Here is a 57,671-nt window from a genome sequence, read left to right as displayed (position 1 = left end):
CTCCGCGGCCACGTGACGATTCGTCATCACCGTGCGCGGACCGACGAGGAACGCCGTGCCGATCCAGTCCAGACTGGGGTGGCCGGTCACCTCGACCCGGCCCACCCGGGCCAAGGACTCCTTGATGGCGGCCCGATGGCCGTCGAGGACCGCCCACTCGTCCCGCTGCGAGGCGAAGTCCTGGCGCTGGACCAGGATCGCGGGACGGCCCTGGAGGAGGACTATCGCCTCCACGCCGAACGACTCGTTCTCGTCGATCTCGTCCTCGCGGTGATCCGCCAGCTTCTCCAGGCCGCTGACCCCGGCCTCCAGCACCCGCGCGCGCTCGTCGCGGGCGAAGCGGGCGATCTCGGCCGCGGGCGCCACCTCGGCGGGCAGTTCGAGCGCCGACTCGGCGATCTCCGCCTCCAGACCCGCCCGGACGCGGTCGGCGACCGCCCGCAGGTCCCCGAAGATCTGCTCGGCGCCGGTCGCGACCGGCGACCCGTTCCGTGCTCCGTTCGGCATGGTCACTCACCTCCGCTGCCCGTGCGTCCGCCCGGGGCGGGCCGCCCCGATTGGCCGGCCACGATCTCGTCGTACAACTCCGGTCGGGATTCACGCAGATGGGTCATGATGCTGCTCATCTGCGTGCCGACGTTCACGAACTTGGTTTTCCCGCCCTGGAATTCGACCTCGTCCACCTTCTGGGTGCCCCGGTGCAGTCCCACCACCGTCCAGTCGTCCAGGCAGACCGGGGAGCCGGACGAGCCCCCGCGCGTGTCGGTGAAGTACAGGATGTCCCGCTCGTCCGCCCGGTAGACCAGGTTGTTGCGCAGGGCGACCCGCTTCGGCAGACCCCCCGGGTGCTGGATGATGTTGACCGGCACGCGCTGGCGTTCCCGGACGAGCAGCGGCCGGGTGGCGACCTTGAGCGTCGGCCGCGGGGCCTGCTCGGCGGCGAGCCGCACGATGGCGTAGTCGAGCGCCTCGTCCCAGGCGGCCAGCTCGCCGGCGGTCACCTCCGGGGAGGCCGTCGCGTTCTCGACGAAGTCGAAGCGGGAGCGGGACATCAGTGCCTGCAGCCGCAGGTCGTCGTCGCTCACGAACGGCCGGATCCCCGACTCCCACGAACGCGCCATCACCACATGGTGGTTGGTGATCAGCAGCCCGGGTGCGACCATCCATCCCGTGCCGCCGTGCGGGTAGGACGGGAGGAGCGGCGACCCCGACTCGTACGGCGGGATCCTCAGCAGCGCGACGGAGGCGCCGGCCCGGATGCCGCCGTGGAGGAACTCGTACGGCACGGTGTCGTCCTGGAGGACGATCTCCTCCTTGAACTCCCCGGGCATCATCTCCGGCGGCAGCGCCGCCTCGCCGGTGATCTCCCGGGCCACGGTGTCGAGCGCCCCCTGGAGGACGGCGCGGGGGCCCTGCTCGCGGGTCTGTTCGATCGCGTTGTGCAGCCAGATCTCCAGGGGTACGAGGCCGTCGATGAGGCGCTCGACCTGGTTCATCGCGTTCAGGTCGGCATGGGCCTGCTCCAGCGGGTCGCTGAGCGGCTGGAGGGTGGCCGTGAAGTGTGCGGGGATGCCCTTGAGGAGGGCGGGGCGCAGCGCGCGGTCGGCGAGCCCCGCCTCCATGGCGGCGTTGCGGACCCGGACGAGCTCCTCCTGGGGCAGGAAGGGCTCCTTGCGGAGCGCGGCGCCCGCGGCGTCGGGCGGCGGCTGCGTCCACAGCCCGGTGCTGCCGCGCCGGGAGCGGCCGGCCATGCGGGGAGTCGCCCAGGAGCCGGTCGCGGAATCGGGGAGGGGGTGAGGAGCCGGGGGGACGTGGCCGGGAGGGGGCGGGGGCGGAGCGGGGCGTGCACCGGTGGGGGCCCCGCGGTCGTGCGGGTCGGGAGGGGTGTCGGCGGGGTCGTGCGGACCGGGGGCGGCGACGGCGGGGCCTCGCGGGTCGGCGGCGGTGGGGTCGTGAGGGTAAGGGGTGGGGTCGTACCAGCCCGGGGCCTGCGCGGTCGGGCCGGGCACCTGCGGGCCGGCGTCCATGGCGGAGGCGACCCCGAGGAGCAGGTCCCCGCTGCCGTCGCGGAGCGTGAGCGCCTGGCGGGCGACGCTGTCCAGCGTCCCGCGCCGCCGTGCCTCCCGCAGGGCCCGTTCGATCCGCTCGCGGCCCATGCGGGTGGGCCCCGCCGTCACGGGTGCGACGTCCGGGGGTTCGCCGGCCGCCGTGTCCAGGATGCGGGCCAGGGGCTCGCGCAGCCGGGGCTCGTCGGTCATCGTCGTGTCGATCCAGTGGGCGAGCTCGCCCACGACCGCGTCCTCGTCCGCCGGGAGGCCCACGAGCCGCAGCGTGTGCTCCAGGAGCTGGGGGTCCGCACGGCAGGCCGTCGCTGCCGCCGTGCGGGCGAGGGAGGGCTGCCGGGCCAGCTCCGCGTCCGGCATCCCGCGCAGGGTCCTGGCGAGCCGCGCCTCCGCCGGAGCCGCGTCGCCGTCCGCGAGGGCCGCGAGCCGGGACCGTGCGACCAGCACGCCCAGGGACTCGTACCGCAGGCCGAGACCGGCGGCGATCTCCTCGGCCTCCTGGAGGTCCCGGTCCGCGTCGGCGAAGTCGCCCGCGTCCTGCGCGAGCCGCGCCGACAGCTGGAGCAGTTCGAGCTGGGTCTCCGAACAGCCCGCCGCCGCTGCCCCGACGACGGCCCGCTCGGCGCCCTCGCGGGCCTCCGCGCTCCGTCCCGAGCGGGCGAGCGTCTCCGCGAGCAGTGCGTGGAGCCGGCTGCACGGCGTCCACGGCCGCCGTTCGGACAGCCGCTGCGCCGCCGCCTCCACGTACCCCTGGGTGAGCAGGTCCTCGACCTCGCGCGCCGCGATCCGCTCCCAGTCCTCCTGATCGGCCTCCGTCATGATCTGGTCCGGGACGTGGCCGCCGATCAGGCCGAGGAGGAAGGCCGCCGACCGGTCGGGCATCTCCCGGTGGGTCGAGCCGCCCAGGTAGGAACTGACGCCCCGCTCCCAACGGGACTCCACCGTACGGGGGTTCTCGCCGAGCCGGAGCCGGTGGTAGATCTCCTCCGCGCGGTCCCGCGGCCCCTCGCGGGCCGCGTAGTACGCGACGGCGCTCCGGTCCACGGCCCGCATCAGATCGGTGCGCGCGCGGTCCGACAGGCGCAGCATGATGGCCCGCAGGTCGGTCCGGTGCCGGATGGCCTCCGGGCCGGCGGACTCCATCAGGTCGACCCGGGAGGTGAGCATTCCGTAGAGGCGGCGGGCCTCCGCCGGGGTGTCGACCCGGAGCCCGGCCGGTCCGGCGAGGACGTGCCGCACCAGATCGGGGGTGATGAAGCGGAGCGCGAGCCCCGCCTGGACCAGAGCCCGGACGTCGTCCTCCGCGATGTGCTTGAGGATGCGGTCGTACAGCGTGCCCTGGATGAGCATCTGGTCGACCTGACGGTCGAAGTAGCGCCGACGGTACGGAAGTCCGTGCAGCAGCTCGCCGAGGGAGGCGGAGTCGGCGCCCATGGCGACCGCGGTGCGGGCCGCCAGCTTGAGGCTCAGGGGATGGCCGCCGATCCGGTCCACGAGGCTCTCGGCGACGGCTTCGTCCTCCACCCCGGACGACATCACCAGCTCGACGGATGCCTGTTGGTCCAGCTCGGTGAGCTCCATCGTCCGAGGGGTGAGGACCCGTGCCGGGTGGTCGACGGGCGCGCGTCCGGCGACGACGAAGCGCAGGCGCGAGTACGCGGCCCGCAGCGCCGTCCAGATCGCCCACATGCGGCCCATCACCGGCGAACCCCGGTACTGGGCCTCCTCGAAGGAGTCCATGACGATCAGGAAGGGCGGGGCCTGGGCCGCCCCGTCCGACGGGGTCCGGACGGCGTCGGCGACGAGAGCCGCGATCCGGCGGGCGAGCTCCTGCTCCCGGGCGCTGGCCCGGGAGTGGAAGTCCGCCGAGTAGTCACGGCCGATCGTCGCCCGCGTGGTGGAGAGCTGGAAGAGCTCGTCCAGTTCGTTGCGCTCGCCGCGCTGGACCGCCGCCGTCCGCTCGCACTCGTCCGCGAGCGTGTGGAAGGCGGCGCGGTGCCCGGGGTACTGGATGCCGAGCTGGCGGGCCGTCTCCGCGATCACGGTGGCGGGTTCGTGGATGGAGAGGGTGGGCCTCTCGAAGTCGAGGTAGGCGAAGGGGAATCGGGTGGGGGCGTCGGCCAGCGCGTCGACGAGGAACCTGGCGAGCAGCATGCTCTTGCCGATGCCTCCGACGCCGTGGATGAGGACGGGGGGCTCCGCCGGTTCCTCGGGGAGCGCGAGATAGGCGTGCAGGGAGTCGAGTTCGACGGCGCGGCCGTGGAAGGTCCCCTGGAGGAGGCGGTGCATCGGCTGCAGCAGCCGGGCTTCCTCCAGGCGGTGCTGGACCTCCTCGACCCGGGGGAGCCCGGTGACGCCGGGGATCCGGCCGAGCCAGAGGACGGCCTGGAGGGTGTCGCACAGCTCGTCGACGTCCGGCCGGCCGGTGACGGGGGCGAGGCCGGTGCCGGCGCCGGTGAGGGGGCCGAGGCCGGTGCCGGTGCCGTCGAGGGGCGCGAGGCCGGTGCCGGTGGTGTGGAGGGGGCCGGTGCCCGTGAGGAGGGCGAGGGCCGTGCGTTCGGGACCCGGGCCCTCGGGGCGCAGGCCGATGTTGGTCCGCAGGGCGCGCAGTGCGGCGCCGGGTCCCGCGAGGCCCGAGAGGGCCGTCTCGCGGATCTCGGGCTGCAGCGTCCAGAGCGTGGCCTCGGGGGAGGGCAGCGCCGTGCAGTCGTCGACGAGCTCCAGGACCGCCCGGCCGGTGGACCGCTCCTCGCCGGGGAGCCGCAGCAGCGCGGGGTCGAACTCCTGAAGGAGGCAGGCCGCTTCGCGGTAGGACATGCGCAGGTCGGGCAGGGTGGGGGCGGGCGCCGAGAGGCTCGTGCGCAGGGCGTCGCGCAGCTGGTGTCCGGCGTCGCCGGCTGAGGGAGGCAGCGGCGCGAACGCCCGGTGGAGCCGTACGACGTCCTCCACGGCCGTGCACAGCCGGCGCATGTAGCTGTCCTCCGAATCGGGGCGGTCGACCGCGCGCAGGACCTCGGAGACGGCCGTCTCGGTGAGGTCGCGGACCACCTCGTCGTCCTCCGCGTCCCGGTGCACGGCGGTGAACTCGCCGAAGAACTCCCGGAAGAACGCCCGGAGGTCGTCCGCGTCCAGCAGGCGCGTGGTGTCACGGCACTCGTTCTTGCGGACCTCGTACGGGAGTTGGCGCATCGCGGTGGAGTAGCCGAGGAGGACGAGGCGCGGCACGGTCTCCTTCCGTACCGGGGTGTGCTCGTAGACCGCGCGGGCCAGGACGCCGACGCAGTCCCACACGTCCGAGTTGGGGTCGAGCCGGTCGCAGTCGTCGAGGACGATCCAGAAGCTCTCCTCGGCGGCGGTCGCCCGGCCGACGATCCGGTGCGCGGCGTCCTCGAAGGACGGCAGTGGATCGTTCAACCGTGTCGGGTTCAACGACACTTCGTCGGCTGCGGGCCCCGCGACGATGGCGGCCAGGCGCTCCATGAGCCGCGCCGCCGTCGACGTACGGGACAGCGTGACCCGTACCGGCCGGAAGCCGTAGTGCTGGCCGAGGTGCCGGATGAACTCGTACGTGTAGGACCGGCCGCTGTCCGGGGGGCCGTCGACGACCAGGACCGTCTGCTCCGGGTCGGCCAGGAAGCCCCGGAGCTTCTCGCGCAGCTCCGAGCGGTTGAGGAAGGCCTCGGTGCCGTGCTTCAGGAGCAGGCTGTCGAACGGGTCCCGTGGCGAGCGGTCGAGACGCTCGTCCTCGCGGAGCCGGGTGAGGAGGTTCCGGGCCTCCGCGCCCTGCTCGAAGGCGTGCGGATGGTCGATCGCGGCCAGCGCGTCGAGCCCGGAGAGGACCGCGAGCAGCCGGCGCTGATGGGCGATGTCCCGGCGGGCCGCCGCGACCACGAGCAGGGCGTTGCGGTCGGGGTCCGGAGTGAGCGGCAGGTCCTGGACGAAGTCGGCGGGCAGTCCCGCGCGCAGGAGGCTCTCCCGCGGCTCTGGGGTGTCCAGGAGATGGGCCCGTACCCAACTGGCGACGAGCCCCCACTCCGTCTCGGTGAGCGGCATAGCGCACCTGTCCGGCGAACTGGCTGGTCCTTCTCATCGTTTCACCGGGCCGTACCGGTCGCAATCGCTGGTCGGCGGCGCGCCGGGACGCCTCGGTGACCGGCCGCCGCACCCCGGGTGATCAGGGGTGCAGCACGATGTCCCCGTACGACTCCAGGCGTCGCCAGCGGTCCTCCGGCCCGCGCGCCGGCGGCAGGACGTCCACGTCCGGCAGCGGACCGAACTCCAGCTCGGTGATCTCCGCGACGTCCGAGACCGGCACCTGGTACGTCCGGTAGGGACCCAGCGGCGGCGGCGCGCCGGCCGTCGCCCCCGCGAGCGCCCGCTCGGCGTCCCGGCTCAGGTCGGGGCTCTGGTCGAGGACGTACGCGGCGGCGGCGAGCGCCCCGTCCTGCATGAACGCCGCCACCTTCCAGAAACGCAGCGGCACCTGGATCCCCCGGTAGGGCGGGTCGGAGTCCTGGAGCACGGGGCCCGTGAGGACCGTCAGCTTCCGGTCGAATTCGGCGGCGTGGTCGAGGAGGTAGTTCTCCAGGCCCTGCCAGACCTGCTTGCCCTGGTTGAAGACGTCGGCCTGCGGGGCGGCGTTGGTGAAGTGGAAGGTGTCGGTATTGGCCTGCGCCGCCACGGCCGACGACCCCCAGACCGGGTCGAGGCGGCGGACGAGATGGCCTCGGTCGAGGCTGTTGTTCCGGTAGACCGCGTCGCCGGCCTGCTGCTCCTCGGGCAGCCGGGGGTCGAACTCCCAGACGTCGTCCCTGGGCACGTCCTCCTGGAGCTCGCGCCCTTCGATGCAGACCGCCGTCGAGGCGGCGAGCCGCCGGTCAGGCCGGAAGACGACCGTGAAGTGCGTGTACGGCAGGATCACCGTCTCGATCGTGTCGCGGGTGGGGAGGGCGAGCGGTACGACGGGGCCGAGGAAGGTCTCGTCGTAGCCGGTGCGACCGGCGAGCGCGCCGCGGCGAGGACCGCCGGGGGAGGTCGCGGCGGCCACCGGAGTGCCGGCGGCGGAGAGCGAGGGATCGGAAGGGTTCATACGATGTAAGTACCGCGCGGAGAGTGTCGCGCTCGGCGTCGGAGCTCAGGCCACTCGATCAGCCGCCTCCGGCAGCCGCCGCCCGGCGTCCCCTCCGCGTCATCCCCCCTTCGGTTCCTTCCCCCCTTCCTCGACCCTCTTGTTCGATCCCCTCCCGTTCGACCCTCCTGTTCGATCCCCATTCATCCCTTCCTCCGCACCAGGAGGCACCCCATGGCCACCGGACTCTCCCTGCACGTCGGACTCAACGAGGTCGACCCCGCCCGCTACGAGGGCTGGGCCGGCACCCTGGTCGCCTGCGAGAACGACGCCCACGACATGGCGCGGATCGCCCGCACCGCAGGATTCGAGACGACCGTCCTGCTCACCCCGGAGGGCACCGTCGCCAACGTCACCTCCGTCCTCGGCGAGGCCGCCTCCCGGCTCGGCGCCGGCGACATCCTGCTCTTCACCTATTCGGGGCACGGCGGACAGGTGCCCGACGAGTCCGGTACGGACGACGAGCCGGACGCCCTCGACGAGACCCTCGTCCTCTACGACCGTCAGTTCCTCGACGACGAGGTGCAGCAGACCTTCCGCGCCTTCGCCGACGGCGTGCGGATCGTCGCGCTCTTCGACTGCTGCCACAGCGGCAGCAGCATCGAGATCCCCGGAGTCACGGACGGCGACCGGGGCCGCTACCTGCCCGAACCGCAGCAGCGACAGCTGTACGACCGCGACCGGGGCTTCCTGGAAGAGCTGCGGCGCTCGCTCGCCAAGGACGCCGCCGAGAAGGGGGCCGATCCCGCCGCCCTGCTCGTCTCGGCCTGCCAGGACAACCAGACCGCCTCCGACGGCGACGTCAACGGAGCCTTCACCGCGGCCCTGCTGGAGGCGTGGGACGGCGGCGCCTTCAAGGGCGGCTACCGGGATTTCCACCGGGCGATCCAGCGCAGGCTCCCCCCGACCCAGAGCCCGAACCTCTATCTGACCGGCTCGCCGGGCCCGGACTTCGTCGACCAGCGGCCGTTCACGGTCTGAGCGCTGCTCAGGGTCTGGGCGCCGTTCAGAGTCTGGGCGCGCCGCTCAGGGGCTGAGCGCCGTTCACGGTCTCAGCGCCGCTCAGGGTCTGAGCGCCGTCGCCAGCTGGGCGCGCGAGCGGACGTCGAGCTTCTGGTAGATCCGGGTCAACCGCGCCTCCACCGTCTTCACGCTCAGGTACAGCTTCGCCGCCGCCTCCTGGTTGCTGGCCCCCTGGCCCACCAGCCGGGCGAGCCGCAGCTCCGCCTCCGTGAGGGTGGAGAGCGCGGGCAGCGTCTCCTCGCCGCCCGAGCCGCCGCCGGGACTCTCGCCCGCCGTGCCCGCCGGGGGCTCGCCCGCCAGGGCCAGCCACGGCGCCGCTCCCGCCCGCTCGAACACCGAGGCGGCCTCGTGCAGGGCGCTCTGCGCCGCCGACCTGCGCCGTCTGCGCCGCTCCACCCGGGCCAGCGCGATCAGCGCCCGGCCACGCTCCATCGGCAGCCCGGCGCGCCCGAAGCGCTCGGCCGTCCCGGTCAGCAGCTCGGCTGCCGCGTCCGTACGCCCCTCCGCCGCGAGGCAGAGGGCGTGCACCCGGTCGCAGCCCAGGAGGACGGTGTCGCGCCCGAGCCGCTCCGCCACCGGCCGCACCTCGGCGAGGACCGCGAGGGCCTCGTCGCCGGCGTCGGTGGCGAGCAGGGCCTCGGCCAGCTCCTCGTGCCAGCGCAGCATCGACGGGTCGACGGTCGACTGGGCTCGCTCGTCCGCCTGGACGCGCCGGAGGGTCTCCAGGGCGGCGGCCACGTCCCCGTTGACGAGCTGGACCCGGCCGAGCGCGTACCGGCTGCGGGAGAGGAAGACCCGGTCGCCCTCCTCCTCCGAGGCCTGCACACTGCGGCGGGCGTAGCTCGCGGCCCGCGCGAAGCTGCCGCCCGCGGTCTCCGCGAGCGCCAGCGCGTACCAGGCGGGACCGGGGGACAGCCCCGCCTCCAGGGTGAGGGCGAGCGACTGCCCGGCGTGCGCCAGGGCCGCTCCGCAGGGGCCTAGCCGGGACTCGATCTCGGCGAGGGTGCTGAGGAGCTCGATGGCGTCCTCCACCGTGCCGCGCCGCTGCACCAGCGGGAGGAGGGCGTTCAGTTCGTCACGGGCGTCCGTCAGCCGCCCGTCGAAGAGGGCGTGACGGATCGTCAGGATCTGTGCGGCGTTGCGGATGCCGAGCGGGCGCTCGGCCAGCTCCAGTGCCCGGGCCTGGGCGAGTACGGCATCGGTGTCCGGTGAACCGAGCGCCCGCTCCATCCGCGCCTGCACGGTCAGCGCCTGCGCGGCCGTGCGCGGATCGCCCATCGAGGCGGCCAGCGCGGCCGATTCGGCGGCGGCCGTCCGCGAGCGCTCCGGATCGCCGTCCGCGAGCACGTACTTGACGGCGAGCCGGAGCTGCACGGCGGCCCGCAGCGCGGTGTCCCCCTCGGAGTCCTCCATGGCGTGTACGTACATCTCGTCGAGGCCGGTCAGCCCCTGGCCCGCCGTGTCGAGGACGGCGAGCCGCGCCCTCACCCGGTCGGCCGGTGCCGCGTCCCGGGCGAGGAGGTCCGTGGCGGCCCGCATCGCGAGGTCGGCGCGCGCCGCGCGTGCGGCCTCCTCGGCGGCGTCGACGAGCCGGGCGATCCGCCGCGATCCGTGCCGTCCGGGCGTCGACTCGGCGGCGAGCAGGGCCAGTTCGGCGGCGAGTGCGCTGTTCCCGCGCCCCCGGGCCAGATCAGCGGCGGCGGCGACCTCGGCGGCGAGGTCCTCGTCGGGGCTGTCGGTCGCGAGCGCCCGGTGGCGTACGGCCTCGACCGGGTCGTCGACGACCTCGGCGAGGGCCGCGTGCCCGGCGCTCCGCTCCGCCCAGCAGGCGTCGTGCACCAGGGTCGAGGGCAGCAGTCCGGCGGTGAACGTCACCGAGCCGTCCTCGGCGAGCGACACGAGACCGGCCCGCTCCGCCGCCGTCAGGTCCGCCTCGGCGGTCGGCCGGCCGGCCCGGCGCACGAGCGTCGCGGAGGGGCGCAGAGCCAGCGCCGCGAGCAGCAGCGTCTCGCGTACGGGGAGGGGCGCGGCGCCCAGGAGCTGGCGGGCCAGGTCGCGGGCGCGCCCGGAGAGGGTGAGTGCCTCGGCGTGGTGGACCGGGGTGCGGGCGTCGGCGAGGGAGCGGCCCACGGCCAGCGCGAGCCGCGGGTTGCCGCCGCTGGCGCGGTGGATGCGGCCGGCCATCCGGGAGGGCAGGCGGTGGTGGATGAGGAGTTCGGCGATCTCGTCGGCGTGCAGCGGGGGGACGAGCAGGACGTCCGCCTCCGAGGGCACCCAGAGGTGCGTGGCGTGCGGGTCCTCGGGGCGGAAGGCAGCCCGGTGGCTCTCGCCGTAGGGCTCGTGGTCCCCGCCGTACGGCTCCGGCGTCTCGACGGCGACCACCCGAAGCGCGGGCGGGGCCAGATGGAGCGCGAAGCGCAGCAGGTCGGCGCTGTCCGCGTCGATGTACTGCACGCCGTCGACGACGAGCAGGACCGGGCCGCGGCAGGCGAGGGCGCGCAGGATCCGGGCGATGCCGAGGCGCAGGGCGATCGGGTCCCAGCCGCCCGCGTCGATGGGTGCCTCGCGGCAGAGCATCGCGACGGCGATGCGCTGGGGTCCGGGCAGTTCGTCGAAGACGCCGGAGGCGAGCACGCCGGGTGAGAACAGTCCGGCGGGCGCGGGGGAATCCGAAGTATCGGACTGATCCGGCCAATCGGACCGGTCGGACCGCTCGGGTCGGTCGGACGGATCGGACGGATCGGGTACGGGCGAGCCGAGGCCGGGCCACGTCACCGTCGCCGCCACGGAGGCGACGAGCGCGGCCGCCGCGGCGCCGGGTATCTCACGGTCGGACGGCAGGGTCGCGAGCCACAGGACGGTCTCGCCGCGCGCCTCCGCGCGGGCGGCCTCGGCGAGCGCGAGCTCGGTCTTGCCGACTCCCGCGGGTCCGGTGAGCAGGGCGCGGCCCCGCGTGTGCAGGACGCGTTCCAGCCGTGCGAGGAGTTCCTCGCGGCCTACAGGTGCCGGTGGTCCCCCTACGCCGGAGGGGCGCAGGGGGCGCTGCGGTGCTGTCGTCACTGTCCACACCTCCGGCGCTCGGGCCCCCGGCCCAAGAGCCCCGTGGGCAGAGGATACGGAGCCCCGCCGTGGAGTCCAGGCCCCTTGTCCGGCATACGGACACGGCGTCCCCGGCCGGTGCGGCCTCGGCACGCCAGAACGCGCCCGTGGTGTAGACCACGAGCGCGTCGCTGACCAGCAAGAATGCTGATGTGGGGGGTGGTTCGGAAGGGGATCCGTGCTACATCAGAAGGTGAGGTTCCACGAGTCGATGTAGCCGGTGTCACCCGAGGCCACATCGCGGACCTGAAGCTTCCAGGTGCCGTTCGCGACCTCGCTCGACGCGTCGACCGTGTAGGTCGCCACGACGTTGTCGGCGCTGTCCGAGGACGAGGACGCCTTCAGATTGCGCACCGTGCCGTCGGGGGCGACCAGGTCGATGGCCAGGTCTCCGCGCCAGGTGTGCTTGATGTCCACGCCGACCTTGAGGGCGGCGGGGGCGTTGCCGGTGCGGCCGGTGACGGCGATCGAGGACGACACGGTGGCGTTGTCCGAGATCGTGACGTTGGTCGCGTTCGTGAAGACGGTGCCGGTCGGCGGGGTGGTGGTGCCGGTGACGGCGTCCACGGTCTTCGCGGTGTCGGCGATGCCGGTGCCGCAGCCGCCGGTGCAGGTGCCCGGCAGCGGACGGGCGTTGGTCTTGATCGCGGACTCGATCTCGGCCGGGGTGAGGGTGCTCTTGGCCGACTTGAGCAGCGCGGCGAGGCCGGCGATGTGCGGGGCGGCCATCGAGGTGCCCTGGTAGGGCTTGTAGTTCTCGGCCGACTGGGTCGTCGTGCCCGAGTTCAGCGTGGAGTAGATGCCGTTCTCGGGGGTGGTGACGGTGCCGGGCGTGTCGGTGGCGCGGCGGGTCTCGCCACCGGGCGCGGCAACGTCGACGATGGTGCCGAAGTTGGAGTAGTACGACCGGTTGCCCTCACGGCTGGTCGACGCCACGTTGATGACGTTCGAGCAGTTCGCGGGGGTGAAGCCGGAGGCGTTGGCATTGCTGTTGCCCGCGGCGACGACGACGGTGGTACCGCGCGAGACGGCGCCGTTGATGGCGGTCTGGTAGACGCTCGGGCAGGAGGCGCTGGCGCCGCCCAGGCTGAGGTTGATGACCTTCGCCGGGTTCGCGTTGGCCGGGACGCCCGGCACGGAGCCGCCGGAGGCCCAGGTGATGGCGTCGGCGATGTCGGCGGACGAGCCGCCGCACTTGCCGAGCACACGCACGGGCTGGATCTTCGCGTTGTACGCGATGCCCGCGATGCCCTTGGTGTTGTTCGTGACGGCGCCGATGGTGCCGGCCACGTGGGTGCCGTGCCAGGAGGAGTTGGAGGCGCGCGAGCCGGTGCCGCACTCGCCGTCCGTGGCGTTCCAGTCGCCCTCGTCCTTCGGGTCCGCGTCACGGCCGTTGCCGTCGCGGGCGTCGGCGGACGTGGAGATGAAGTCGTAACCGGAGACGATGTTGCTCGCCAGGTCCGAGTGGGCGGCGTAGCCGGTGTCGATGACGGCGACGGTGACGCCGGAGCCCGTCGTCTTGTCCCAGGCGGCGGGAACGTTCATGCCACCGGTGGGCTCGAAGAGGTCCCACTGCTTGGCGTAGTCGGTGTCGTTCGGCGCGGCGGCCATCGCGTAGGCGCGGATGTCCGGCTCGACCGAGGCGACGGACGGGTCGGCACGGAACGCGTCCATGACCTCCGTCACGTCCTGCTTCGTGGCGCTGTCGCCCAGGTCGACCAGGGCGCCACCGCCGGCGAGGCGACGCTCGAAGGAGAGCTTCTCGCCCGTCTTCGCGGCCTTCTCGGCCGTGTCGCTCTTCGCGGCGGTGTTGGAACCGGCCTCGGTGGCCTGGCTCTTGTAGGTGACGATGACCTTCTCGACCGGGGCGCTGGGGAGCGCCCGCATCGTCTGCGAAGCCGGAGCCGGCTTCGGGGTGGCAGCGCCCGGGGCGGCGGCGAACGCCCCGGTGGTGGCAGCGGCGCCGAGGATCGCGGCGCTCGCGACCACGGATATGACTCTCCGCCTGGAACCGTTCAAGGTGTGGCCCTTTCGAGTACGACGTAACTGCGGAGCAGTGGCGGCGGCGCGGGACACACGGCGCGAAGTGGGGTCGCTGTCCGTCGGTCCCTGGACTTGGGGAAGCCCGTGCGCCGCCACCGGCGCGACGGCCCGGGTCAAGGCCGTCCCCGGCGGACACCACCCTCCGCATGCACCTGTCAGGGTGCAGTCGGGGGATGATATCTGCCGGTGCGGAGGACAGTAGGGAACGGGGGAGTGAACCCGATACGGGGAAAACCCTTGTCACCCCTCACCGGGGGAGGGGGGTCCGGGAGAGCGGGACCGGGGGAGGGCGAGGGGAGCCGACGGGGCGAGCGCGGGGCGGCTGCCCGTAGGACCCGCCGCGGTAGGACGTTTCGGCAGGTGGCGGCGGTGCGGACCCGTCGGAGGACGCGCGCGTAGGGGCGGCCGGCGCTGACCGGGGAAGAGCGGTCCACCCCTTGGGGGGTGGCCCGCGCGTGAGGCGGGCGGGCGGGGGCGAGTGAGGGGGAGCCGGGGCGCTGGTGGGGGGCGAGCCAGGGGTGAGCGGGGAGCCGGCCAGGGGTGAGCGGGGAACGAGCGGCCCTTGAGGCGTCAGCCGGGGAGCGACCGGGCCTTGACGCGTCAGCCGGGGAGCGACCGGGCCTTGACGCGTCAGCCGAGTTCGAGCGTCGTGACGCCGAAGACCCGCTCCCGCGCCACCGGCCGCACCGGCCCCGTGTACATGCGTGCCGTCTCGAACGTCGGCTCCAGACCCCGCTCAAGTGCCAGCCGCGCCGCCGCCGGGTTCGCCTCCGGCATGTCGACGGCGATCCGCGCCGCGCCGAAGTCCCGCGCCTCCGCGGCGAGCGCGTCGAGCAGGGCCGCCGCGTCCGCGGGGGTGTCGGCGAACAGCGGTCCGACGCGCGCCTCGTCCTGCGCGGGGCGGACGACCCCGTACCCGGCGGGCCGGCCGTCGACGATCCGGACCAGCGCGCGGTGTCCGGGCGTGGTGAGCCAGGCGGAGAGGAAACGCGGGCGGTCGGCGTGGTGGCAGGCGCTGTCGTACGCGGCCAGGGCGGCCGGGTCGACCTGCTCGGCGGGCACCACTCCGGTCACGGGACGGTCGGGCGCCGGGACCTCGCCCACGAAGCGCGCCGTGCGGTGCGCCGTGTTGAAGCCGGATCGCCGGTAGTTGTCCTGCTGGGCCGGCACTCCGTCGAGCCCGACGGACCGGTCGCCGGCGTGCGCGAGGGCGGCGCGCCAGGTGGCCAGGCCGTGGCCGAGGCCGCGGAGACCGGGGCGGACGAGGTAGAAGCCGAGGAAGGCGTACGTGTCGCTGTAGTTGACGACCGAGATGGCGGATACCGGCTCCCCGTCGACGCGGCCGAGGAAGAAACCGTCCGGATCCTGCGCGAAGAAGGCGGGGACGTCGGAGCGTCCGGGATTCCACCCCTCCTCGGCCGCCCAGGCGCACACGAGCGCCCAGTCGCCGGGCGTGGCGGGGGCGACGGACAGCGAACCGGAGGGGGCGGAGGCCATGGGGTTCCTTCGGACAGCCGGAGCAGGGCGGGCACCGGGGCGGGCGGGGGAGCGCACGTGTCGGGGGAGGGGCGGGGCGAGCATAGTGCCGTCGTGCGGGCGCTCCGGCACGCGCCGATCGATTCCGGCCGCGCGGCCTCGTGAGGGTCCGTGTGGCCCGCTTTCGAGCCCCCGCAGGGCTTCTAGGGGGTGTCTTGCCGATCAGGTCGGGCTCGCGGGGTCTGGTGCCGCGCTCCCCCGTAGCCCTTCGGGCACGGGAGGTACCCCCACGCCGCGTTGTCGTCACTCGCCATGACTCCGCCATGACTCCCTCCTCCGCCTTGCGACGCACGGCACCAGACCCCGCTCCCTGATCCGACCTGATCGGCAAGACACCCCCTAGGGCGTGCGCCGGGCGTACGCCGGTCCCCCACAGGGTGTCCACCGGCCCCGGTCCACCCGGGACGTCAGCCCACGAGCCGGAGACGGGCCTCCGCGGCCGCGAGTCGGACCGTCTGGCCCCACGTCAGATGCAGGGCGTCCGACTCGACGCCGTCTCCGAAGGCCACCAGACGGTCCGACTCGACGGTGAGGCGCAGGCTCTGGCCCGTGTCGAGGAGACCCTCGACACGGCTCGTTCCGGTCGTCGGCGAAGGCCAGGCCTCGCGGACGAACCACGCCAGCCGGGCGTCGGCCGGCGCGGGCAGGGCGAGCGCGCTGGACCGCTGCTCCCACAGGGAGCGCAGCCAGCCGGTGGCCCCGGTGCCGGTGCCGACGAGAACGCCCGACGAGGCCTGCGGCTCGGACTCCTCCGTCTGCCCCGGCTCCGGCCCCCGCCCCGGCCGGGCCTTCGGGCCGTCGAGCCCCAGGGTGTAGCGCGCGGTCTGGTGGCCGGGCGGGCCGACGTAGATCTCGTTCAGCGCGAGGAGCCGCTGGGCGTCGTCGGTCACCGCCTCCACCATCGTCAGCTCGTCGACCGAGGCCCCCGCCCCCGCCGCGTACGGCAGCAGCCGCCGCGCCTGCGCTGCGCGGTGCCGGACCAGGACGCCCGCGTTGCGGCCGGGGTCGGCGTCGATGCCGATCACCGGCTGCCCCGTCAGGTACTTCGCCGCGTTGGCGACGAGACCGTCCTGGCCGACCACGACGACCACGTCCTCGGGCCCGAAGAGGAACCGGTCCAGATCGGCGCGTTCCACCCGGGTCTGCCGCCACGACAGCGGGACCGCGCCCGCCACTTCGGCGAGCGCCCGGTGGACGCGCTCGTGCCGCTCCCGTACCGCCTCGACCGATCGGCCGCGCGCGGAGAGGAAGAACGCCGCCTGGCCGTGCGTGCCGTGCCGGGCGAGCAGCTCCTCGTACTCCGTGGTCCGGTGCACGAGGACCGCGCGCGGCGCGAGGCTCACGACCGGGCCCCGCCCTCGCCGCCGCCCAGCTTCGCGAGGAGCCCGGTCAGGACGTCGGGGGAGAGCGTCAGGTTCTCGATGCGCGGCAGGTTCTCCGCGGCCCGGGTCACGGCCAGGGCGTGCAGCGTCGCCCGGTCCGCCTCCCCGTGTGCCCGCAGCCACGCCGACTGGGCGCCCGCGCGCGCCTCGCCGACCACGCGCGCCGCCTCGGCCTCGGCCTGCGCGAGACGCACCTTCCGTACGGCCTCGGCCTCGGCCCGTACGGCGTCGGCGGCGGCGCTCTCCTCCGCCTCGCGGCGGGCGTTGGTGCCGCGCTGCTCGACGAGCCGCTCCTCCTGGCGGGCCAGCTCGATCTTGCTGGCGAGCTCGTTCTCGGCGATGGCGCGCTCGCGCTCGACCGCCACGGCCCGGCGCTCGTACGTCGCGCGGTCAGCCTCCTGCTGGATCTGCTCGCGGGCGGGGGTGCGCAGGGCGCGCTCGACCTCCGGCTCGGGGCGGATCGCCACCACGCGGACCGCGACCAGTTCGATGCCGGTGGCCGGCAGGCGCGGTTCGTCCGCGAGGCCCGCCGAGATCCGGTCGCGCACGGCCGCGACCCCGTCGACGAGCGCCGCCGCGAGGGTGGTGCGGGCGAGCACGTCGAGGGCGTGCTGCTGGGCGGTCTCGGTGAGGAGGGTGGCGATCTGCTCCAGCGGAGTCCCGCGCCAGGCACCGGTGTCGGGGTCGATCGAGAAGTCGAGCCGGGTGGCCGCCGCGCCCGGGTCGCCGATCCGGTACGTGACGGTGGACTGCACGCTCACGTCCTGGAAGTCGGCCGTACGGGCGTGGAAGGCCATCGCCAGCTCGCGGTCGTTCACGGGCACTTCGGAGAGGGCGGCGGTGCGCGGCCGGAACCAGAAGCTCAGCCCTTCGCCGTCGTGGACGAGCTGTCCGCGGCGCTGGTGACGGATGTGGGCGGTGGGCGCGGAGCGCAGATGGCGCCAGCCGGACCGCCGGGTGATGTCTGCCATGGAAACCCCCTTGTCGTCATGTTGACGATAGTGGGTTCTCCGGCTTTTCGTCAATGTGACGTAAGTGAAGACTCGGGGAGGGGTGACGGGAGGGGCGAGGAGAGAGGTGAGGGGAGAGGCGACGGGGGAGGTGAGGGGTAAGGGGAGGGGAGTTCGACGCCCTGAGGTGTCGGCGTCGGCGCCGGCAGCGATCCCGCCACGACTACGGAGGGGGAGACCGCGGGCGTCTCGGGGGCGGGTGCGCTCCCCTTCGTCAGAAGCACCACGCCCCGCGCCGCGACCAGCGACGCCGCTGCCGCGACCGGCCAGCCCCACGCGCCCGCCCGGAAGGTCTCGCCGAGCAGGGCCACGCCGATGATCGCGGCGGCCGCCGGGTTGGAGAGGTTGACGACGGCCAGCGGCGCCGCGAGCCCACCCCGGTAGGCGGCCTGGGACAGCAGGAGCCCGCCCACGGCGAAGCCCGAGATGAGGACCGCGAGCAGCGCGGTCTGCCACCAGACGGGTTCCCGGCCGGGCAGTTCGAGCGCGAGCGCCGCCGTCAGGGTCTGTGTCAGGGCGGAGCCGACGCCGGACGCGATGCCGGAGGCCGTCGCGTGTCCGAGCCCGCGGCCCCGCTTGCCGCCTCCGGCGGTGCCGGGCTCGCCGCCGCGGCCGTGCGGCAGTCGGCCCGAGGCCAGTGCGGCGATCAGGAGGGCCGTCGCCGCGGCGACGATCAGGGCCTCGCTCAGGCTGAGTGCCTCGCCCGGCTCCGCCGGTCCGGTCATCGCCACGAGCCCGACGAGCCCGCCCAGGGTCAGCAGCGCTCCGCGCCACTCGGTCCGGGTCACGCGCCGGCGCGCGCAGTACGCGCCCAGCGGCAGCGCCGCGACGAGCGTCAGGGCGCCGAGCGGCTGGACCAGGGTCAGGGGGCCGTAGTGCAGGGCGGCCACATGGGCGAGGGCGCCGGCGGCGTTCAGCCCGACCGCCCACCACCACTGCCCGCGGGCGAGGAGTGCGCGGAGCGCCCCGTGTCCCTCCGGGGCGGAGGAGGCGGCGAGCCGGGACTGCGCGACGGCGGCGAGCGCGTATCCGGCGGCGGAGACGAGGGAGAGGAGCACCGCGAGGACGGTGCTGGCGGCGGGGCTCATCGGAGGGCTCCCGCCGGGAGGGTGGTCGTGTCGCGCTGCCGGGGCAGGGTCGGCGGCGCCGTCCTGCCGTGGCCCGGGGCCCGGACGGCGAGCAGCGCGAGGCCGAGGAGCGCGGCGGCGGCCAGTGCGTCGAGCCAGTAGTGGTTGGCGGTGCCGACGATGACGAGCAGGGTCAGCAGCGGGTGCAGCAGCCAGAGCGCGCGCCAGGGGGAGCGGGTGGCGACGATCAGGCCGATCGCGACCATGAGGGCCCAGCCGAAGTGCAGCGACGGCATGGCGGCGAACTGGTTCGCCATCGAGTCCGCCTCGGGAGTGGCCCCGTAGACGGAAGGGCCGTAGACCCGCGCCGTGTCGACGAGGCCGGTGGCGGCGAGCATGCGCGGCGGGGCGAGCGGCATCAGCAGGTGCAGGGCGAGCGCGGCGCCGGTGAGGAGCGCGAGGACGCGGCGCGACCACAGGTAGTGGGCGGGGCGGTGCCAGTACAGCCAGCCGAGGAAGGCGATGGTGGCGGGGAAGTGCACGGCCGCGTAGTAGGTGTTGGCGGCCCGGATGAGCGGCTCGCCGTGCATCAGCAGCTGCTGGATCGTTCCTTCGCCCGGGAGGTGGAGCGCGCGCTCGGCGTCCCAGACGCGGTCGGCGTTGCGGAAGGCGCGGGCCTCGTGGCCGTTGGCGACGAGCCGGCCGAACTTGTAGACGAGGAAGAGCGCGGTGACGAGCACGAACTCGCGCAGGAGCGGGGGCCTCGCGACGGCCGGGGGAACCGCGTCGGCTCTCCGGTCCTCGCCGACTCCGTCCTCCCTGTCGTCTGCGTCCGCCTCGCGTCCTTCGGGCTCGTCGGGGCCGGGGGTAGCCGTCGTCCCCGGTCCCGGAGGACGTCGTCCTCGTGTCCCGCGTATCCCGGCAGCCATCGCGCGCGGCCCCTCTAATCCGTCAAATCGCCAGCAAACGGAGTGAGCCTAGATCCGAATTCATCGAGACGCAAGCGTCTCGATACGTTTGCGTCTCGATTGTGCACCCCCTACTCTCGTATGTGCAGAGGAAGAGGCGTCCGGGAGGATCCGATGTCCACACAGGCCGCGACCGCGGCAGCCCGTCGCAGCAAGATCACGCCGGAGCGTGAGACGGAGCTCTACGACGCGGTGATCTGCCTCCTCAGGGAGGGTGGATACGACTCGGTGACCATGGAGGGCGTCGCGGCCCGCACCAAGTGCGGCAAGGCCACCCTCTACCGCCAGTGGGGCACGAAACCGCAGCTCGTCACCGCCGCCCTCGCCCAGCGCCGCTGCACGGTCTTCACCGGCATCGACACCGGCTCCCTCGCCGGGGACCTGCGCGAGGCCGCCCGTATCGCCGCCTCCCACCGCGAGCGCGACGCCGAGCTCATGGAGGCCGTCGCCCAGGCCTTCATCCAGCACCCCGACCTGCGCGCCGCGCTCCGCGAGACCGTCATCGCGCCCGAGGTCGCGGCCATCGACGCGGTCGTGGCGCGCGCCGTCGAGCGTGGCGAGGTCGCCGCCGACAACCCCGCCATCGCCTTCGTCGCGCCCTGCTTCATGGGCATGCTCCGCATCGAGCGGATCTTCGAGGAGCGGTTCGCCGAGTCCTCGACCATGAGCGGTTTCGTGGACGCCGTCCTCCTTCCGGCGCTGCGCGCCGGGAGGTGACCCGCCGGTCCGTCCGGCACCCTGGAGGCATGCCTCCGAGCCACCCCCACGTCCACGTCCGCCGGATCTACGAGACCCCGTCGCCCGACGACGGGGTACGCGTCCTCGTCGACCGGCTCTGGCCGCGCGGCCTGGCCAAGACGGACGCCCACATCGACGAGTGGCCCAAGGCCCTGACGCCCTCCACCGAGCTCCGCCGCTGGTACCACGGCCCCGAGGGGGAGTACGCGGAGTTCTGCCGGCGGTACGAGGCCGAGCTCGCCGCCCCCGACGCCGCCGCGGCCCTCGACCGGCTCCGGGAGACGGCGGCCCGGGAGACCGTCACGCTGCTCACGGCCGCCAAGGACCCCTCGGTCAGCCACACGTCCGTACTGGAGCGCGAACTCGCCCCGCGGGCAGGGGAGTAGCGCCCCTCGCGCGCCGGGGCCGCGAGCCCGAGGCGCCTCGGTCACGCGCCGGGGCCGCGAGCCCGAGGCACCTCGTTCACGAGCCCGAGGCGCCTCGTTCACGAGCCCGGGGCACCTCGTTCACGAGCCCGGGGCACCTCGCTCACGAGCCCGAGGCACCTCGGTCACGAGTCGGCGCCGCGCAGCCGCGGCGCCTCGGCGGTGGCGTCGACCGGGGCGGGGGAGGCCTCGGCGCGGTCGGCCAACTCCCGCGCCCACGACACGAGTCCGACGAGCTCGATGCCGTACGCGGACTCGTGCGCGGCCGCGTACCGGGTCCCCTGCACGCCCTTCTTCGCGCCTTCCTCCGCCCCCTCGGCCGGGCTCTCGTTCGCGCCCTCGTCCGGGGTCTGACTCGGTGTCTCGTCCGGCGTCTCGTCCGGGCCGGAAGTCCGCTCCCACGACCGGCTCGTGAGGCGGTCGGCGCCCCTGCGCAGCAACCGCGCCCCACCCTCCCGGTTCCCGCGCGCCGCGTGCGTCAGGCCGACCGCGAGCTGCGCGAGGCCCTGCCACAGATCACGCTCCGCCGCCGGACCCGACTTCCAGGCGTCCTCGAAGACCTCGTGGGCATGGAAGGGCATGCCGGCGTCCAGGAGCCGCTGCGCCTCGCGCACGGTCTCGCCGGGGGTGCGCACGACGCCCTCGGGCTGCCGGAGCACTCCCTCGGCCCCGTACGGCAAGGGCCGGCCGAGCCCGTCACGGGGGCGCGCGCTCCGCGCCCGGCCCTCCTCGTCGCGATCCCTCGTCGTCCGGTTCACCCGTCCATTGTCGCCCCGGGAACGATCAGGGGCGGTAGGCTCGTCGGCCCGACGCTTCCCGGGCCCGTGCGGATCACACGGGTCAGGCGGCCGCGTCGTGACCGTAGCTCTTGTGGGGGAGTGAGTGTCACCAGTGCCGTCGGAACGCGAACAGCCGCAGCCCGCAGGGTCGTTGGGGGCGTTCGCGGCCCTCGCCCGCTCGGAGCGGAGCTCCCTGCTCGAACGCGGACCGGAGCTCGCCGCCGCCCGTCACGCCGTGGACGCGCTCGTCGCCGGGGCCACGGCCGGCCGGCCCGCCGGGGGCGGCGTCCTCGTCCTCCGGGGCGACCCGGGCCTCGGCAAGACGACCCTCCTCGCCGAGATCCACCGCATGGCCCGGGACCGGTGCACCGTCCTCACCGCACGCGGCGGCGAGACCCTCACCCAGGTCCCCTTCCACCTCACCCGCCGGCTCCTCCAGCCCGCACTGGACGGTTACGGCTCCGCCGACGTCCACCACCTCTTCGGCGAGCAGTTCGACCTCGTCGCCCCGGCCCTCGGCCTCGCCCCGCCACCCCCGCCGTCGGCCGCCCCGGCCGACCCGCAGGGCGTACGGGACGGACTGGTCCGGCTCCTCGGCCGCCTCGCGGACGGCCTGCGGGACAGGCCCCCGGTGCTCCTCGTGGACGACGCGCACTGGGCCGACACCGAGACCCTCGCCTGGCTCGACGCCTTCACGCGCACGCGGCAGGACCACGGGATGCCGGTCCTGGTCGTCCTCGCCCACCGCCCGCTGCCGAGCGAACCCGGCGACGGGGCCGACGGAGCACACTCCCTCGCCGGACTGACGGACCGCGCGCTCCTCACGCTCGGCCTCTGCGCCCTCACCTGCGAGGCCACGGCGAAGCTGGCCCGCGAGGCGCTCGGCGACCACGCGGACGAGCGGTTCTGCCAGGAGCTGTGGACGGTGACGGAGGGCAACCCGTACGAGACGGTCGAACTCCTCGCCAAGGTCCGCGACCGGACGCTCGAACCCGTCGCGGGCACGGCGGGCCTCCTCCGGGGACTCGCCGCGGGCGCCCGGGGCGGCGGCCTCGTCGCCCGCCTCGAAGAACTCGGCAGCGGCCCGACCCGCCTCGCCTGGGCGATCGCCGTCCTCGGCACCGACAGCACGCCCGACCTCCTCGCACAGCTCACCGGCATGGACGTGCGGGAGCTCGCCGACCACACGGAACGCCTCCGCCGGGCCAGGATCGTCACCGCACCGCCCGCGCGGAAGGCAGGCGACGGCCACCCGCTGGAGTTCGCGCACCCGCTCATCGGCAGCGCCGTCTACGGCTCGGTGCCGGCGGGTGTCCGCACCGCCCTGCACGGGCGCGCGGCCTGGGCGCTCACCGAAGCGGGCCACGGACCGGCGGCCGCCTCACGGCACCTCCTCGAAGTCCACCCGGACGACGACGAGGACGTCGTCGACCGGCTCCGGGCGGCCGCCGTCGAGCACCTGGCCGTCGGCGCCCCCGACGCGGCCCGCCGCTGCCTGGAGCGTGCCCTCGCCGAGCCGCCCGGCCCGGCCGCGTACGCCAGGGTCCTGTACGAACTCGGCTGCGCGTCCCTGCTCACGGCACCGGCCGCGACCGTCCTGCACCTGCGCTCCGCGCTCGACCTGCCCGGCCTCGACGACGCGCTGCGCACCGACGCGACGTACCGGCTCGCGCAGGCCCTCGCCCACAACAACCAGCTCCAGGACGCGGCGCGGGCCGTCGCCGCCGAGGCGGCCCGCACCCCGCCGGGCACCGGCCGGCGCCGCCTCCAGGCGGCCCACTTCATGTACGAGGGGTTCCAGGCCGCGGAGGAGGACGGCCCGGGCCGCTCCCGCCGCCTCGCCGAGCTCACCGCGGGCTTCACCGGCGCCGACAACTCCGAACGGGCACTGCTCGCCGTCCGGGGCTTCGACGCGATGCTCCGCGGCGAACCCGCCGACGAGGTCGTACGCCTCTGCGACCGCGCCCTCGCCGACGGCCGGCCGGCCCGCGGTCTCGGCTGGACGGACACCACCTGGGGCTTCGAGATCCCGGCCCTCACCGGCATCGCGTACGTGTTCGCCGACCGGCCCGACCGGGCCGAGGCCCTCTTCACCGAGGCGGTCCGGGCCTTCGAGATCTCCGGCTGGAGCGGCGCCCACCTCGCCTTCGCCCACGCCCTCCTCGGCCTGGTCCACCGACGCCGCGGTGACCTGCCCCGCGCCCAGCACCACCTGGAGGAGGCGCTGCGCCTGGCCGACCGGGTCGGCGACGGCCTTCCCGTCCACTGGGACACCGCCTGCCTCCTGATCGACACCCTGCTCGCCCGGGGCCGCACCACCGAGGCGCGGAGCGTGGCCGACCGCCACGCCTTCGGCCCGCCCTGGCCGGGCGCGATCGTGCTGCCCGACGGCCCCAGCGTCCTCGGCCGGCTGCTGCTCGCGGAAGGCCGCGCCGAGGAAGCCGTACGCACGCTGGAAGAGGCCGCGGAGGCGTTGACCACCCGGGGCCGGCACCACGTCGTCTGGGCCCCCTGGCCCTTCGACCTCGCGAGGGCCCTCGCCCCTGCCGATCCGGACCGCGCGGCCGCAATCGCCGCCGGGGCCATGGCCCATGCCGAGCACCTCGGCACCCCCACGGCCCTCGGCGAGGCCCTGCGCTGCGCCGCCCTCTTCGCCTCCCCGCCGGAGGCCCGCGGCCTCCTCACCCGCGCCGTCGCCCACCTCGCCGCCTCCCCGTCCCGCTACGAGGAGGCCCGCGCCCAGCTCGACCTCGCCCACGCCACCGGCTCACCCGCCGCCCTCGCCAAAGCGGCCACCCTGGCCGCCACCTGCGGCGCAGACACCCTCGCCGCGACTGCCGTGACAGCCCGTGCGTCAGCCCACCCTCCGGAGTGAGGTAGTGTTTCTCCTGCACGCCGACGCGGGGAAAACCCGCGGAAGACGAGCATCGGGACGTGGCGCAGCTTGGTAGCGCACTTGACTGGGGGTCAAGGGGTCGCAGGTTCAAATCCTGTCGTCCCGACTCGAAAGAGTCGTAGATCAGAGGCTGTTTTGGAGCAATCCAAAACAGCCTCTTGGTCGTTTTCGGCGACCGGTGAAGGCCGGGTCGCCGTAGCGGTCCCGGCGTACAGGCTTCTGCCGGGTCGTCAGGCGGTCGATGCATGGCCGACGTGAATGTGCCGGTGCGACAGGGCGTACGGCCGCGGGGGGAGTTCCCTGAGGGCCGAGCGCGTAGGTCCCGGTCGGCGCGCTGCGCCAGGTCGGCCAGGGGATGCAGACGTGGGGGCGGCCCCGGTCCAGGGGTTGACCGAGGCCGCCACGCGCGTTCCGAGGGATCCGTAAGCCTTGACCATCACCCGTCGCGCCAATGAGGAGGGGGTGGCGCGCCGAGTGGCTGTTCGACGAGGACGTGGGGCGTCCTCCCTGGCATCCGGCGGATCCGGAACACTGCATTCAGTAAATATATATACTGCTGAGTACGCAAGGGTATGAAAAATTACATGCAGGTCGGAGTGCTGCGCCTACCTCTGCGGGAGCGGCGCCCGTGTAGTGGCGACCTGCTGTCAGAGGAAGAAACCGTGCTGGTCAGCGGCCTGCTCATACTGTTCGAGCCGTGCCTGGGTCCGCTCGGGGTCGGCATCGGCCATGGCCTGGAGCAGGGCGGCGGAGAGCATGCCGGGAGCCGCGTACGAGTCGAAGACCAGCCGTGACCCGGTCCCGGCCGTCAGCACCACGTCCGCCTCGTCGACGAGCGGGCCGACAGTGGGGTCGGTGATCAGTGCCACGCGCAGGCCGGTGCTGCGGGCGGCTCGCAGGGCGGCCAGGGTCTCCTTGGCGTGCCGGGGCATGGCGAAGGCCAGCACCCAGCTGCCGCCGGCCGCTCGGGCCTGGAGCAGCGCGTCGTAGGCCACGCTGCCGCCGCGGGTCACCACGCGGACGTCCGGGTGGATACGGCGGGCGGCGTAGGCGAAGTACTCCGCGAGGGAGACCGAGATGCGGAGGCCGAGGACGGTCAGGGGCGCCGAGCGGGCCAGCTCGTGGCCGATCTCCAGTACCTGGCTCGTGTCGGCGAGGAGACGACGGACGCTCTCCAGGTTCTCGATCTCGGCGTCGACAGCGGCCTGGAGCTCGTTGTGTCGCAGCTGCTCACGAGTGTCGGGAGTGCCGGCCACCGCGCTCAGGGCGATGGGCTGGAGCACCTCTCGCAGGGCGGGGTACCCGCTGAAGCCGAGGGAGGCCGCGAAGCGCGTCACCGAGGGCTGGCTCACCCCGACGCGTTCGGCCAGCTCGGTGATGGAGAGGAACGCGGCTTCGGTGAGGTGGTCCAGCAGGTACTGGGCGATCCGTCGCTGGCCAGGGGAGAGCCGGTGTCCGTCGAAGAGCGCGAGCAGCCGGTCGGCCGGCGCCAGCTCCTCCGGCCCCGGCGGGCTGCCGCCGGGCGTGATCGCGGCTGCCCGAGCGCGTGCCTGCTGATCCGATGGCACCGGCGGACCTCCATCTCGCGTCACTCGTGTCCAACATAGCCCACGTTCCGCAGAGAGATGATCATCGCGCCGACGCCGGGTCGAGCCGCGGCGCCATGGCGCCCGACGCCCGGCGGGACGGCCGGCGGCTGCGCGGTCCTCGTGGGACGGGACGCCGTGTCCACTCCCCTCCGCTGCGACCTGGTCGGTGAGCCGGGCGGCGACGCCGGATACGTCACCGCCTTCGCAGAACGGCTCGCCGTCTCCGGCAGGGTCGGCACTCAAGTGCCCCGTCGGGGAGGGATGGTGACCGGCGGGGCATCGCAGCCCGGCAGCTGGTGAGTGATCTTCCGTTCGGTGAGCGGCGCGTCGGGCCGGGCGCCCGTGCGGCGGGTGGGGTCAGGGCTTCGGGACGGTGTCGATGTGGGCGGTGCCGGTGCTGCGGAAGTCGTCCACCGTCGTCTGGACGTCCGCCTGGGAGACGGCCTCGTCTGCCTTGTAGTAGACCCAGTCGACCTTCATGTCCCAGGTGCGCGGGCCACCGGTGAAGGGGAGGTCGATGAGCCAGTTGCTGAAGTGGATGTCCATCCGGTCGCGCGGGACGTACTTGCCGGAGCTGGTGAACAGCTTCTTGCCGTCCAGGGAGTAGACGACCTTTCCGTCCATGGCGGTGATCATCAAGGTGTGCCAGCCCCCGAGGCGGCGCTTGACGGTGTTGTGGACCCGGTCCGGCGGGTCGGCCTTGTACCAGCTGACGTTGTCGAGCTGCGGACCCACCGAGCCCCAGCCGCCGTTCGGCAGGTACTCGAAGTCGAGCTCGCTGTAGTTCTCCGAGGAGTCCGAAGGAGAGATCGGGAAGAAGGTCTGGACGACGTGGTCGCCGTCGCGTCCGCTCGTGGGCTTGTCGCTGAGGTGGACCCGGGCGGCGTAGGTTCCCGTGAAGAAGTTCCGGCTCGTGGTCTGCACCTCGACCTGCCTGGTGCCCTGCTCGGTGCCGTCGGTGGAGGAGCGCAGTCGCAGGACCTTGCCCCCCTCGGCTGTCGGGTCGGAGGGGAAGGCGGCACCGTCGGCGCTCCAGGTGTCCTTGATGCCCGGGCCGCCCCCGCCGGTGCGGATCTCCCAGCCGTGCGCGGCGAAGGAAGGGTCGTCGGTGCCGGTGTAGTCGAAGTCGTCGAAGAGGGTTCCCGGCGGGCCGGTGGGCGTCGGCGGGGCCTCCTGTGCGGGTCCGGCGGCGTCGGTGCCCCCGCCGGTCGCGGGGTCGGCGGAACACGCGGCCAGTACGCACAGGAGGGCGGGCAGCGTGAGCGCGGTCCACGCTCGGCGACGAGAGGTGCGGCGGGGCTGGCTCACACGGGCTCCTTGGGGCGTAGAGGCGGTGACTGGACACGCCCCTTGCATGCGGATCACTCGCTGATCACATGAATCGAGCGGTCATCCTAGCGAAGGATTCAAGCCATCTCGCCTCGTGTTCGCGAGCCGGTCATCCCTGGGGCGGGAGGCGCCCGTTGAGATACCGATCCGGTTACGACACCCGATCGGATCATGTCAAATACGCACATCGCACACCAATCGATTCAGGCCATGCGCTACGGTCCGCTCTACGCTTCAGTGGTTTTCACACCCTGCACAAAAGGGCCACAAATAATGCGCCAAGTCGCCACATCCTCCGGGCGCGGACCGGTCCACTCCGCACAGCTCGGCGTGGCCGAATCACGTTATGAGGAGCCTGCTCCGGCACCGGTGTTCGTCGACCAGTCGGGTCTGCGCAGCCGTCTGCTGCGACGCTTCGGCTGGCCGGTCTCCGTGGTCGGCGCGATCCTGGCGGCCGCCATGGGCGGCAGCCTGATCGGCATGCAGTCGGACGCGCCGGCGATGGAGATACCGCCGAAACCCTCGTACATGCCCGCCAAGGGCCCCTTGGCCCCCTCCTTGCTCTAGAGGGCGCGGTCTGCGACACCCCGCCCGAAAAGTTCGGCCATCACGCCGAATATCGCGACATTCCCTGACGTATCGCGGCCATCGTGCCGGCCGGAGCAGAAGTCCGCGGGCCGGCCGACCGGGCCTGATCGTCCGCACCACCCATCTCCAGGAGCGCCCTTGTCCCGCCATCAGCGTCGTCGGCAGTCCCTGCTGAGGCCGCGCCGACTGGCTGCGCCGCCGCTGCGCTTCTTCATGCCGCTGTCCCTGCTGGCCTGCCTGCTCGCGCTCCTCGTCCTGCGCGGCCTCGCCACCAACGAGGCGTTCCACGACACCCGGGTCGCGGTCTCGGTGGACAAGACGACCGTGCCGGAGAACCTGCTCAAGGGCGGGCCGATCATCGACGCGCGCGGCGACAAGAACGACCGCCCGGTGAGCTATCGGGTCCCCGACCGCACCGTGGTCCTGAGCTTCGACGACGGCCCCTCGCCGGAGTGGACCCCGAAGATCCTGGACGTGCTCGCGGCCCACGACGTCCGCGCGGACTTCTTCGTGACCGGCGCGATGACCACGCGCCACCCGGAGCTGATCCGGCAGATCGTCGCGGGCGGCCACGAGATCGGCCTGCACACCTTCACCCACCCCGATCTCGCGTACCAGTCCAACGCCCGGATCAGTTGGGAGCTGGCGCAGTCGCAACTGGCGCTGGCCGGCGTCGCGGGCGTCCACACCGCGCTGTTCCGCCCGCCGTACTCCTCCGACGCCTCGGCGCTCGACGACTGGAACTACCCGGTGATCAAGTACGTGGGTTCCCACGGCTACCTCACCGCGTTCATCGACCGCGACACCCACGACTGGAAGCGTCCCGGTGTCGACGCGATCGTCAAGGCGGCGATGCCGCGCAAGCCCGGCGCGGGCGAACTGATCCTGCTGCACGACGCGGGCGGCGACCGTACCGAGACCCTCGCCGCGCTCGAGCAGATCATCGTGAAGCTGAAGGGCGAGGGATACCGGTTCACCACGGTCTCCGAGGCGCTCGGCGCCACCAACGCCACCGTGCCGGTGCACGGCTACCAGCTGTGGGCGGGCAAGTGCTTCATCTGGGCCAGCAAGGCCGCCGTGCTCACCGTGCCGGTGCTGGTCGCGCTGCTGGCCGTCGTCGGCTTCCTCAACTTCGGCCGGTTCGCGCTGATGCTCGTCCTCGCACCGCTCCACGCCCGGCGCGCCCGGCGGCGGGACGCGTGGGGATCACCCGTCACCGAGCCGGTCACCGTCCTCGTACCGGCCTACAACGAGCGCGAGTGCATCGCGAACACCCTCAACTCCCTGATCGCCAGTGACCACCCGATCGAAGTGATCGTCATCGACGACGGCTCCACGGACGGCACGGCGGACATCGTCGAGGCGATGAACCTGCCCTTCGTCCGGCTGATCCGCAAGGTCAACGGCGGCAAGTCCAGCGCGCTCAACACCGGTATAGCCGCCGCGTCGCACGACATCATCGTGATGATGGACGGCGACACCGTCTTCGAGCCGTCCACCGTGCGCGAGCTGGTCCAGCCCTTCGGCGACCGGGGGATCGGCGCGGTGGCGGGCAACGCCAAGGTCGGCAACCGCGACAGCCTGATCGGCGCCTGGCAGCACATCGAGTACGTCCTCGGCCACAACCTCGACCGCCGGATGTACGACATGCTCAACGTCATCCCGACCATCCCCGGCGCGGTCGGCGCCTTCCGCAAGGAGGCCCTGCGGCGGGTCGGCGGGATGAGCGACGACACCCTCGCCGAGGACACCGACATCACCATGGCGGTGCTCTGCGACGGCTGGCGGATCGTCTACGCAGAGCGCGCCCGCGCCTGGACCGAGGCCCCCGCCAGCCTCCAGCAGCTCTGGTCCCAGCGGTACCGCTGGAGCTACGGCAGCATGCAGGCGATGTGGAAGCACCGGCGCGCCGTGATCGCCCGGGGTCCGGCCGGGCGCTTCGGCCGGATCGGGCTGCCGCTCGTCGTGCTGTTCGGCGTGGTCGCGCCGCTGCTCGCGCCGCTGGTCGACATGTTCCTGCTGTACGGCGTGCTCTTCGCGGACGCTCCGATCACCCTCGCCAGCTGGGGCGGCTTCATCCTGCTCCAGGCCGTGCTGTCCTGGTACGCCTTCCGGCTCGACGGCGAGAAGCCCCTGCATCTGATCAGCCTGCCGATCCAGCAAGTGGTCTACCGGCAGCTGATGTACATCGTCCTGTTGCAGTCCACGATCACGGCGCTGACCGGTGGCCGACTGCGCTGGCAGAAGCTCCGGCGCACCGGCGAGGTCGCGGCACCGGTGGAGGCCTGACCATGACCGCATCCTTCGACTTCGGGAGAACCCAGGACACCGTCCGGCTGAGGATCCCCGCCGCTCTGCGACAGGAGTCCCAGCCGGTGCCGGAGCCGTCGGCACCGGCCCCGCGCAAGGGCGGCCGGGACCTCTATCTCGACCTGCTGCGCGCGCTGGCGCTGGTCCGTGTGGTGATCTACCACAACTTCGGCTGGTTCTGGCTGCCCGTCGTCTTCCCGTCGATGGGCGTGATGTTCGCGCTGGCCGGGGCGCTGATGACACGCTCGCTCAGCCGACCCGCCCTGGGCGTCATCCGGGGCCGTCTGCGTCGGCTGCTGCCGCCGATGTGGCTGTTCGGCGCGATCATCCTCACCCTGGAGATCGTCGACGGCTGGGGGCCCGACGCCGAGGGGCATCCCAACTGGTGGTGGGGCAAGCTGCTGTTCTGGCTCATGCCGCTCAGCACCCCGCCGTACGCCGAATCGCTGAACGGTTTCGACCATCTCGTGGGGCAGGGCTGGGCGGTGCAGGTCGTCGTCCCGCTCTGGTACCTCCGCGCGTACCTCTGGTACGTCCTGCTCACGCCGTTGATGCTGTGGGCGCTGCGGCGGATGCCGGTGGTGACGCTGTCCGCGCCGATCGTGCTGACGATCGTGCTGAACACGTTCTTCATCGACCAGGAGTTCCTCTACGGCCGGGTCTGGGAGAACCTCAGCGACTTCGCCATGTTCGGCTCCTGCTGGATCCTCGGCATGGCTCACCAGGAGGGCCTGCTCAGGAAGATCCCGCAGTACGTCGTGCCGTCCGTCGCGCCGCTGATCATGGTGGCCGGCTGGTGGTACCTGCAGACCCGACCGGTCGATCCGACCGTGCACACCGACATCGAGAGCTGGCCGATTGCCCAGGCCCTCTGGTCCTTCGGCTTCGTCGCCATCCTGCTCCACGTCAGTCCCTCCTGGGAGCAGTGGCCCCGACCGCTGGAACGCTGGAACGGCCTGGTCAGCCTGCTCAACACGCGCGCCGTCAGCGTCTATCTCTGGCACCAGGTCGCCCTGGTGGCCTCCATCCCGCTGATCGACCCCCTCTGGTCCGTCGGCTTCTTCTACGAGAACTTCCAGTGGCTGCTGACCAGCCAGTGGTTCCCGCTGTTGGTGGCGATCCCCCTGACCGGACTGCTGGTGCTGACCTTCGGCTGGGTCGAGGACGTGGCCGCGAAACGCTCTCCGCGGCTCTTCCCGTACCCGCGCCGCGTGCGGGGCAGGCGCCGGGCCGGCGCCTGACGGGGGACCGGGGTCAGGTCGCGCAGCTTCCGGCCGAGCCCCAGCGCAGGAACTGGGTGTCACCCGCGCCGTCGATGACCGCGACCGCGTACAGCGCGTAGACCCATTCCTGGCGTGCGCGGGATTCGGTGAGGACGGCCTGGCAAGCCACTGTGGCTGCCTTCTCCGCCCATTCTCCTCGTGTGGTCTGGTTCCATTCGGGCTTGGTGGTCCACACGTACATCACCTTCTCGTGTGGGGCGAAGCCGATGCTGGTGTTCTCGTCGCTGATGTACCGGGGGCTGTGAACCAGGCGGGAGTTGCCGTTCCACTCCATGAAGAGTTTCTGAACGGCTTCGGTGGCCACTCGGATCTCCTCCTCGTCGATGCTGGGAATCCGGGCCGCCTCCAGGCCGGCCTCGGTGGGCTGCCAGTCGGACTCCTGGCCGCTGCCGACGGTGTTGCGTTCGACGGCCTGTGTGACGCAGCCCGTGTTGGCGCGGAAGTCGTCCTCCCAGACGATCGCGGGAGTTGTGGGAGTGCTGCCGTCCACCAGGACGTACTCGTCGTAAGGAAGGTCCTTGTAGATGTCGGCCATCATGCGGAGGCTGTAGCAGGCATCCTTGGCGATCGACTGGATGATGTGAGGTGCGGGGGCCGGGCCGTTGATCGAGATGTAGATCTCCCGGCGGGGCTGGGCGAAGCCGATGTCGTACCGCGCGTCGTAGTCGTAGTCGGGACCCACGCCGAGACCGATGTCATGACTCAGGGCCGCCGAGGTCTCCAGTTCCGCCTCGCCCTTGGGGCGTCGGGCGGCGTGCCAGGTCGCGATCGTCGCCTCGTCGGTGTCGACGGACGACGGCGTCGGGGGTGCCGACACCGGGGGAGTGGTCCCGGAAGAAGGTGTGACAGGTGGATCGGCGTGCGCAGGAGCAGAAGGGTCTGCGAGGGAGGGCGCGGAGCTCGACGGATGCGCCGTCGAGTCGCTGCTCCGCAGTGCGAGTACTCCTCCCGTCAGGCTGCCGACGGTGAGGCCGATGGCCAGCGCGACTCCGAGGGCACGCTTGGGTGATCGGGCGGGACGACGCCAGGTCGGGTCGTCCGGCGTCGGTACTCCTGCCCACTTCGCCGCGACGAGGTCGGCGGCGAGGGTCGGGTTGGTGGCCGGTGAGACGACCAGTGTGGTCTGGGCCGCGAGGAGGCCGACGCATTCCCCGGCGACGCCGCTCGCGGCCGGCCGGTCGGCGGGGTCCTTGGCGAAGGCTCTTCCGAGGATCTCGTGGAGTGTGCGGGGGAGGGTCTGGAGGTCGGGTTCTTCGGACATGACGCGGTAGGCGACGACGTCGGGTGTGCCGGCACCGAAGGGCAGGAGGCCGGTGGCGGCGTACGCGACGAGCGCCGCCCAGGTGAAGACGTCGCCTTCGGGTCCGGCGGAGCCGGTGCGGTAGTGCTCGGGGCTGACCCAGCCGGGGGTGCCGGTCATGACTCCGGTGCGGGTGACGGAAGTGCCGTCCGCGGCATGGGCGATGCCGAAGTCGAGGAGGCGCGGGCCGCCGGGGGTGAGGATGACGTTCTGCGGTTTGACGTCCCGATGGACGACACCGGCCGCGTGAATGGCCGCGAGGGCCTGGGCGGTGCCGGCCGCGAAGGCGAGCAGGGCGGAACCGGCGAGGGGGCCGTGCGCCGCGAGGTGCTCGTCGAGCGTGAGACCTGGAGCGTAGGCCGTGGCCAGCCAGGGGGTCTCGGCGTCCGGGTCGGCCGCGAGGAGCGGTATGAGGCAGGGTCCCTGGACACGGGCGGAGAGCTGGACCTCGCGGCGGAAACGGGCGCGGAACTCGGGGTCGTCGGCCTGCGCGGGATGGATGACCTTGACCGCGACCCGCAGCCCCGCGGAGTCGAGGCCGGCGTGCACGGTGCCCATGCCGCCCGAGCCGAGGCGCCCGACGATGCGGTACGGGCCGACCCGCTTGGGGTCACCGGGGCGGCCGGGCTGTACCCGCCCGCCGGGGCGAGCAATGCTCACGGGGCATCCGTTTCTCTGTGGTGATGGAGTGCGTGGGGCCGAACTCACCAGTCGGAGACGCCATTCGGGCGTGAAGGCAGGATGCCATCCGCGCGCCGCCGAAACGAATGGAGCCGGTTCGCTCCCTCGGCTGCGGGCGCCTCTTCGGCTGCGTGAGGGGGCTGACGTGGGGTGACGTGATGTGACGTGGCTCATGGGAACTCGGGGGCGGGACGGTCCAGTGCAGAGCATGAACGTCCACTCGAAGAACTCTGCCTCGTCTGCCTCGTCTGCCTTGTCCGTCTCATCCGTCTCGTCCCTCCCGCCCCTCCCCGGCCGGACGGCGACGCGCCGGTCCGTGCTGCGCGGGCTCGGCGTCGCGACGGCCGCGGGTACCGCCGCGGTCTGCCTCCCGGCCGTCGCGGCCCACGCCGCGCCCGCCGGGCGGCGGACGTCCGGCGCCACCGGTACGTACGCTCTGACCCTCGTCCACCTGGGTCGCGACGGCGCGCCGACCACCGACTACCGCACCCTGCTGACCGCACTGTCCGGGCCCGACGCCGGAAGCGGCCGGCAGCTGAAGGAGCTGCCCGGCACCGTCACGGTCCAGGTGCCCGCCGGGCGGTACATGCTCGACGCCACCATCTCCACCAGGCCGGTGGGGGACGGGATCTGGGGGAACGACTGGCTCGTGCAGCCCCGGCTGGACGTCGACCGCGACATGACCCTCGTGCTCGACGCCCGGGTCGCACGCCCCGTGGACATCCGTCCGCCGGTCGGTGACGCCGTCTTCGAGCAGGCCGGGGCGTTCGCCGAGGTGACGTACGAGGGGGTCACCGCGTTCGTGAACCTGCTGACGAGGTCGCTCGACCTGCGTACGGCGCACCTGGGGCCGGATACCGAGCGCGGGGCCGTACGGACCTGGGTGGACTCGTACTGGAAGCGGCCGGGCGGTGTCTGCGCCCTCGGCTACACCTTCCGGGGCGAGCGGGCACTGACCGGTCTGGTCCGGCATCCGACGCCCGGCGAGCTGGCCACGCTGGTGGTGCGCGCGGGGGTGCCCGCGTCCGGCGGGGGAACGGCCCTGGTCGAGTTCTCGCCGTCGGAGGGCCCCTCGCCGGCGCTGGCGCTGGCGGTGCCATCGGGGGGCACCGGGACGTTCCTCGCCACGCCCGAGCGCGGCACCTGGGACCTCGTGTACGGCGCGCAGCCGGAGGGAGGGGAGGGGCCGGGCAACAACTACTTCGTCCTCGGCCGCTCGTTCACGCCCGGCTCCACGACGGTGCACACCTTCGACACCCCGGTCTTCGGCCCTGCCCTGGACTCCTCGCCCGGCGCCCGGCCCGTCGCGCAGCGCACCGGCGACACCCTGGACCTGACGGTGCCGCTGCTCGCCGACGGCGACGGCCACACGCCGTCCTCGCCCCTCTTCACCGCGTCGACCGTCACGCTGCACCGCAACGGCGCGCTGGTCGCGACCCGCCGCGGCGAGAAGCCGGGGCACGCCTCGTTCACGGTGCCGGCGGGGCGGGCCGCCTACCGGCTGAAGGCGAGCGCGACACGGCCGCGCGGGAGCGTCACGGCGGCGTGGACGTTCACCTCCGCCGCGACGGCCACCGCCACCGAACTCCCGCTGAGCGCCGTACGGTTCGGCCCCGAACTGGCGCTCGACGGCACCGCCCCGGCGCACACCAAGGCCCGGGTGGCGGTGACGGTGGAGGGCGCGGCCCGGCGGTCGGGGGTGCGGTCGCTGACCGTGGCCGTGTCGACGGACCGGGGCGCCACCTGGACGCAGGCGGCGGTGACCGGCGGACGGATCACGGTGACGACGCCGGCGTCCGGCATGGCGGTCTCGCTGCGCGCGAAGCTGACGGACACGCACGGCAACACCCTCACCCAGACCCACATCGACGCGTACGTCACGCGGGCCGCCACCGGGACCCGCTGACGTCGCGCTCCTCCGGCCGTCGGACGAGGCAAGGTGCCGGTTCTCGCCAACTCCTCTGTTCTGCACTTGGGTTGCTGCGATCTGACCTACGTTCTAGGGGCCCGTAGCCGTTCACGGTTTCGCCCAGGAGGTCCGATTGCTGCCCAGACGCATCCGCGCCCGGCGCTTCCCCCTGCTCGTCGCCTTCGCCCTCGGTTCGCTGCTCGTCGGGCTCACCCCCTGGCTCGGAGTGGCGAGCCCGGGGCAGCCGGGCGGCCGCGGCCCGACGCCTCCGCCGGCCTTCGGTCAGCAGACGGCGAAGTCGTCGCCGCACCACGGCGTGGCCCCGGCGAACGCCATGGAGCCGACGGCTCCGGTGCTCGATCGCACCGGATGGACGGCCACGGCGAGCGACGAGGAGACCGTCGGTGAGAACGGCCGCGCGGCCAACGTCCTCGACGGCGACACGGCCACCATGTGGCACAGCAGGTGGTCCGGGACCCCGGCTCCGCTGCCGCACAGCATCACCGTGGACATGCACCGCACGGCGGTGGTCTCGGCGCTCGTCTACAAGCCCCGCGCCGCCGGGGCCAACGGGCGCGTCGGCGAGTACAGGATCAGCGTGAGCGCCGACGGCACGAACTGGGGCAGTCCGGTGGCCACCGGCACCCTCGCCGACGACGGCAGCGCCAAGACCCTCGGATTCGCCCCGCAGGGCGCGCGGTTCGTCCGGCTGACCGCCGTCACCGAGGCGGGCAACCGCGGCCCGTGGACCTCTGCCGCGGAGCTCGACCTCCTCGGCGACCCCGGAACCCCGGCGGCCACCGTCGACCTGCCCCGGACCGGATGGACGGCCACGGCGAGCGACGAGGAGACCGTCGGTGAGAACGGCCGCGCGGCCAACGCCCTCGACGGCGACCCCGCCACCATGTGGCACAGCAGGTGGTCCGGCACCCCGGCTCCGCTGCCGCACAGCATCACCGTGGACATGCACCGCATGGCGGCGGTCTCGGCGCTCGTCTACCAGCCCCGGAGGGACGGCGTCAACGGGCGCGCAGGCGCGTACACCATCGCCACCAGCGCCGACGGGACCACCTTCGGCACACCGGTCGCCACGGGCACCTGGCGCGATGACGACACCGTCAAGACCGCGACCTTCACCCGCCCCGCCAAGGCCCGCTACGTACGCCTCACGGTGACCAGGGAGGCCGGCGACCGCGGGCCCTGGACCTCCGCCGCCGAGATCCGCCTGAGCGGACCCGCCACCCCGGGCACCCACGGCTCCTGGAGCCGGATCACCGGCTTCCCCCTGGTCCCGGTGGCCACCGCCGTCCTGCCGGGCGACAAACTCCTGGCCTGGTCGGCGTACGCGGTCGATCGCTTCGGCGGCAGCAACGGCTACACCCAGACCGCGATCCTGGACCTGAAGACGGGCAGGGTCACCCAGCGCCGCATCGACGGCACCCGCCACGACATGTTCTGCCCCGGCATAGCGATGCTCGCCGACGGCCGGGTCCTGGTCACCGGCGGCAGCAACGCGCAGAAGGCGAGCATCTACGACCCGGCCACCGATGCCTGGTCCGCGACCACCGACATGAACATCGCCCGCGGCTACCAGTCCATGACCCTGCTCTCCACCGGCGAGGCCTTCGTCCTCGGTGGATCCTGGAGCGGAGCCACGGGCGACAAGGCCGGCGAGGTCTGGTCCCCGGCCACCCGCACCTGGCGCAAGCTCCCCGGAGTCCCCGCCGCCCCGGCGCTGACGGCCGACCCGGCCGGCGCCTACCGCGCCGACAACCACATGTGGCTCTACGCCACCTCGGCCGGCAGGGTGCTCCAGCTCGGCCCGAGCAGGCAGATGAACTGGATCACGACCAGCGGGAACGGGAGCATCGTCCCCGCCGGCACCCGGGCCGACAGCCAGGACGCCATGACCGGCAACGCCGTCGCCTACGACATCGGCAAGCTGCTCACCCTGGGCGGCTCGCCCGCGTACGAGAAGTCGCCCGCGACCCGGCGCGCTTACACCGTGAGCATCGACGGCGACCAGGTCCGGTCCGCGCGCACGGGTGACATGGGCAACGCCCGCGCCTTCGGCAACAGCGTGGTCATGCCCGACGGCAAGGTCGCGGTGTTCGGCGGGCAGTCGTACCCCGTGCCGTTCAGCGACGCCACGTCCGTGCTGACCCCCGAGCTGTGGGACCCGGCGACCGGACGCTTCACCCCGCTCGCCACCATGGCCATCCCGCGCAACTACCACAGCGTGGCGAACCTGCTGCCCGACGGGCGGATCTTCTCCGGCGGCGGCGGCCTGTGCGGTGACTGCGCCACCAACCACGCCGACGGGGCCGTCTTCACGCCTCCGTACCTGCTCAACGCGGACGGCTCGCCCAAGCCGCGGCCCGTCATCACCGGCGGCGTGCCGCCACGGGCCGCCGCCGGCAGCTCGCTCACCGTCGGCACCGAGGGGCCGGTGGCCTCCTTCGTCCTGATGCGGGCCGCGGCCGCGACCCACTCCACGGACAACGACCAGCGGCGGGTCCCCCTGACCGCCACGGCCACGGGCACCGGCACGTACACGGTGTCGATCCCGGCCGACAAGGGCGTGGTCCTGCCGGGCACTTACATGCTCTTCGCCCTGGACGCCCGGGGCGTGCCGAGCACCGCCCGTTTCGTCACCGTCTCCTGACGGCACGACAGACAGCGGCGTCCTGCCCCCGCCCGGATGCACGAGCCGGGGCCGGGCGCCGCAACCAGGCACAGGAGCCGGGCGCCGCAGCCGAGAGCAGGAGCCGCGAACTGCGGCCGGGCGTCTCGCCAGGGCGTGAGATCCGGGCCGTCAGTCCGGGAGACCGCTCACAGGTTCCGGGCCGCGATGACCTCCTGCTCGGCCCTCTCGACCAGGAAGCGGGCGGCCGGGTCGCCGCCCTCGCGGCGTACGGCGCCGCGTACCAGGGCGAGGTAGAAGAGAGCCGGTGCGCAGGGGGACCAGCGGTCCTCCGGCTGGTCGGCGATGAAGCCGAGTACGGAGGCCGGGTCGGCGGGGACGAACTCGAAGCGGTCGTGCTCCCACTTGTCCGCGACGCCCCGGGTCCAGCGGAGCCGCAGGGTCTCCTCGTCGAGGTCGGGCAGCACCGCGCGGAAGAAGGCCGCCCACTGGTGGTTGTCCAGATCCAGGCCGAAGCCGAGGAGTTCGAGGTCGAGCGAGTCGGTGGCGTGGACGGCCAGCTCCTCGTGCAGGGCCCGCCGGGCCACGGCGTGCAGGCTGATCGGACGGGCGTCCTCGGGGAGGTCGTGCCTACGGGCCAGGCCTTCGTTGGCTGACGAGTTCCACCGCGAACTGTTCGGCCCGGCGACGTGGCTGCTGCGCCGGGAGAAGAGCATCTTCCCGTCCTTGCCGGTCTCCACCGCCACGTTGACCCCGAAGCTGCAGTTCATCCAGGCCGGCGCGTGGACCGGATCCTGGCTCTCCAGGTACTGCTCGCGCAGGGTCCGGCCGTTCTCCTGCCGGCGTCCGAGATTGAGCGAGGTGGTGAGGAAGTCGTAGTAGTCGGCGTCCTGCAGGGAGAGGGAGACCACGGACACCTCCTCCAGATGGGTCCGCGTCACGACCACCCGCTCCACGGCGAAGCGGTCGTTGTTCCAGCGGTGCGGCAGTCCGCGGGCCGCCTTGCGCAGTTCCTCCGCCTCGATGGTGTGCCGCCAGTCGCCGATCTCCACGGGGAACTCCACGCGCTGCGGCCGGTACTTGACGCGGACGTTCTCCTCCAGGATGGGACGGGTGCCGTCACCCTCGTAGATGTGACAGCCGGTCTCCCGGGAGACCACGGTGAACCTGTCCCTGTTCATCGTCAACTTCCCCTCAAGTAAGCTCCGTTGGCACAGGCCAGAGCCATTGCCGCAGACACCTTCATGATACGGAGTGATGTGGGAACCCACCTGTCGTCGGTCAAGTCCGCGCGCCGCTCCGCGTCGTTGGTCGGCACCGTCGCGGTGTCCGAATACACGCATCCCGACGACGGCATGCGGCAGGAGCGGAGGCGGCCGTACCTGGCGGACGTCCGCGACGAGTTCGCCGGGATCGCCCGTGAGCAACTGGGCTTCGGGGACCACCTGGCCATCGACCGGGGAGGAGCCACCCGCCGGAAACTCTGGGACGGGCTGGCGGACTTCCTCGCCCACGACGCCGAGCGCAAGATCCTCTACTGGACGGGCCACGGCGTCCATCGAGGGCCCGAGGGATACTTCCTCGCCTGCGCCGACAGCTGGGAGTCAGGCCGCTTCGACCCCGAACGGGCCCTGCGCCTGACCGATCTGGTGGACCGTCTGCTGCGCCCCGACTGCGAGACCGACACCCTGCTGGTCATCGACGCCTGCTCCTCCCACGACCACCTCACCGCCGCCCTCCGTCACGCGCTGGGCCTGGAGCAGCGGAGTGTGAGCTGGGCGCGACAGCACCGGGGGGCCGGCTTCGCCGTCATCGGCACCTCGGGGTTCGACGCGCAGGTCGCCGAAGGCCGCTGGGTGAGGTGGCTGAAGGAGGCCCTGGTCAAACCGGAGTTCGTCGCACCGGACCACGCCCGCCCCTTCGAACCCTCGGCCCTCTATCTGCCCCTGCCGTACCTGCGGGACGCGGTGGACGCCGAGGCGGCGGCCTCCGGTCTCGACGAGCCCTCGCAGCGCCCGGGTTTCACCGAGGTCCGCTCGCTCCCCAACAGCTTCCTCCTCAACCCGCACTTCCGGGACGGCGAGCGCCGCATCTACACCCCCGCGACGCTCGTGGGACGCAAGCCCTGGGACGAGACCGAACAGTTCGGCCTCGGGGAGGACGGGCATCTGCGCCGCCATTTCGCCGGCAGACAGCGGGCCCTGGCGCGGATCGTCCGGTGGATGGACACCCACCCGCAGGGGCTGCTCGCCGTGACGGGCCTGGCGGGGACGGGGAAGACCGCCCTGCTCGGGCGCATCGCCCTGACCTCGACGTCCGAACGGCGGGAGGTCCTCGGGGCGGAGACCGACCCCGCGACACTGCCGAGGACGGGCACGGTGCACGCCGCCCTGAGCTGCCGGGGCCGCTCGGTCCACTCGCTGACCACGGCGCTGTGGCAGGTGCTCTCGCACTTCGAGGAGATGGAGGCGCCACCACGGTCGGAGGGGCCGGTCACCCCGGAGCAGTGCTGTCGCGCCGTCGACACCCTGGTGACCAGGGCCGGCTCCTTGAACCTGCTCTTCGACGCGCTCGACGAGGCGCTTCCCGACCAGGCTCACGAGATCGCCCGGCACCTGCTCAACCCGCTGGCCGGCCTCTCGGGCGTCCGCGTCGTCGTGGGCACGCGCGCGCAGCCCAGGAGACGTACCACCGCGCCCACCGACGAGGAGTCGCTGCTGGACACGCTGGACCAGAGCGTCGGACCCGTGGTCCTCGGGGACGACGAGGAGGCACGCCGGAGCATCACCGACATGGCCCTGTCGGTGCTCGACACGGCCGGCTCCCCCTACGAGGGGCGGGACAGGACCGACAGCCGCGACACGACCGCCCGGCTCATCGCCGCGGGCAGTCACGGCTCGTTCCTGGTGGCACGGCTGGCCGCGGCGGAACTCGCCCGCCGGTCCCGGGCCGTCACCGAGCAGGAACTGGCGTCCTGGATGAGGTCCGGCGGCATGGACCTGCACGAGCGTCTCGCCGAGGAGGTGCGCCACCTCCAGGGGCAGCGGGGCGCGGGCCGCGCGCACGAAGTCCTCCGTGCCCTGGCCGTGCTCCAGGGACCGGGCCTGCCACCGGGACGGACCTGGCTGGCCATGGCCAACGCCCTTCGGGACGCCCGTACTTCGGAGCTCACCCTCGGCGACCTGCGGGAGGTGTGCGGGAGAGCCGGCGGCGGCATCGTCACCGTACAGACGGCTCGGCACGGCGACAGCAGGGCGTACACGATCCACCAGCTGGCCCACCCCAGCTACGGTGAGTTCTTCCTGACCGGCGCCGGGCTCAGTACCAAGGAAGCCCACCGGAAGGTCCTGGAGGCACTGCGCGTCCAGGTCGCGGGGGACTGGAGCGACGCGGACCCGTACACCGCCGCCTATCTGGGCTCCCATGCCGCGCAGGCGGGGCCGGAGGAGCTGTACGGCCTCTTCGAGGACGTGGACTTCCTGCTGCGGACCGATCCGGACGTGATGCTGCCGTTCGCGGCCGCCCTCGCCCGTGACTGCGACGAGGCCGCCCTGTACGGGCGCGTCGCCGGCTCCTTCGGCTCGGCGTCGTTCCCGCCCTCCCCGGACGCCCTGCTGGCTCGCAAGGCACTCCTGAGGGCCACCGCCTTCGTCAGCCATCGGGACGGGGCCTACCGGCCGCTGGTGAGGACGGACGGCTTCCTTCCCTGGCAGGAGTACTGGACGGACCGCAGTCCCGAGCCGGTGGAATGGCGGCGCGCCGCCCCCCAGGGAGGGGCCATGGCGCTGAGCTGGCGCGCCCGCACGGGGGCGGCCGATCCCATGCTCGGCGACACGCTGACCGCGGGCGGACGCGGGGAGCTCCTGGTCCTGCATCCCGAGACGGGCGCCCGGCTGATGACCCGTCGGGCCCGGGGGCCGTCGGGCGCGCGGGAGAGCGCCCTGACCGAGGCCCGGGAGGTGGGGACGGGGCCGCACCGGACGACCGTCGCCCGGGACGCGGGCGCCGTCTACTTCTGGAGCTCCGGATCGCGGCTGCCCGACCACGTCTATCGCTGGGGCGGCGCGGTGGGAGCCCTGGCCGCGGCCGAACGGGCATCGGAGACCGTCGTCCTGGCCGCGGACGGGCGGCGGATGTGGATGTGGTCCTGGAAGAGCGATCTGCCCCGGCACGGCAGTCCGCTGACGGACATCCGCCACCTGCACGTCGACCGGCTCGCCGCCCTGTCCATCGGCTCCCGCCTGTTCGTCCTGGCCGCCGGTGGCGGCGCCGAGCTGTTCGAGGTCCAGCCGGCCGGCACGGGGACCGAAAGGCTGCTGCGGACTCCGACGGATCTCGGCGCACTCGACGCGCCCGCCCGGGCCGCCACGGCGTTCGCCGAGCCCGTGCCCTCGCGAGCAGGACGCGGCCCGTCGGCGGAACGGACACACGGCGAGGCGCGGCGAGGCTGGATCGCGGTCGCCGACGGACGGCGCATCCGGGTGTGGTGCTGCGAGACGGACCCGGCGGCGCCCCTCGCACCGCCCGCGGTACGGCTCGTCCAGGAGCTCGAATCCCCCGCCCGGGGGCTCGCTTTCGGGCGGCATGACGACGACCTCCTCATCGCCGGCTACGAGGAGGTCACCGTCCGCGTCTGGGCCGTCGGCGGGACGCGGCGGGAAGCCGCCTTCCAGCTGGACGCGCCCCGGGACGGGGCCATGGCCTTCGAACCTCACGGCCGGGGGCTGCTCGCCGTCGCCGACGGCCCCGACATCCGCATGCTCGACGTGGCCTCGGCACTGGAGACCGGACACGGGACCCGGCGGCGCCCGAGCAACCAGAGACCGGCGGTCGTGCTGGCCGAGGCACCGCACGGGCCTCCGCTCCTGTGCCGTACCTGGGGCGACCGCGTCCTGGTGTCCCGCCCGGTCCCGGGCGCTCCGGCCGCCGCCCCCGTCACCACGCTCACGCACCAGAAGCTCGTGACGGCGGTGGCGGCGGTGCACACGGAGGGCGGGTGGGCGGTCGTCGCCGCCGCGGAGCGGAGCGTGCGGATGTGGCGGCTGTCCGAGGACGGCCGGTCCGTCGAGGCCCGGCACGACCTCCGGCTCGGAGGGGACGCCGGGGAGCAGGTGCCGTCCCTCGGGCTCGTGGCCGACCCCCTGTCGGCGCGGCTGCGGCTCTGTGTCCCGGACGGGGGGAGCGTCGTCCACGCGCAGATGCCGGCCGACGGGTCCGGCGGCTGGAGCGACGCGAAACCGGCGTGGGTGGGACTGCAGTGCTGCGGCGTCGACGCCAGGGTGATGCGGGACGGGACGTACTGGCTGGCCACCGACCTCAGCGACGGACTGCGGCTGTGGAAGCACGGCGACGAGCGCCGTGTGACGGAGCACCCCCTCACGTCCATGCGCGACGCCCATCTGACGCTGGGGGAGCGGTACGACCCCGAGGACGAGGAGTCGTTCCCCGTACTGGCTTGGGCGGACGGTGGTGTCTACGTGAAGGACTGCTCGGCCGGATTCGGGCTGGCCCCGCTGCGGCTGCCGGGCGAGGTGTCCAAGGTGACGGCGCTGGCCTTCGCCGGGCCTCCGGAGCGCCCCGTACTGCTGGTGTGCGACGAACGGACGGCGCGGGTCTGGGATGTGACGGCCCGGAGGTGGCTGCACGAACAGACCGTCCCGTGGCGGGGATACACCGTGCACGCGGTGGACGCCGCCCTGGACGCCACGGGTCTGGTCGTCGCGCTCCAGGGCAGGGACCGCTGCGATCTGATCCGGCTGCCCGGCCTTGGCTAGACCAGCACACCCGTACCGCACACAGGACCGAGGAGGACACGTTGGAGCACGACCTCGTGGTTTTCGTACCGGGATTCCTCGGCACCCGGCTGCGGAGGGACGGCAGGGACGTCTGGGGTGAGGGAGGCGAGGCCCTGCTCGGTCCCGGGACGTCCGCACAGGCCCTGGCCGGGCTGGCCCTCCCCGCCGGCCTCGGCGACGCGCTGCCGGAGGAGCGGTTCCGGCTGGCGGCGGATGAGCTGCTCACGGTGCCGGACTCGATGCCCGGGTTCCTCTCCTGCATGGGATACCCGGATCTGCGTGCGGCGCTCGGCGATCCCGTCGAGGGCCAGTACGTCCCCTTCCCGTACGACTGGCGCCTGTCCCACCGCCTCGTCGCCGCCCTGCTGAGGGCGCGGGTCCAGCGCGAACTCGCCCGCTGGTGCGAGCAGGTCGACCGGTACTACCCGGACCGCCCGGACGACCCGAAGGTCCTGCTCGTCTGTCACTCCACGGGAGGGCTGATCGGGCGCTACTACCTGGAGTGCCTGGGCGGGCGGGAGACGGCCCGCGCGCTCGTCACGCTGGGGACGCCTCAGCGGGGTCTGGCGAAGGCCGTCCGCCTCCTGACCGGCCACGCGGTCGGGGACGACGAGGCTCCGGGCGGGGCTGCGGGACCGCTGAACGAGGCCTTGCGCGACCTCGCCCTCACCCTGCCGTCGGTGGCCCAGCTCTTACCGGTCTACGAAGCGGTGCGCGTCGAGGGGAAGAGCCGGGCCCGCACCGTCGACGACCGCCGGTATCCCGTTCCCGGCCTGCCCACCGCCCTGGTCGAGGACGCGCTGTCCCTGGACCGGCACTTCCGGGAGGCGCGCGAGGCTCATCGCCACACCGACACCGACGGCCGTCTCCCGTACCAGGTCCACGTCGTCGGCAGCCAGGCGTTCCCCACCGTTCGGACCGTTCAACTCTCCGCCGATGGCTCCCAGGTGGTGACCCGGCCGGACGAAAGCCTCCTCGCGCCCGGCGACGGGACCGTACCCGGCGATGCGGCCTTCGCGGACTGGGCCCTCCAGGACGAGGCGGCGATGCGCTGGATCGAGTGCCGGCACGCCGACATGGCGAGTGCCGCCGCTGTGGGAGAGATCCTCACCGCCGTCCGGAAGGGCGATCCGCCGGGCGGCATGCTCGCGGGAGACGAGCAGATCTCCCTCTTCGCCCCCGACACGGCGGTCGCCGGAGAACCGTTCAAGGTCTCCGTCGTGGGAACCGGCCTCCGGGAGCGGAACGTGCGCGCCGAGATATGGCGTGTCGGGCGGCAGGGAAAGCAGCCGGTCGTCTTCACCGCGACCGGGCCGGACCTCTTCCGGGCGGAGCTGGAGGCCGGCCCTGGGAAGTGGGTGGTGCAGGCGATGGCCGACGGTCCGAGCCGGGCGGACCGCAGGGTCGTGATCCTCTTCGCCCGCTGAGTCCCCACCGCGCCACCACCGGTCCGGTACGTCCACGCCGACCCGGTGCGTAGTCGAAGGAGCCCCGACATCACCACACCGCCGAACGCCACGCCACCGAGCGCCACGAGCGCCATGTCACCGAGCGCCACGCCCCCGAGCGCCCCACCGCCGAACGCCACGCCCCCGAGCGCCACGGCACCGACTTCCCTGCGGTCGGACACCACGCTGTCGATCGACCCGGCGACCGACGGACCCGACTGGCCGCAGTGCGACCACCACGGCGCCACGGGCCGGTGCCGCGGCCGCAGGACCGGGCCCCATACGGCGTGCCTGGCGCACGTCGACGCCGCCCAGCGCGCCGCGCACCTCGCCGCGCTGTCCCCCGGCGCGGACCTGGACCACCGGGGCACGCCCTTCACCCAGAGCCTCCTGGACGACGTTCTCGCCGCCCTGCGGGACCCGGTGACCGGCCGGCACCTCGTGGGGCGGGCCGAGTTCGACGAGGCGCAGTTCGGTGGAGACGTGCTGTTCGACGAGGTCGACTTCACCGGCGTGGCGTCCTTCGGGAGAGCGCGCTTCGACGGAGGCGTCCGCTTCCGTGCGACCTGCTTCGGGGCGGACGCCCGCTTCGGGGAGATGGTGGTCGCGGAAGACGCCTGGTTCGACGGTTCGGACCTGCGTGCCGGGGTCTGGTTCCGTCGGGCCACCGTCGGTGCCGCCCTGCGGTTCCAGGTCGAGGAGGTCGGCGGCCGCGCCGTCTTCGACGGGCTGACCACCGGCGGGAACGCCGAGTTCACCGGCGTCGGATTCCGGGAACTGGCCGGTTTCACCGGGGTGGCCATCGCGGGCGAAGCCTGGTTCGACGGGGCGGAGTTCGACGACGAGGTCTCGTTCGCCAGGGCGGGCATCGCCGGGAAGGCGTGGTTCGACGGGGCGGTGTTCCTGCGGCCCGCCGACTTCGGCGGGGCCACGATGGGGCAGGACGTCTCCTTCGGCGACGCGCGCTTCGAGCGCGGCGCGGGGTTCCGCGAAGTGACGATCGGGGGAGACACGGAGTTCCACCGAACGGACATCCAGGGTGACGTCGACTTCCGGAAGGCGACCTTCCTGCGCACGGCTCGGCTGGGCCCTCTGGTCTTCGCGGGACTGCTCGACCTCTCCGAGGCCACGTTCCAGTCCGCGGTGACGATAGAGGCGGCGGCGAAGCGCCTGCGCTGCCGGCGGACACGGTGGGCATCGACGGCTGCGCTGCGGCTCCGCCACGCCGACGTGGACTTCGAGGACGCCGTCCTGGAGTTCCCGGTGAGCGTCGCGGGACGCTCCCGGCCGTTCGTCACGGACGACGGCACACAGCCGGACGAGACCGGTCTCACCGCCCCGCGGGTACGCGTCACCTCCCTCCGGGGCACCGACGCCGCCCACCTGCTGCTCGCGGACGTCGACCTGACCGACTGCCTCTTCGTGGAGACCGTGCACCTCGACCAGCTGAGACTGGAAGGGCACTGCCCCCTGCCCGAAGTCCCCGCGGGGATACGTCTCCGCCGATGGCCGCCCGTCCGCTGGACCCGCCGAAGGACCCTGATCGAGGAACACCACTGGCGTGCCGCCGGGCGGCACGCGGGCGGCTGGAACTCGGCCCCCACGGGCACCGATGTACGGGAACCCGCGGCCCTGGCTCCGGTCTACCGCCGGCTGCGGAAGGCGCTCGAAGACGGCAGGAACGAGCCGGGAGCGGCCGACTTCTACTACGGCGAGATGGAGATGCGGCGCCACGACCGCCGTTCGCCCCGGGGCGAACGGGCCCTCCTGTTGCTGTACTGGGCGGCCTCCGGGTACGGACTGCGGGCGACGCGCGCCGTCGGCTGGCTGCTCCTCGCCATGACCGCGACCGTGCTGGCGATGATGGTGTGGGGCGTACCGAAGGACGATCCCCGGCCGCGGAGCACCGGGCAGGTCACCGGCACCGGTTTCACCCTGACCACGGACAAGGCGGAGCCGGTCAACCCGGAAGGTCCGTACAGCCGGCGCCTGTCGGACGAACGGTTCGAGAAGGCCCTGAGGGTGGTCATCAACTCCGTCGTCTTCCGGTCCTCCGGCCAGGACCTGACCACGGCCGGAACGTACATCGAGATGGGTTCCCGCATCCTCGAACCCGCTCTGATCGGCCTCACGGTGCTCGCGGTCCGCAGCCGTGTGAAGCGATAGCGACGGAGGTGTGCGGGGGGTGACGAGGGATGGAGCAGGCGGGCGGTGAGCACGGCTGCGGTGTCAGTGCGCTGGGCTATTCTTCCGGCCACCGCACACCGACTGTAGGGATCCCGAGAATTGACCGGCCTGTCTGCTTTCCCGCTGCCCTTCCACGCTGCCCGTTCCCGTGCTCTGACGTTCGCGACACCCCGAACGCTGCGGGAACTCCAGATGATCCAGTGCAGCGCGCACATCCGGGCGAAGCCGGGGTGGTTCGAGAAGATGCACGATCCCGAGATCGTCGCCAGGTGGACGGCGGAAGCGGTCGCCCAGGGCCTCACCGAAGCGCAGGTCCGCTACGTGCTCGCCGAGCTCGCGCACTACGCCGCGCTGCGTGACGGACGCACCGGCATCGAGGTGTCCGCCGTCGACGGCGTGTGGCACTCGGACACGCTCGTCGACGACAAGCTCAACTCCCGGCTGAGCGAGGCCGTTCGTGTTCTGGAGGAGGTCCCCGAAGCGGAACGGGACTGGCATCCGGGATCCGGCGGGCAGGTGCTGGATCTGGTGCACCCCTCGCTGTTCTGCCTGGTGAGGGAGGCGAGCGTTGCGCCCGATCGGGCTTGGCAGAACCCGACGAGCGAGTACTCGAAGTACGAGTTCTCGGAGAAGTTCCAGTGGCTGCCGACGGACGTCGACGTCAGCGACGAGGGCGATGTCGCCTTCCGTTCGTACGTCAACAACGTCCACCCCGAGCGGCATCACGAACTGGCCTCCGTCCTGCCGGACTTGTTCGCGCGCATGCGTCCGCTGCTGGAGAACGTGCTGACCGATCTGCGCCATCCGCGGCCGCTGCGGATCGAGGCCGATCCTTACGGGTGGTACGACTCGGAGCCGAAGTATCCGGTGAAGGCCGACTACAGCGACGAAGGGGCCTTCGCGGAGGCCGTTCATCTCTGGGGCGAGGCTCAGGACGACTGGTGGGACACCCGCCGCCCGGTCGTCCCGGACGCCCCGGACTTCACCCCGCCCGAGACGCCCGACGCATCCGCCCGGGTCGACCTGCGCGGCCGTGGTCTCCAGGTCATCGTGAAGCTCGCGACGATCCACCTCACCCCGGAGGACCCCGAGTACGCGGGCGGTTCCTGGCACGTCGAGGGGATGCTGAACGAGCGGATCGTCTCGACCGGCATCTACTACTGGGACAGCGAGAACATCACCGAGAGCCGACTGGGCTTCCGTGCGGCGCTCGACGACCCGGACTACGAGCAGAACGACGACAACGGACTGCGCGAGATCTACGGCCTGGAGAACGAGGACGCGCTGAACCAGGTGCTGGGCTCGGCGTCGACGCCGGCGGGACGCTGCCTCGCGTTCCCGAACGTCCTGCAGCACCGCGTCGGCTCGTTCCGCCTTGAGGACCCCACCCGCCCCGGGCACCGCAAGATCCTCGCGTTCTTCCTGGTCGACCCCTCGGAGAAGATCGTCTCGACGTCCGACGTGCCCCCGCAGCAGCCGTGGTCCGACACCTCGACCATGACGTGGGAGCAGGCCAAGGACTACCGCGAACAGCTCATGCAGGAGCGCAAGTTCTTCGTCGACGAACACAACGAGCAGCTCTACGAGCGGGAGTTCTCCCTCTGCGAGCACTGACCCCCTCGGTCCTGCCGGAGTCCGGCAGGACCGTACCGGGGCCTTGGGTTCCGGACGATCACGAGTGGGTGCGGGCGGTCCAATCTCGAACGTCTTTCCGTGACGGCGCAGGTCAGCGGATCGTTCGAGCTTGGACCGCCCGCGGCGTCCGCGCCCAGGGGGGCGGGGTGGAGTGCCGCGGGACCACCTCCCAACTGGCCGAACGACCAGTCGGTAGGGGCCTGCCGGGGATCACGGCCGGAAACCTGCGACCACGTGTGCGATCACCCTCCGCGTCGACAAGACTCCGGTGCGCAGCCGATCGGCTCGCATCACCCCCGTAACCCGCGAAGGGACACCCCCGTGCGCTACTTCCGTACTCTCGGCGCCACCGCGTTCGCCACCGCGACCGGTCTCGCTCTCGTCGGCGCCGCCTTCACCGGCACCGCCTCGGCGGCGCCCGAGAGCCTCTACGCTCCGTCGGCGCTCGTGATGACCATCGGCGAGGGCGAAGGCCCGTCGTCCGGCACCGTCGTCCGCGCGGTCACCCTGTCCTGCGCCCCGACCGCGTCCGGCACCCACCCCGACCCGGAAGCGGCCTGCGCGGAACTGGCCTCCGCGGACGGCGACTTCGCGAGCCTGACGGACTTACGGGAAGACCGCCCCTGTACGCGTGAGTGGAACCCGGTCACGGTCACCGGAGACGGCGTCTGGGAGGGCCGGCGCGTGAGCTGGTCGGCGACCTACGGCAACCCGTGCGAACTGCGGGCCCGCACGGCGGAGGGCGCGGTCTTCGCGTTCTGACGGAATCCGGGAAGGGTTCTCCCCGGCGACGCCCACCGGCCTCCGTGATCGTGTCCTCTCCGTGAGGGCGAGTGGTCGCTGCCTGTTCGGCAGGGGATCGTGCGCTCAAGCCACGTCCGTGTTCGAGGCGGAATAATTCATGAACACGGTGGAATGAGTCCCCCGCTTCTCGTCTGAACAGCAGCGAACGGAGAACGCTCGTGATTGTCGGAGTCCTCAAGGAAGCGCGGGCAGGTGAGAACCGCGTCGCGGCCACGCCGGCCACGATCGAACAGATCCGCAAACTGGGGTACGGCGTGGTCGTCGACCCCGGCGCGGGCGTCGCCGCCGGCTTCACCGACAGCGCCTACGAGGCAGCCGGTGCCACCCTCGGCGACGCGGCGGCGGAGGACGTGGTGCTCGGGGTCAACGCCCCGACGCCGGCCCAGCTCGACCGGGTGCGGCCGGAGGCGACGGTGATCGCCCTCTTCGCGCCGGCGTTCGACCCCGTGATGGTCGAGGAGCTGGGCCGCCGTCCCTTCACCGCCCTGTCGATGGACGCCGTGCCCCGTATCAGCCGGGCCCAGTCGATGGACGTCCTGTCGTCGATGGCGAACATCGCGGGGTACCGGGCGGTGGTGGAGGCGGCGCACGAGTTCGGGCGGTTCTTCACCGGCCAGGTGACCGCGGCGGGCAAGGTGCCCCCGGCGAGGGTGCTCGTCGCGGGCGCCGGCGTCGCCGGTCTCGCGGCGATCGGCGCCGCCGGCTCGCTCGGCGCGATCGTGCGGGCCACCGACCCGCGGCCGGAGGTCGCCGACCAGGTGCGGTCGCTGGGCGGCGAGTACCTGTCGATCGAGTCCGCCGAGGTGGAGGTCTCGAAGACCGGCTACGCCAAGGAGATGGGTGACGACTACAAGGCGCGCGAGGTGGAGCTGTACGCCGCGCAGTGCCGTGAGGCCGACATCGTCATCACCACCGCGCTGATCCCCGGCCGCCCCGCGCCGGTGCTGCTCACGGCGGAGATGGTGGCGAGCATGAAGCCGGGCTCGGTGGTCGTCGACATGGCCGCCGCGAACGGCGGCAACGTCGTGGGCACGGTGAAGGGCGAGAAGACCGTCACGGCGAACGGCGTGACGATCATCGGCTACACCGACCTGGCGGGGCGGCTGCCGGCGCAGGCCTCGCAGCTCTACGGCACCAACCTGGTGAACCTGCTGAAGCTGATGACACCGGACAAGGACGCCCGGCTGGTCCTCGACTGGGATGACCCGGTGCAGCGCTCGATCACCGTCGTCCGCAAGGGCGAGTCGGCCTGGCCGCCCCCGCCGGTCCAGGTCTCGGCGGCACCGGCCCCCGCCGCCGCGACGGCCGTGCGGGAGCCGGCCCCGAAGAAGCCGCCGATGACGGCGAAGCAGAAGTTCGGCGGGGTGGCCGTCGCCGCCCTGGCGCTGTTCCTGGCCGCCGGGTTCGCTCCGGCGGCGCTGCTGCCCCATGTGACGGTCTTCGTGCTCGCGATCGTGATCGGCTACTACGTGATCGGTCATGTGCACCACGCGCTGCACACGCCGCTGATGTCGGTGACGAACGCGATCTCGGGAATCATCGTGGTCGGCGCGCTCCTGCAGATCGGGCACGGGAGCACGGCGGTGACGGTGCTGTCGGCCGTGGCGATCCTGCTGGCCAGTATCAATGTCTTCGGCGGCTTCGCGGTGACGCGTCGCATGCTCGCGATGTTCAACCGGAGCTGACATGTCTGCGACCATCGCCGCTCAGGCGGCCTACCTCGTTGCCGCGCTGCTGTTCATCCTGGCGCTGGCAGGACTCTCCAAGCACGAGACGGCGCGCCTCGGCAACGCCTTCGGCATGCTGGGCATGGGCGTCGCGCTCGTCGCGACGGTCGTGCTCGCCGTCGACGGCGACGTCAGCACCGCCGGCCTGGGCCTGATGGGCCTCGCGATGCTGGCCGGCGCGCTGATCGGCCTCCAGCGGGCCCGCGGCGTCGAGATGACCGGCATGCCCGAACTGATCGCGCTGCTGCACTCCTTCGTCGGCCTCGCCGCCGTCCTCGTCAGCTGGAACGGCTTCCTGGAGGTCGAGAACCATCCGGACGGCCACGAGGCCCGGGCCCTGGAAGCCCTCGGCACCCTCGGGATCCACCACGGGGAGGTGTTCATCGGCCTGTTCATCGGCGCCGTGACCTTCACCGGTTCCATCGTCGCCTACCTGAAGCTCTCCGCGAAGATCAGCTCCAAGCCGCTGATGCTGCCGGGCAAGAACGCCCTGAATCTCGGCTCGCTCGGCCTGTTCGTCGCCCTGACCGCCTGGTTCGTGGTCACGCCGGAGCTGTGGCTGCTGATCACCGTGACCGTCCTGGCGCTGGCGCTCGGCTGGCACCTGGTCGCCTCGATCGGCGGCGGTGACATGCCGGTCGTCGTCTCCATGCTCAACAGCTACTCCGGCTGGGCCGCGGCGGCCTCGGGCTTCCTCCTCGGCAACGACCTGCTGATCATCACCGGCGCGCTGGTCGGCTCCTCCGGTGCCTACCTGTCCTACATCATGTGCAAGGCGATGAACCGCTCGTTCATCTCCGTGATCGCGGGCGGCTTCGGCATCGAGGCCCCGTCGGCCTCGGACGTCGACTACGGCGAGCACACGGAGATCACCGCCGCGACCGCCGCCGAACTGCTCGGGTCCGCCCGTTCCGTGGTCATCACCCCCGGCTACGGCATGGCTGTCGCCCAGGCGCAGTACCCGGTCGCGGAGCTCACCTCGAAGCTGCGCGCGAAGGGCGTCGACGTGCGGTTCGGCATCCACCCGGTGGCCGGCCGCCTCCCCGGCCACATGAACGTGCTCCTGGCCGAGGCCAAGGTGCCGTACGACATCGTGCTGGAGATGGACGAGATCAACGACGACTTCTCCGAGACGGACGTCGTCCTCGTGATCGGGGCCAACGACACGGTCAATCCGGCCGGGGCCGAGGACCCGTCGAGTCCGCTGGCAGGCATGCCGGTCCTCACCGTCTGGGAGGCGGGCAAGGTCATCGTCTTCAAGCGCTCGATGGCCTCCGGCTACGCGGGCGTGCAGAACCCGCTCTTCTTCAAGGAGAACACCTCGATGCTCTTCGGCGACGCGAAGGCCCGCGTGGAGGACATCGTCGGAGCGCTCTGACTCCGGTCCCGCCGGGGGTCCGACGCCGGCACATCGGTGAGATGACCGATGTGCCGGTCGCCGGGTCGCGGCGATAGTCCTCGGGAGATCGTTTTCGGGCGGCCGTGGAGCGCGCCCGGGTGTGAAAGGACCTTCTGTGGACACGTACGCGGATCTGGTGTTTGTCGGTGGACGGGTGGTCACGGTCGACGCGGAGTTCTCCGTCGCATCGGCCCTGGCGGTGACCGGCGGGATCATCGGTGCCGTCGGCGGGCGGGACGACATGGCGCCGTTCATCGGGCCCGCCACGCGCGTCGTCGACCTGCGGGGGGCGACGCTGCTTCCCGGGATCAACGACTCCCACCTGCACGGATGCGCCTTCGGTATGGCGAGCCCGCCGCTCTCCCTCGATGTCGCCCATCCCGCCGTGTCCTCCCTCGCGGACGTGGCCGAGGTCGTCCGCGAGGCCGTCGGACGGGCCCCGGGCGGGCAGTGGATCACCGGGCACGGCTGGGACACCGGCTATCTCGACGAGTGCGTCACCGACCCGTCGCGGCAGCCCTCGCTCCACGACCTCGACACCGTGAGCCCGGACCACCCCGTCGTCCTGTACTCCTTCTCCGGGCACGCCACCTGGGTCAACTCCAAGGCGCTGGAGCTCATCGGCATCGACCGGGACACCGTCGCGCCGCCCGGCGGGGCCATCGTCCTGGACGAGGCGGGGGAGCCGACCGGGCTGCTCCACGAGGGCGCCCAGGCCCTCGTCCAGAACGCCCTGCCGCCGCTCAGCCGCGAGGAGCGGACCGACGCGATCAGGTCGACCCTCGCCACGCTCGCCCGGCTCGGCGTGACCAGCTACACCGAGCCCGGGCTCGGCCCCGGCGGCGACGGCATCATGCGGGGCGCGCTCGGCGGGGAGACCCTCGACGTCTACCGCCGGCTGCTCGCCGACGGCGAACTGACCGCCCGCGTCGGCGTCCTGCTCCTGCCCACCGGCATGGCGAGCACCGCGGAGGAGTTCGCGAGCGGCCTCGACGCCCTCACGGCCTCCGAAAGCTCTCACGACGCCGATCCGCGCCGCCTCGCCATCCACGGCGTCAAGATCTTCGGCGACGGCATCGTCCCCAACAAGACGGCCTGGATGCACGAGCCGTACGTCGGCGGCGGCTGCGGCTCCCTCTGCGTCGGCGGCGAGACCGACGACGAACGGATCGCCGAGATCGGCGCCATGATCCGGCACGCCCACGCCGCCGGACACCAGCTCGGCGTCCACGTCACCGGCGACCGGGCCGGCGACACCGTCGTGGAGGCCTTCGCCGCCGCCGTCGCCGAGCACCCGAGGCCCGACGCCCGCCACTACGCCATCCACGGCGACTTCCTCACCGCCCACAGCATGAAGGTGCTCGCCGCGCACGACTTCGGCGTCAACATGAACCCCACCATCAAGTGGACCGTCGCCGACATGGAGGAGGAGTTCGTCGGCACCGGACGCGCCGCGTACGCGTGGCCCTACCGCGACGCCCTCGACGCCGGCGTACGCGTCGCGAGCGGCTCCGACGCTCCCGTCACCCACCCGGACTGGCGCCAGGGCGTCGCCACGATGATGCTGCGCGAGTCGAAGGCCACCGGCCGCGTCAGCGGGCCCGAGCAGCGCATCGGACTGGCGGAGGCGATCCGTACGTACACGATCGACGCGGCCTGGCAGGACTTCGCCGACGACTGGAAGGGCTCCCTGGAGCCGGGTAAGGCCGCCGACCTCTGCGTGCTCGAAGGGGACCTGCTCACCGCCGATCCGCACGACATCCCCAGGATGCCCGTCGTCCTCACCGTCGTCGACGGACGTGTCGTGCACGACACCCTGTGCGATTGACGTATTCCGGACAGATGATCATGCTGGTGGGATGGCAGCGGAACGGACCACGGCGGACATCCTGGACGCGGCCGTCCACGTCCGGGAGGCCGCCCGGAGCGCCACCAGCGGTGCGACCGGCGTCGACACGGTCCTGGCGGCCCTGTCCGAGGTGATGGAGTACGACCACGCCTCCCTGGCCCGGTGGGACCCCCTGCGCCGGTGCCACGCCACCCTGGCCGGGAGCTACCCGGACGACGCCACGGCCTACATCGAGACCCGCCTCCACCGTGACCCCGTGTTCCCCGTGCTCCGCGGCCCGGACCGGGGCGGGCTCTGGCTCAGGGACGTGCCCCGGCAGCTTCTCGACGCGTCGCCGGGCTTCCAGGAGGTGCTGAGCCCCCTCGGGATCGAGGACGGCGTGGCCCAGTGCCTGTTCGCCGCCGACGGCCGGTACGTCGGCATGCTCAACGTCAGCACCCGCGGACCACGGCGCACGCCCGATCCGGCGCGCGCCGTGGTCACCCTGCTCACCGAGTCCCTCGCCGCCGCCGTCGACGCCCGTGAGCGTCCCCGGCCGGGCGGGCTCTCGCCGCGAGAGCTCCAGGTGCTCGCCGAGCTGACCGCGGGGCGCACCAACCGGGAGATCGCCGACCGTCTCTTCATCACCCCGCGCACCGTGGGTACCCACATCGAGCACATCCTCGCCAAGCTGGATCTCCCCAACCGGGCGGCCGCCGCCGCCCGAGCCGCCGCCTGGGGAATCGAACCCTCGTACTGACGTGCTCCGCCCCGAGCGGGGATGCGCTAACCTCCCGGCTGATCGTCCGGCCGTGTGCGGCCCGAAGAGGTAGCCGGGAGAGACAGTTGACGCAGTTCGAGGACCAAGTCCCCTTCGTGGCCCGCCTGGACACCGAGGACCGGCACGCGCTCTTCCACTGCGGCGGCCACCTCGCCTTCCCCGCACGGCAGGTGCTGCTCCGCGAGCACGAGCCCTCGACCCATGTCCTCGTCATCCTCTCCGGCTGGGCCAAGGTGACCTCGGCCGCGCCCAACGGATACGAGGCACTCCTCGCGCTCCGGGGGCCCGGCGACATCGTCGGCGAACAGGCCCTCCTCAGCGGCCGGCCGCGCGGTGCCACCGTCATCGCGCTCGAACCCGTCGAGGCGCTCGCCGTCGACGCCGATCGGTTCGGCGCCCTCCTCGACGAACGGCCCTCCATCGCGCGGAAGTTGCTGGCACTGACCGCCGACCGCACGCGCGACAGCGACCGGCGGCGCGTGCAGTTCGCCTCGCTCGCCGTACAGGAGCGGCTCGCCCTGCTCCTCCTCGAACTGATCCGCACCCACGGCGAGGAGTCGGAGGACGGCGTCCAGCTCACCGCGGGGCTCAGCCAGAGCGAGCTCGCGGGCTCGGTCGGGGCCTCGCGCGAGGCCGTCGCGCGCCTGCTCAAGCAGTTACGGGAGCGGGGCATCGTACGGACAGGACGGCGCGGGATCGTCGTCGTACGACCGGACGTCCTACGGCAGATGGCGCGTGCGGGGAGCGGCTGACCGGAGCCGTCGGACCGGCCGCCGCGAGATCCGTTCTGTGTACACGGTCACATTCCGAGTGTGCTAGGTTCCGTCGCCTCGAACCCCCCTCCCCTGACATCTTCTTGATGTCCAGAAGGCCCCCCGTGGGCCGTGCAACCAGCGGAAGGCGGCCATGCGCGAGCCTGTCAACCGGACCATCCTGCTGATCGACGTCGAGCGGTTCAGTCGTCGCGACGACGTGGTGCAGGCCGTCCTGCGGCGCACCTTCAACAAGATCGTGGACCAGACGCTCGAAGCCGCCGGCGTCGAGGCCAACCAGCAGTACCGCGAAGACCGGGGCGACGGCCTGATCGCCCTGCTCAGCGGGGACGTGGCGAAGACCGCGATCCTGCGGTCGCTGCTGACCACGACCCCCGAACTCCTGCACGAGCACAATCTGTTGGCCTCGGACAGCGCCCAGATGCGGATGAGGATCGTCCTCGCCGCCGGCGAGGTCGCCCACGACCCGCACGCCGGGACGACCGGTGGACTCGTCGGCCACGACCTCAACCAGGCCTGCCGGCTGCTCGACGCGGACGTCCTGCGGTCCGCGCTCGCCGAGCGCGGGGACGAGCACTGCGTCCTCGCGGTGAGCGCACCCGTCTACGAGGGCGTGGTGCGGCACGGCCACCGAGGAGTACGGCCGGAACTCTTCCGGCGGGCGGACGTCACCGTGAAGGACGGGGTGCTGGCCGCCTGGATCCACCAGGGCGCGGCACCGGACCGGGGCCCCGAGACCGCCGGGACGACCCGGAGCGCGGAGGCTCCCGCGGACCTCCCTGCCACGGCTCCCGCGGGACCCCCTGCCGCGGCGCCCGCCGGGCTGCCTGCCACGGCGCCCGCCGAGCCCGCCGCAGTCGCTCCCGTGACGACTCCGGCCGCTGCTCCGGCTCCGGCTCCGCAGCAGCCGTCGGCCGGGGCCGTCTTCCACTTCCACGGCGGGGCGCCAGTGATCCACGGCTCCCTCGTCGGCGGCGACCAGCACGGCGTGAGCGGCGGCCAGGTCACCGGTGACGTCGTCCTCGGCGGCACCCGCGCCGAGGACGGCCCCACCGACGGGAGCCGGTCGTGACCACACCCCAGGAGCACCAGGGCGGCCCGGACGGTCAGGGGCCGTACCCCGAGTCGGCCGAGGCGGACGCGCGCACCCCGGAGGGGACCGGCGACACGGCCCCCGGTACCGAGGACCCGGCGGACGCCGAGAACGAGACGGAGTACGCCTGGGACTCCCGTCGCGACCTCTACCGGCACAGCCCCGGCATCATGCTCGGCCGCTCCGCCCGCGTCGGCGGTTCGCTGGTGGGAGGCGATCAGCACGGCGTGAGCGGCGGCCAGGTCACCGGAGACGTCATCCTCGGCGGCAGCAAGGTCGAGTACCACCTCGGCGGCGACACCGAGGAACGCTCGGGGGAGATCCCCGGCTCCGAAGTCGAGGCACTCGCACGGAACTTCGTCCACCCCGTGGGCGAGGGGGAGACGGGGACGGACCGCGAGGTCGGCCCGC

Annotated in this window: 37 protein-coding genes and 1 tRNA gene (2 of these 38 cut by a window edge); 23 read left to right on the top strand and 15 right to left on the bottom strand. The window is 72.9% G+C overall.

What is annotated here, in order from left to right; all coding sequences use genetic code 11:
- From IE124_RS23120 to IE124_RS23105, 3 genes are all read right to left on the bottom strand, one after another.
- A protein-coding gene (locus IE124_RS23120; RefSeq protein WP_189509851.1) for a trypsin-like serine peptidase crosses the window boundary here: on the bottom strand, positions 1–507 show its beginning. It extends 582 nt beyond the left edge of the window; 507 of the gene's 1,089 nt are visible here — the first part of the coding sequence; the start codon lies at positions 505–507; its stop codon lies beyond the left edge, outside the window.
- A gap of 2 nt (positions 508–509) precedes the next feature.
- A complete protein-coding gene (locus tag IE124_RS23110; protein WP_229832748.1) occupies positions 510–6,116 on the bottom strand; it encodes a trypsin-like peptidase domain-containing protein in 5,607 nt (1,868 codons plus the stop codon).
- A gap of 121 nt (positions 6,117–6,237) precedes the next feature.
- Positions 6,238–7,152 carry a DNA/RNA non-specific endonuclease gene (locus IE124_RS23105; RefSeq protein WP_189509850.1) on the bottom strand — a complete coding sequence of 305 codons (915 nt, stop codon included), beginning with the start codon at positions 7,150–7,152 and terminating at the stop codon, positions 6,238–6,240.
- A 213-nt stretch (positions 7,153–7,365) separates the two neighbouring features.
- On the opposite strand from IE124_RS23105, the gene IE124_RS23100 reads away from it, so the two are divergent.
- Entirely contained in the window at positions 7,366–8,172 is an 807-nt protein-coding gene (locus tag IE124_RS23100; RefSeq protein WP_189509849.1) for a caspase family protein, read from the top strand.
- 81 nt (positions 8,173–8,253) lie between these two features.
- On the opposite strand, the gene IE124_RS23095 is transcribed toward IE124_RS23100, so the two are convergent.
- From IE124_RS23095 to IE124_RS23065, 7 genes are all read right to left on the bottom strand, one after another.
- Positions 8,254–11,274, bottom strand: coding sequence for a helix-turn-helix transcriptional regulator (locus IE124_RS23095; protein WP_189509848.1), 3,021 nt, complete (start codon positions 11,272–11,274; stop codon positions 8,254–8,256).
- Positions 11,275–11,499: 225 nt separating this feature from the next.
- Positions 11,500–13,302: a S8 family serine peptidase gene (locus IE124_RS23090; protein ID WP_189509847.1), complete on the bottom strand. Its 1,803-nt coding sequence runs from the start codon at positions 13,300–13,302 to the stop codon at positions 11,500–11,502.
- 684 nt (positions 13,303–13,986) lie between these two features.
- Positions 13,987–14,853 carry a GNAT family N-acetyltransferase gene (locus IE124_RS23085; RefSeq protein WP_189509846.1) on the bottom strand — a complete coding sequence of 289 codons (867 nt, stop codon included), beginning with the start codon at positions 14,851–14,853 and terminating at the stop codon, positions 13,987–13,989.
- A gap of 446 nt (positions 14,854–15,299) precedes the next feature.
- A complete protein-coding gene (locus tag IE124_RS23080; protein WP_189509845.1) occupies positions 15,300–16,235 on the bottom strand; it encodes a hypothetical protein in 936 nt (311 codons plus the stop codon).
- Positions 16,232–17,245 (bottom strand): SPFH domain-containing protein, encoded by a 1,014-nt coding sequence (locus IE124_RS23075; RefSeq protein WP_189509844.1) that lies wholly within the window; start codon positions 17,243–17,245, stop codon positions 16,232–16,234. The genes IE124_RS23080 and IE124_RS23075 overlap by 4 nt, the downstream gene beginning before the upstream one ends.
- A 50-nt stretch (positions 17,246–17,295) precedes the next feature.
- The gene (locus IE124_RS23070; protein ID WP_189509843.1) at positions 17,296–18,372 is read right to left on the bottom strand and encodes a DMT family transporter; all 1,077 of its coding nucleotides are present in this window, start codon (positions 18,370–18,372) and stop codon (positions 17,296–17,298) included.
- Positions 18,369–19,280, bottom strand: coding sequence for a phosphatase PAP2 family protein (locus tag IE124_RS23065; RefSeq protein ID WP_189509842.1), 912 nt, complete (start codon positions 19,278–19,280; stop codon positions 18,369–18,371). Before IE124_RS23065 ends, IE124_RS23070 begins: the two co-directional genes overlap by 4 nt.
- Positions 19,281–19,433: 153 nt before the next feature.
- Between IE124_RS23065 and IE124_RS23060 the strand changes: the two genes are divergently transcribed.
- A complete protein-coding gene (locus IE124_RS23060) occupies positions 19,434–20,036 on the top strand; it encodes a TetR/AcrR family transcriptional regulator (RefSeq protein WP_189509841.1) in 603 nt (200 codons plus the stop codon).
- A 29-nt stretch (positions 20,037–20,065) separates the two neighbouring features.
- Positions 20,066–20,443: a DUF488 domain-containing protein gene (locus tag IE124_RS23055; RefSeq protein WP_189509840.1), complete on the top strand. Its 378-nt coding sequence runs from the start codon at positions 20,066–20,068 to the stop codon at positions 20,441–20,443.
- Positions 20,444–20,607: 164 nt separating this feature from the next.
- On the opposite strand, the gene IE124_RS35015 is transcribed toward IE124_RS23055, so the two are convergent.
- On the bottom strand, positions 20,608–21,240 hold the full coding sequence (locus IE124_RS35015; RefSeq protein WP_229832746.1) for a DUF309 domain-containing protein: 633 nt from the start codon (positions 21,238–21,240) through the stop codon (positions 20,608–20,610).
- 214 nt (positions 21,241–21,454) lie between these two features.
- On the opposite strand from IE124_RS35015, the gene IE124_RS23045 reads away from it, so the two are divergent.
- Together IE124_RS23045 and IE124_RS23040 are read left to right on the top strand one after the other, a co-directional pair.
- On the top strand, positions 21,455–24,136 hold the full coding sequence (locus tag IE124_RS23045) for an ATP-binding protein (protein ID WP_189509972.1): 2,682 nt from the start codon (positions 21,455–21,457) through the stop codon (positions 24,134–24,136).
- 53 nt (positions 24,137–24,189) lie between these two features.
- Positions 24,190–24,263 (top strand) — tRNA-Pro (locus tag IE124_RS23040).
- Positions 24,264–24,804: 541 nt separating this feature from the next.
- Here the strand turns inward: IE124_RS23040 and IE124_RS23035 are convergent.
- Complete coding sequence (locus tag IE124_RS23035; RefSeq protein ID WP_189509839.1) at positions 24,805–25,725, bottom strand: MurR/RpiR family transcriptional regulator; 921 nt, start codon at positions 25,723–25,725, stop codon at positions 24,805–24,807.
- Between the two features lie 156 nt (positions 25,726–25,881).
- Here IE124_RS23035 and IE124_RS23030 point away from each other — a divergent pair, with 156 nt between their 5' ends.
- Positions 25,882–26,046, top strand: coding sequence for a hypothetical protein (locus IE124_RS23030; protein WP_189509838.1), 165 nt, complete (start codon positions 25,882–25,884; stop codon positions 26,044–26,046).
- A 57-nt stretch (positions 26,047–26,103) separates the two neighbouring features.
- Here IE124_RS23030 and IE124_RS23025 read toward each other — a convergent pair whose 3' ends face one another.
- Positions 26,104–27,054 carry a glycoside hydrolase family 16 protein gene (locus IE124_RS23025; protein ID WP_189509837.1) on the bottom strand — a complete coding sequence of 317 codons (951 nt, stop codon included), beginning with the start codon at positions 27,052–27,054 and terminating at the stop codon, positions 26,104–26,106.
- Between the two features lie 351 nt (positions 27,055–27,405).
- Here IE124_RS23025 and IE124_RS23020 point away from each other — a divergent pair, with 351 nt between their 5' ends.
- From IE124_RS23020 to IE124_RS23010, 3 genes are all read left to right on the top strand, one after another.
- Complete coding sequence (locus IE124_RS23020) at positions 27,406–27,642, top strand: hypothetical protein (RefSeq protein ID WP_189509836.1); 237 nt, start codon at positions 27,406–27,408, stop codon at positions 27,640–27,642.
- 234 nt (positions 27,643–27,876) lie between these two features.
- Complete coding sequence (locus IE124_RS23015; protein WP_189509971.1) at positions 27,877–29,952, top strand: bifunctional polysaccharide deacetylase/glycosyltransferase family 2 protein; 2,076 nt, start codon at positions 27,877–27,879, stop codon at positions 29,950–29,952.
- Positions 29,953–29,954: 2 nt separating this feature from the next.
- A complete protein-coding gene (locus IE124_RS23010; protein ID WP_189509835.1) occupies positions 29,955–31,214 on the top strand; it encodes an acyltransferase family protein in 1,260 nt (419 codons plus the stop codon).
- A gap of 13 nt (positions 31,215–31,227) precedes the next feature.
- Here the strand turns inward: IE124_RS23010 and IE124_RS23005 are convergent, their stop codons facing one another.
- Positions 31,228–33,216, bottom strand: a complete 1,989-nt coding sequence (locus tag IE124_RS23005) for a serine/threonine protein kinase (protein WP_229832744.1) — start codon at positions 33,214–33,216, stop codon at positions 31,228–31,230.
- A gap of 274 nt (positions 33,217–33,490) precedes the next feature.
- Here IE124_RS23005 and IE124_RS23000 point away from each other — a divergent pair, with 274 nt between their 5' ends.
- Both IE124_RS23000 and IE124_RS22995 read left to right on the top strand, forming a co-directional pair.
- A complete protein-coding gene (locus IE124_RS23000) occupies positions 33,491–35,143 on the top strand; it encodes a serine protease (protein WP_189509833.1) in 1,653 nt (550 codons plus the stop codon).
- Positions 35,144–35,279: 136 nt separating this feature from the next.
- Positions 35,280–37,811: a galactose oxidase family protein gene (locus IE124_RS22995; RefSeq protein ID WP_229832742.1), complete on the top strand. Its 2,532-nt coding sequence runs from the start codon at positions 35,280–35,282 to the stop codon at positions 37,809–37,811.
- A gap of 167 nt (positions 37,812–37,978) precedes the next feature.
- On the opposite strand, the gene IE124_RS22990 is transcribed toward IE124_RS22995, so the two are convergent.
- Positions 37,979–38,971, bottom strand: coding sequence for a translation initiation factor 2 (locus tag IE124_RS22990; protein ID WP_189509832.1), 993 nt, complete (start codon positions 38,969–38,971; stop codon positions 37,979–37,981).
- A 78-nt stretch (positions 38,972–39,049) separates the two neighbouring features.
- On the opposite strand from IE124_RS22990, the gene IE124_RS22985 reads away from it, so the two are divergent.
- The 12 genes from IE124_RS22985 to IE124_RS22930 form a co-directional block, all read left to right on the top strand.
- The gene (locus IE124_RS22985) at positions 39,050–43,564 is read left to right on the top strand and encodes an ATP-binding protein (protein WP_229832740.1); all 4,515 of its coding nucleotides are present in this window, start codon (positions 39,050–39,052) and stop codon (positions 43,562–43,564) included.
- Between the two features lie 41 nt (positions 43,565–43,605).
- Positions 43,606–45,012, top strand: coding sequence for a lipase/acyltransferase domain-containing protein (locus IE124_RS22980; protein ID WP_189509830.1), 1,407 nt, complete (start codon positions 43,606–43,608; stop codon positions 45,010–45,012).
- Positions 45,013–45,057: 45 nt separating this feature from the next.
- On the top strand, positions 45,058–47,199 hold the full coding sequence (locus IE124_RS22975; protein WP_229832739.1) for a pentapeptide repeat-containing protein: 2,142 nt from the start codon (positions 45,058–45,060) through the stop codon (positions 47,197–47,199).
- A gap of 120 nt (positions 47,200–47,319) precedes the next feature.
- Entirely contained in the window at positions 47,320–48,834 is a 1,515-nt protein-coding gene (locus tag IE124_RS22970; RefSeq protein WP_189509829.1) for a DUF4246 domain-containing protein, read from the top strand.
- Positions 48,835–49,176: 342 nt separating this feature from the next.
- Positions 49,177–49,617, top strand: a complete 441-nt coding sequence (locus IE124_RS22965) for a subtilase-type protease inhibitor (RefSeq protein WP_189509828.1) — start codon at positions 49,177–49,179, stop codon at positions 49,615–49,617.
- Between the two features lie 200 nt (positions 49,618–49,817).
- A complete protein-coding gene (locus tag IE124_RS22960) occupies positions 49,818–51,344 on the top strand; it encodes a Re/Si-specific NAD(P)(+) transhydrogenase subunit alpha (protein ID WP_189509827.1) in 1,527 nt (508 codons plus the stop codon).
- Between the two features lies 1 nt (position 51,345).
- A complete protein-coding gene (gene pntB / locus IE124_RS22955; protein ID WP_189509826.1) occupies positions 51,346–52,764 on the top strand; it encodes a Re/Si-specific NAD(P)(+) transhydrogenase subunit beta in 1,419 nt (472 codons plus the stop codon).
- Positions 52,765–52,900: 136 nt separating this feature from the next.
- Positions 52,901–54,613 (top strand): amidohydrolase, encoded by a 1,713-nt coding sequence (locus IE124_RS22950; protein WP_189509825.1) that lies wholly within the window; start codon positions 52,901–52,903, stop codon positions 54,611–54,613.
- Positions 54,614–54,644: 31 nt separating this feature from the next.
- Positions 54,645–55,373, top strand: coding sequence for a helix-turn-helix transcriptional regulator (locus IE124_RS22945; protein ID WP_189509824.1), 729 nt, complete (start codon positions 54,645–54,647; stop codon positions 55,371–55,373).
- A gap of 86 nt (positions 55,374–55,459) precedes the next feature.
- Positions 55,460–56,146: a Crp/Fnr family transcriptional regulator gene (locus tag IE124_RS22940; protein ID WP_189509823.1), complete on the top strand. Its 687-nt coding sequence runs from the start codon at positions 55,460–55,462 to the stop codon at positions 56,144–56,146.
- Positions 56,147–56,300: 154 nt separating this feature from the next.
- Positions 56,301–57,239: a hypothetical protein gene (locus IE124_RS22935; RefSeq protein WP_189509822.1), complete on the top strand. Its 939-nt coding sequence runs from the start codon at positions 56,301–56,303 to the stop codon at positions 57,237–57,239.
- Positions 57,236–57,671, top strand: partial view of a hypothetical protein gene (locus IE124_RS22930; RefSeq protein WP_189509821.1) — the 5' end (the start) only. The gene runs 1,934 nt beyond the window's last position; only the first 436 of its 2,370 coding nucleotides appear in the window; its start codon is at positions 57,236–57,238; the stop codon falls past the right edge of the window. The genes IE124_RS22935 and IE124_RS22930 overlap by 4 nt, the downstream gene beginning before the upstream one ends.

Source organism: Streptomyces narbonensis, from assembly GCF_014649015.1.
Classification (GTDB): domain Bacteria; phylum Actinomycetota; class Actinomycetes; order Streptomycetales; family Streptomycetaceae; genus Streptomyces; species Streptomyces narbonensis.
The sequence above is the reverse complement of the archived record's forward strand: the minus strand, read 5'-3'. Positions and strand labels throughout refer to the sequence as shown.

Coding starts and splice junctions, on each gene's coding strand:
- IE124_RS22935 (WP_189509822.1), top strand. CDS start 56,301: ATGCGCGAGCCTGTCAACCGGACCATCCTGCTGATCGACGTCGAGCGG.
- IE124_RS23055 (WP_189509840.1), top strand. CDS start 20,066: ATGCCTCCGAGCCACCCCCACGTCCACGTCCGCCGGATCTACGAGACC.
- IE124_RS22945 (WP_189509824.1), top strand. CDS start 54,645: ATGGCAGCGGAACGGACCACGGCGGACATCCTGGACGCGGCCGTCCAC.
- IE124_RS23105 (WP_189509850.1), bottom strand. CDS start 7,152: ATGAACCCTTCCGATCCCTCGCTCTCCGCCGCCGGCACTCCGGTGGCC.
- IE124_RS23085 (WP_189509846.1), bottom strand. CDS start 14,853: ATGGCCTCCGCCCCCTCCGGTTCGCTGTCCGTCGCCCCCGCCACGCCC.
- IE124_RS23015 (WP_189509971.1), top strand. CDS start 27,877: ATGCCGCTGTCCCTGCTGGCCTGCCTGCTCGCGCTCCTCGTCCTGCGC.
- IE124_RS23010 (WP_189509835.1), top strand. CDS start 29,955: ATGACCGCATCCTTCGACTTCGGGAGAACCCAGGACACCGTCCGGCTG.
- pntB (WP_189509826.1), top strand. CDS start 51,346: ATGTCTGCGACCATCGCCGCTCAGGCGGCCTACCTCGTTGCCGCGCTG.
- IE124_RS23065 (WP_189509842.1), bottom strand. CDS start 19,280: ATGGCTGCCGGGATACGCGGGACACGAGGACGACGTCCTCCGGGACCG.
- IE124_RS23100 (WP_189509849.1), top strand. CDS start 7,366: ATGGCCACCGGACTCTCCCTGCACGTCGGACTCAACGAGGTCGACCCC.
- IE124_RS22990 (WP_189509832.1), bottom strand. CDS start 38,971: ATGAACAGGGACAGGTTCACCGTGGTCTCCCGGGAGACCGGCTGTCAC.
- IE124_RS23070 (WP_189509843.1), bottom strand. CDS start 18,372: ATGAGCCCCGCCGCCAGCACCGTCCTCGCGGTGCTCCTCTCCCTCGTC.
- IE124_RS23110 (WP_229832748.1), bottom strand. CDS start 6,116: ATGCCGCTCACCGAGACGGAGTGGGGGCTCGTCGCCAGTTGGGTACGG.
- IE124_RS23075 (WP_189509844.1), bottom strand. CDS start 17,245: ATGGCAGACATCACCCGGCGGTCCGGCTGGCGCCATCTGCGCTCCGCG.
- IE124_RS23060 (WP_189509841.1), top strand. CDS start 19,434: ATGTCCACACAGGCCGCGACCGCGGCAGCCCGTCGCAGCAAGATCACG.